This is a genomic window from Oceanobacillus limi (assembly GCF_900111445.1).
Taxonomy (GTDB): domain Bacteria; phylum Bacillota; class Bacilli; order Bacillales; family Amphibacillaceae; genus Ornithinibacillus; species Ornithinibacillus limi.
In genome coordinates, this window is the sequence record NZ_FOHE01000016.1 from 1 (window position 1) to 57,671 (window position 57,671).

Here is a 57,671-nt window from a genome sequence, read left to right on the forward strand (position 1 = left end):
CGATATCGAGTCCGCTGAAAAAGAATTAGCTAAATTAGACGGAGAGTTAGTAAGAGCATCTGATGAACCAATTAAGGTGAGTGCAGGATATTTTTATTTTGGATCCGACATTGAACCAGGGCGGTATAAGATAACAGCACAAGAGGGGCATCGAGGTAATGTGTTTATAAGAGAGGAAGGGAAAAGGGGAAGTTATGTAGGAGAAACATTTGGAGATGGAAGCAGAGGTTCTACTGTTGATTTCGTTTTTGAAAGTAAAGCAGGGGATGAAATAGAAGCAACGATTCCGGTCTACCTTTATCCTGTTGAATAGAAAAAGGCCCCTTCTCTAATTTTTTAATAATACGATCAATAATATATTAAAAACTCCAACCGTTTTTAAATAGGAATAAATTCATTGATCGCAATCTGACCACTTTTTAATTATAAATAAGTATAAAAATGTATAAATTTTTAACTGTTCTAAAGATGAAAAGCCAATTATAATAAGGTAATTGAAATTTTTCACATAAATTTATAGGTTGATAGTGTATGGGAAGAATTAAAGAAAACACAATAGTATAAAATGAATGAAAAGCACCCTCATCCATGAAGTATTAAGGGTGCTTTTATTGTCTATTATATAAACAGGTCAGCCTGACTTTGGAACCGTCTATATAAGTTATATACCAGATGAAAAAATGGTAGAAAGTAAGTCTTTGAAATTGTATTTGTTCAGCTTCCGAAACCATGGAGATTTCCATGAAGATAGTATGAACATTATCATGAATGATTTAATCGAATTAATGGATCCACGCTATATCGAAGTTTGGGGGAAATTTACTCCACGTGGAGGCATTTCCATCGATCCATATTGTAATTACGGAAAGCCAGGCACCAAGTATGAACAGATGGCAGATCACCGTATGATGAACCATGATATGTATCCAGAAAAAATCGATAATCGCTAAAATTTGAGGGTTAGCTTTGTTCCTTTTCTAGAACAAAGGGAGATTACAATGTTTGTCTATTTAAATGCATTATTTGTAGGGCTATTGCTCATTGCAAATATATTAGGTGTAAAGTTGTTTAGTGTCGGGGAATTTATTTTACCTGCAGCGGTAATTGTATATGTTGTTACTTATTTGATTACCGATGTGATAGGAGAGCTTTATGGTAAAGAAGCAGCCCGTAAGACGGTTCAAGCTGGTTTTATTACCCAAGTTGTTGCACTGATTTTTATTTTTATAGCAATTCAACTACCAGCTGCCCCTGTTTTTGAATCCCAAGCTCAGTTTGAGGAAATTCTAGGTGGAAGCTTTCGTGTTATACTAGCTAGTCTATTGTCTTACCTAGCCAGTCAAAACTTGGACGTATCCATCTTTCATCGATTGAAAGCAAAACATGGTGAGCAGAAATTATGGTTGCGGAACAATTTATCAACCATGACAAGTCAGCTAATTGATACAACGATTTTTATAACCATTGCTTTTTGGGGGACTGTTCCAACAGGAGTTTTACTTGGAATGATAGCAACTCAATATGTAGCAAAATTGTTGATCGCACTAATTGATACGCCGATTGCTTATTTGCTCGTTAAAATTGGTAAGAAATCATTAAGTAAAGAAGCGTAAAATGCACTTTATAATAGCAGGTGGGAAAAGCATTCCCCTCTGCTATTTTATTTTTTATTATTTTTTTGGTTTCAAGAAAAAAGGGGTCAAGAACAATAGTAGGATTTGTGGAAATCCCCTCTATGTCTACCAAAACCAACCTTTCTTCTTGAAAAATAGTATCATCCCATAAATCCCTGCGATAAAGGTTAGTGGACTAAAGATGGAAGTAATGACGGTTAAGATTTGAATCACTTTATTTTGCTGATAGGAGTTAATCGAAATAAAATTGTTTCGAATATCATTGGTAATTTCTCGGTTGGAATTAATCATTTCAGATATCTTTAATAAGTGATCATAAATATCGATAAAATACTCTTTATGCTGTAATACTTCTTCTAAATGATGCGAGTTAATAATGCGATACAATAAATCGCGGATTGGATTTATTGTATGACGTAAATCTAGTAATTGATGACGAAGATCAAACAGACGGTCCAATAAAACTTCCATTGATTTGTTTTCCGGATTATCTTCCACTTCTTTGATCGCATCCTCTATCTCATGGATAACTGGGAAAAATTTATCAACAATCTTATCTAGTATTTCATAAAATACACGGTATATATCCCAATTTCTTATTGATTCTGTTTGTAACAATTCATTCCATACATAGTTTACTTCATGTAAATCTTCGTAGTGAAAGGTGACAATAAAGTTTTCCCCAATGAAAAAATTAACCTCATGCTCATTAAACTCTTCACTACCAATTGTATGTGTCACTACATAATAAAAATCATCATAAAAGTCTAATTTTGGTCGTTGTAAGCTATTAATACAATCTTCTATTGCCAGTGGATGGAATCGTAATTGCTTCTTCAATAGTTCTATTTCTTGATTCGTCGGTTTGTTAAAGTCTATCCAGTACCAGGAGAAATCATCCGGGTGAAAATCTTCCAATAAACTAGTTGTAATTGGTTTGTTGTCTGAAGTAACTGCCATGATTTGAATCATGATTATGCTCCTTTTTTTACGTATGCATAGGTTGAACGGAATTCATTTCATTTATGCAGTTATTTAAAAGGGAGCTTTTGCGTAAAACGGCTTATTTCGTTTTCTAAATAATTTGAACATAGGTATAGTACATCTGATATACTAAAATCACTAGAAAAAAGAGGTGATCGGATGGGTTGGGGAATTTTTGAAGAGAAATTGTACAAACGTATGGAAAAAGAGCATATTCCGGGCGCAGCCATTGCGGTTAGTAGGAATGGAAAAATTATCTATGAAAAAGGATTTGGCGTACAAAATATGGACTCAAAGGAAGCAGTAAATACGGATACGATTTTTGGGATAGCTTCTGTAACCAAATCATTTACAGCACTAACCGTATTAAAATTAGCTGAGGAAGGCTATTTGAATCTCGAGGATCCAGTAGTACAGCATATACCGGCTTTTCAAATTTCAGGTATTGAACCAATTGAAGCGGTGAAGGTTCATCATCTATTGACCCACACAACAGGACTTGCTCCGATGGAACGAAAAGAAGAGATTCAGAAACTAGCGGAACATGTTGCCTATATTGCAAATGGAGACCATCCGTTACTAGGAGATCCCGGTGATTATTTCAGTTATTGTAATGATACATTTTTATTACTCGGTGCGATCATTGAAAAGTATACAGGAAAATTATATCGAAGAGCGATAACGGAAAAATTATTAAATCCATTACATATGAACCGTTCCACGTTTAGTTTGGAAGAATTAGAAAAAATGGATAACGTATCAACACCTTACATTTATGATGAACAGGATCGCGTTTATGTGAAGCAGGAATGGCCGACACTTGGAAATTATGAAGTCGGTGGAGGTATTCGTTCGAATGTAAGAGACCTATTAAGATACGCGACAATATATACTGATCAAGGAAAGCTGGAGGGGAACCAATATATCTCGCACCATCAACTAGAGAAAATGTGGCAGCAGCATGTTCCAATAAGCGATGATTCCTATTACGGATATGCATTTAAAGTAACCCCCAACTATCATGGGGTAACCCTTGTGGAGCATGGCGGTGGGCAACCAGGCGTGTCTTCCAATTTTGGGTTTATACCAGAAGAAGGACTAGCAGTAGCTGTTTTAACAAATGTGTCAAGTGCTTCTGCAGACGAAATATGGCTTGAGGCTGTACATGTAGCTATGGGACTACCTACTGATGACGTAAAAGCGAGCAAGACAGTTATAGAATTATCCTCTGAAAGCCTTCAAGACTTCGTTGGTGTCTACGCATCTAGAGAAGGAACATCGGTAGAGATTGAGATTAGGGGGCAGGAGTTAGTTGCTAGACTAGAAAATAAATTCTATGCCTTAAGAGCCATTAGTAAGGATACATTATACATTTCCGAGCTTAATCGACCAATACGCTTTTATTTTGCGGAAGACCAAGACGCCTGGGCTATATTTTTCGGGATGCGAATGCTGCCTCGGGTTAAATAAGGGATTTGTAGGATTTTCGAGGCTTGAAAAATTCTTTGAAACTGGTAAAATAGCAACAAGCATTCTAGAGAGGATGCTAAAATTTAATAGGAGCTGAGTTTAGAGATGTTGAGAGAGCAGAGTGTAGTTGAGAATGGTTTTTTCGGTGAGTTTGGAGGAAGCTATATTCCAGAAGCCTTACAAAAGGTATTAGCTGAATTAGCAGATGCGTTTGATACGTATAAGGATGACCCTGAGTTTCAGGAAGATTTTCGCTTTTATCTACGTGAATATGTAGGAAGGGAAAACCCTCTAACTTTTGCGAAAAACCTAACGGAAAAACAAGGTGGAGCAAAAATTTATTTGAAACGAGAAGACCTTAACCATACGGGAGCACATAAGATTAATAATGTGATTGGTCAAATATTATTGGCCAAAAGAATGGGAGCAACCCGCATTATTGCAGAAACTGGTGCGGGGCAACATGGAGTTGCAACTGCTACTGCTTGTGCAATGTTTGATATTCCATGTACGATTTATATGGGAAAATTAGATACGGAAAGACAGGCGTTAAATGTATTTCGGATGGAATTGCTCGGTGCAAAAGTTGTTGCGGTTGAAAGTGGTCAAGGTAGGTTGAAAGATGCCGTTGATTCGGCTTTAAATGATCTGGTAGAAAACTATGATCATACGTTTTACTTGCTTGGATCAGCAGTTGGGCCACATCCATATCCAACAATTGTAAAGCATTTTCAGGCTGTTATTAGCGAAGAATCAAAACGTCAGGTCTTAGAAAAAGAAGGTAAATTGCCCGCCGCAGTTGTTGCATGTGTTGGTGGGGGGAGTAACGCAATTGGTGCGTTCGCCCATTATATTGATGAACCAGAAGTGCGGCTAGTTGGTGCCGAACCAGCCGAAGCACCGACGATGACGGAAGGAGTTTCAGCTGTCATTCATGGCTTTAAGTGTTTAACTCTATTGGATGAAAATGGTGAGCCACAGCCGACTTATTCGATCGCAGCTGGACTTGATTATCCAGGAGTTGGCCCAGAGCATAGTCATTTGAAAACCATCGGCCGCGCCGAATATGTTACGGTTTCCGGAGAAGAAGCATTAGATGCTTTTCAAGAGCTTTCCAAAACAGAAGGGATTATCCCAGCTCTAGAGAGTTCTCACGCTGTAGCAGAGGCAATGAAACTGGCAAAAACACTTTCCAAAGATGATGTGATTATCGTTAACCTCTCGGGTAGAGGGGATAAGGACGTGAATCAAGTCTTTGAAAAGCTGAATAAATAATGTTAAAATCCTCATCTTCTATTTAGATGAGGATTTTCTTTGTTAATACAATTTCCACTTCAATTTTTTCGCTTCCATAAATCGTTTGTTTACGTTATCCCAATTGACAACATTCCACCAATTTTTTACGTAGGAGGCTTTGTCATTTTTATATTGCAGGTAATAGGCATGCTCCCAAACATCTAATACGAGTAGCGGGATGGTGTCGGGGACCTGAAATAGTTGGTGTTTTTCAAATGATTGGATTCCCAATTTCCCGCTTCTTGGTGCCCAAAACAATACAGCCCAACCATTCCCTTCAACAGAGTTTGCCACATCGGAAAACAACTCCTTAAATTTCTTCCAGCTTCCAAAATCCTTTTCTAGTTGTCCAAGAATTTCTCCAGAGGGTCTCTTTGTTGAGTTTGGCGTCATGTTATCCCAGAAAATCGTGTGCAAATAATGGCCGGAACCATTAAATGCTTGTTCTCGTAACCAATGTTTGATTGGGGCTTTAGATTCTTTTGCTGTGTATAATGCTTTTTCTGCCTTATTTAATCCATCCACATAGGATTGGTGGTGTCGATCATGGTGGAGCCGCATAATTTCTTCGTTAATATAAGGTTCTAACGCATCATAATCGTATGGGAGTGGAGGTAGTTTATGTTCACCATATGAAATGCTTGTTATATCATTTGCTTTCTTTCCTTTAATGTCGGATAGAATTCGCTCGCCTTCACTTTGGATACGGTGCATTTCCTCCGAATTATCTTCATTCTTATCAAGCTTATCTTTAATCGTAAGTTGCCAGCTATTAATTTGCTCAATCCATCGTTGCAAATCCGTTTCTGGTACATCGTGTTGCGTTAATGTGTCTTTCATTTGTTCTCCCCATGCAATTAAACTTTCCAAATAGCTTTGTTTATTTGTATCCATAGAATCACCTCGTTGTAGCATATGCCTAGATTTGGAAACAGTGCCTGTAACGTTAGACGAACATGTCATGTATAAAATGGATTTGGTAAGGAAAAATTAAACTAGTGATGGGTTCATTGCATTAAAATCGCTGATTAATGTTCAGCGTCTAATCTACTGTGATAGGAATACCTTGATGTACGAAAACAAAAAAGTGTGGTGATTGTCTAAATGAGGAAGCTAATAATGACTATGGCAGTACTATTAACCATCCTGCCAATTTCGGTTAAAGATGCAGAGGCTTCTGCGAGTAAGTTGGAATTTGATACCGTAGCAACGGAACATAACTGGAAAGAATATAGTACCGATTATGAAGAAATAGAAGTAGGTACACACGAGTATACATATTGGAAAAATTTTATCCGACACAAACGTACATGCACCATCACTCATCGAATTAAAACAGTTGTATACTATTGTGAAGATCATGATCATACAAAGTCAGAGACGTTTCTAGAAGAAGTCATTCACAGTGGAAATCATAAACATGACTAAAAAAGGAAGGGGAAATTCCCTTCCTTTTTAACGTTTAAAAGTATCTTCCTCTTATCATCTAAATAAAGTTTTCGTTAATTTTAGTAATATCCATTGAAGTCGTTGCGATCATTGCGCTTTGATTTTTTGTTAATATCTTGGGCATCTGTTTCTTCAGCAAATTCTGTTTGTAGACGATCGGTAGCAATCGGTTGCTCTCGTTTTCCTCCCTCTGTTTGATTTTGGAGATAGGCATGAATAAGTGGCTCGGCACAAGTTAAGAAAAAGGCAGCCATTAATGATGTTGAGATAATAGGCGTTTCAAATGTTACTAAAAAGCTTCCTAATAACCACAGGGTAAGAAAAGCTAGTGGGAAATCTGCTATCGTTGCCACCACATTTCCATACCTAGGAAGGATCAAACGGTCTCCAATAAAATAAGAAATGGCAGTTAACAATATACTAACCCATAGAAGGTCACTCAGTGATGCGTTTCCAAATATTCCAAAGATCGAATAGACAACAATAATGCTAACAATCAATTTAATGCCAATGGTCTTTGTGTGAAACATACTATAATACACCCTTTTCTGCTGATTTTTCTATAGTATTTGCAAGGTGAACGAAAATATTTGCTTTAATGATCCGTACCGTTGAAAAATAAGGAGAAAAAATTCTGCAACGTGGCACAACCCTGAATTCATAAATGGTTCAATTATGGTAAACTTAGTTAAGAGTTAGTTGATAGTGGGGGGGACAATAGTGAATAAATCCACTTTGAAAAGGACCCTAAAGGGGAAAGAATCAAATGAAAAACGTAGGAAAAATATCGTGAAGGACCTCAAATCTCTTTTTAAGGCTGGTGTCCTCCTGGCTAATGTGTTGCCCGTATTGACTGGATTTTGTCTAGCACTATATTTTGCAGAGGAACCGTTTGGAGCACATTGGATAACCTTTATTCTTACGATATCAGGTAGTACGTTTGTCATGGCTGGTGCGCTACTACTTAATAATTGGTACGATGCCGATATTGACGCTGTTATGGAACGTACCAAAGGAAGACCAACTGTTACGGGAAGTATATCTTTACGTGTGGTCTTTACATTGGGGATCATACTAAGTGCAGTTGGTGTGCTATTGTTGCTTTTTACCACGATAGAAGCAACGGTATATGCTGTTATTGGTTGGATTACTTATGTCATTTTTTATACAATGTGGTCTAAAAGAAGATATACCTTTAATACGATTATTGGTAGTGTTTCAGGAGCTGTTACTCCTCTAATAGGGTGGGCAGTAATTGATTCCGCAATGCATCCCGTGCCATTTGTCTTATTTATGATATTATTTATTTTTCAAATGCCTCATACGTATGTGATTGCGATTCGGAAATTCGAGGAATACAAAGCTGCTGGAGTAAAGATGTTGCCTGTTGTCCGTGGCCTACGTGTCACCAAATGGCATACGTTTATCTACATTTTCCTATTAATCCCATTGCCATTTTTTATTGGCGAGTTAGGGATTTGGTTTATGATGATTACAACCATAGTTAATGTCGGGTGGCTTTTATTATCTATCCGTGGGTTCTTTGTGAGCGATGATTTGCGGTGGGCTAACCAAATGTTTCGCTATTCGGTTTACTACTTAATGATTACTTTTCTAACAGCAATATTGGTTACATTTTAAGTGATAAGGGAGGAAAAATAATGAAATACTATGCAGTGTTATTACCGATGAAAGATGAAGAGAAAAGCAAACAGTATCGACAGGATCATATTGATTATTTAAATGAAAAAGCAGATGCTGGGTTTATTTTTGCCAAGGGTAGGTTCACAGATGGGGCAGGTGGCCTAGTGATATACCAAGTAGATGAATTTTCACAGGTTGAAGAACTAGTCAAACAAGACCCCTATGTAGTTCAAGGTGCTAGAAGCTTCGAGATTCATGAATGGGAAATGAAACGATAAGTAACTTTAATCGGAGAATCTCACCCAATTCCAATTCCGTTCGGCAGTATGCTCTATTCACAGAAGAAAACCAAAAAAAGATCCTATTATGCCTCATGCATAATAGGATCTTTTTTATCTGCTATAAACGGTTTCACCTTGACGTTGGATGAATTGATCTGTTTCCTCAATTTTATTGGCAACATTTTCGGTTAAACTTTTCGTCATCTTAGGTATCATTGTCTTTAATACTTTATTAACCATAGGTGCCATCATCCCTTTAGCAGCTATGGATAAGTTACTAGACATAGTAGTTTGATTATCATCTACTGATTCCGCCAAGAAATAACCGTTTCCTTTTACATTTTCGTTTATACCAGTCAAAATAAAGGATACTTTTGATGGTGCTTCCCACTCGGTAATATCGATTCGCATGTGAATGGTTTTTTGCATGATTCCAATGTCGCCTTTGAATTTCCAAGTTGATTGTTTATCCGTTACGATTTCGTGGTCCATATACCCTGGAACAAGAGGTGCCCAATTGTTCATATCACTAACGAACTCCCATACCCTCCAAATAGGTGTCTCCAATTTACGATGATGTTTTCCATTTGGCATATGTAAATACCTCCAATGTATTTTTATACCGTAAAGAAACGGTTTTTTATGCCTTCCTAAGCTTTATTTCACAAAGCTCCCAAAAAAGGGAGTGATTTTTTTAATCACTTTAAAAGCATATTCACGGGACAACGATTATATGAACAAAAAATACACGAAAAAGCAGGGAATTTTACTTCGTGTGGCGAAATAAATAAAAGTACAATTAAAGGAGGAATCATTGATGACGAACCAAGTGAACATTATTTTTGAAAATGATGAGAAAATAAGCTCCAATCAACAGTTGCAAGAATTCGTAGAAAATACACCTGCTACATATGCAATTTCATGGGTTGAACAGGAATTATCTATTGTTGTTAAGAAGGGAACAGAGTCGTTAGAAAACATTAGAATGACAGCAGGAGCGATTGCTCGAGACGTAATGAATCGAAAAGTAGACCAGGTATTCGTGGATGCGAATAATCTTATACAATTTTATTCAGCGTTAGAAGATGGACAGGTAGTGACTGCGTTTGTGGAAGGTTGGAATTTAGGTACCTATCAATTTACTCGTTATAAAAGTGAAGAAGTTCGACTGGCGCCAGAGTTAAACATCTTGAACGATGAACCGTATGCTGCATATGTACAAGCAGGGAATAATCGTGCAGAAGCAACTGCCTTTTCGCGGGATTTAATGAATGAGATTCCAAGTACCTTAAATCCAGAATCCTTTCCAGAAGTATTATTAAACGAATTTAAAGACACAAATGTAGAAATAAATGTCCTCCATAAATCGGAACTAGAAAAGCAGGGAATGCACGGTGTGCTAACGGTAGGAAGAGGAAGTAAATACGAACCATCCTTTGTAGAACTTACATATTGTAGCGACGACTCGAAACCGTTAGTTGCCCTTGTTGGAAAAGGGGTTACCTTTGACACAGGTGGTATTAGTTTGAAAAAGGGGAAGGATATTAGTAGCATGCGAATGGATATGGGCGGAGCAGCTGCGGTTGCTGGGGCAATGAAGCTATTAGAAGCTTCCGCTGCTAAGGCCAATGTTGTTGCCTTTATCCCAATTGTAGAGAATATGCCAGACAGTAATGCAGTATTACCTGGTGAGGTTATCCATTATAAAAATGGCTCAACAGTTCAAGTTGGCAACACAGATGCAGAAGGAAGATTAATATTAGCTGATGGTTTAATTCGAGCTGGAGAAATAAAAGCGGAGTATGTAGTAGATATTGCAACCTTAACTGGATCAATTATGAATGCGCTCGGTACGAAATTGGCAGGTGTGTTTGGTGACGAGGAGCTTGCAATGGAAATGAAAAGAATCGGAGAGCAAAATGGTGATTTCAATTGGCCTATGCCGTTAGTAGATGCGTACGATCAATATTTGAATAGTGATTTTGCTGACTTCAGTAATACGAGTTCAAAGGCAGAAGCTGGTTCTATTACGGCCAGTCTTTTCCTACGCCGTTTTGTACCAAAGACTGCTAAGTGGCTCCATGTTGATATGGCTGGGGTTATGATGAGTCAGGAGAAAGGATATTATACCAAAGCTGCTACTGGGTTTGGTGCTAGATTGTTAGCTGATTATACGGAATATATTTCTCGACCGTAAGAATTTGTGTTCAGTAGATTAAGCTTTATATGCCGCATGAAATCTGATGAAAAGATCAGTATTTCATGCGGTTTTCTATTCAGAATGGGAAGTAAGATAATTCTAATATCGCTTATTGGATCGATGTCGAAATTTGGCGATCGATTGTATAATTTTTCATTTTAAGGCGAAATATAAATACTATTTTTTAAAAATAAGGATAATTATGGGGGGAATATTTATTTCTGTATTAAATTTATGTCGAAAATTAGAGAAATAAAGAAAAATGCCGAGTGGCGGGGGTTGGAATTACATGGTATAACTAAAGCGAACGTTAAACAAGGAGGGCTAAAATTGAATGAATCTGATCGATTGATCCATGAATTAAAACGGAAGGTTGAACAACATGAAAATACTATTGTTCAATTACTTGAAATAATCGCAGCCACAAATTGTCGGATCGCTGAGTTAACTAGTAAACGTTCTTTGGAAGGGTAATGTTGCTACATCTTGTGATTCATCTCCCCATTAATCTTGAGAAATCCCCTGTTTATCCTCAAAGTCAGAAGTAGGCTATCCTCAGCCTACTTCTCCCCCTAAAACAAAGAAAGCCAAATTTTTAACCCCGGCTTTCTTTGTTTTAGAATTTTATTAGGATAAATTTACTTCTTTTAGCATTTCTTCAATGGCATATGCAACACCGTTTTGCTTGTTTTCTTTTGTAATAAAATCACATTGCTGTTTGATACCTTCTTCTGCATTCCCCATAGCAACGCCACGTCCGGCTAAGGTTAACATACTAAGGTCATTATAATTATCACCTAGTGCCATCACGTCCTGCATAGAAATATTTTGTGATTCAGCAAATAATGATAATGCAATCCCTTTTTGAGCTTGTGGATCATTGAATTCTAAATTTATGCTACCAGAAGAAGTGATTTTCACGGACGAATGATCAGTGAACGTTTCTCGAACCTTCTGAAGCGTGCTGTTATCAAGGGAAAAAGCCAATATTTTGTAAATGTTTATATTCTTATCCTTGAATAGCTCATCATAATTTGAAATAAATTGGACTTCTTCATCCTGAAAACGCTGTTCGACAGCAAGTTCTATCTCTTCTTTGGAGATGGTAGGGTGAGCAGTCATCATAATATCCATTATTACTTGTTTAAAGTCATCTCTACTGAGCGAAAAAATCCCTTTATTCGTAAACACTTCAAAATACATGTTTTCTTCTTCACATACGGTTTGAATTTTTTTGCAAATCGAGCGATCCATAGGAATATCCCTAATCAGCTCTTTCTCTTTTGTATAGGTGTTTGCTCCATTCAAGGAAATAATAGGTAGCGACAATCCAACTTCTTGTATTGGCTTATTCGCTGCATCATAGGATCTACCTGTTGCAACGACAACCTGTATTCCCATATCTAAAGCCTTTCGAATAGCTTGTGCATTTTCCAAACTTACATTTCCTTTTTCATTTAGTAACGTACCATCTAAATCCGTTGCAATTAGTTTCATATTTATTCTCCTGACATATCATATTTCATCTCTAACTGTATCATATTTTCAAGCGGATCAAATGGAAAAGATACTAAATTAGTCGATCGAATTGGATGCTTCGTCTAGTTGGGAAGCATTTATCATTAGAAAAATAGCAGAAATCGCATGCATTATCATTCCAACAATTGGGATCCAACCGATACAGGATGTAATGATTCCAAGTATGCTACCCGCAGTTTTACCTCCATCTTTGTTTGTTAATACGAGTGTAATAATGTGTAGAATTAACATGACAAGTAGAGGGGTCCAAAATAAACTAATGATAAATGCTCCACCCAAAAATGGGATGGCGAGAAATGCTTCAAGACCACCTGTTATCCATTTTAAAATTCGCGATGTTGACATAACGACTCTCCTAACTTCTTCAAAATTATCTACCTATAGCATATGTTTAAAGGGAAAATTTTACAACCTTAATATTTAGGTTAATTGTTGAATATATATAGTACAAACTCTTGGTTAGGAAGGTTTCTATGAGAAATAGAGGAGTTAGAGGGATTCATATAATTATATTATCATCGATACTAGCATGTATGATCATTGTGATTTTTGTGTTTTTTACCTTCTTTTATCCAGAAAATCGTGCGGAGGAAGTGGTTGAGAAGTTTTATGATTATGAAATAAACGGTTTATTTTCCGAGTCATGGGAATTGTTCCATCCTTTGATGAAGGAAAAGATTCCTAAAGGAGAATATATACAAGAGCGTGCTGGATTTTTAGTGAATCATCTAGAAGTTACTACATCTAACTATTCAATTGAAGATACAAAGAAACTAGAAAACTGGCAAATGGAAGCGGGAGCAGAGGGAATACCAGAAGTATTTAAAGTACTTGTTTCACAAGAATTTAATGGAAAGTATGGAAAAGTAACAATCAAACAAAATGTCTATGTAACAGATGTTGATGGTGAGTGGAAAATATTATGGGATTATAAGGAGTAAAGGCCAATGTTGTTGCTAGTGCAAAGCATGTTTGTTTAGATAATAATTAGTGGGGAGAGTCCCCCACTAATTAAGATTTACTTCATTGCTTGATCTGCAAGCTGCATGATGGTCATGTCATCCATTGGTGGGTTATGAAGCCCAGCACGAACATCTCGGTAATACCGTTGAAGTGGATTTTTCTCCGATAAACTTCTAGCTCCAACAATACGCATGGCTAAATCTACAATTTGTACTGCTTGATTCACAATCGACAATTTAACAGCACCGAGTTCAGTTTTCATGGATTGTCGTGTTGCATCGTCACTCTCATCCCATTTTTTTGCTACGCTATAAAGAAAGGAATCATTTTGCATGGTCATTAATTCCATTTCACCAATTTTTTGCTTTACATTAGGTAATTCGGCAATGGTACCTTGGATACTATTTGGTGAGTAGGAGGTAGCAAAGTTAATGGCATAGTCTTTAGCAGCTTTAGCGATCCCATTATAGCAAGCTGGAATGTGTAATAGCCACCCAGCTGCCATCGCTCCTTTAGGTGTGCTGTATTCCACTAAATCATCAGCCTCGACCTGAACATGATCCAATACTAGGTCGTGACTACCTGTTGCTTTCATAGCAATTGAATCCCATGTTTCCTCGACATGTACTCCATTTAATTCTCGCTTCACTAAGAAGTTTCCAACTTCATCCGTTCCGTCAATACTTGCACGAACAACAATATAATCTAGTATGGGAGCAAGAGTGGTAAAAGTTTTTCTTCCATTTATAACCCATTTTCCATCCACCTTTGTTGCTGTAGTTTCTGGTTTCCCGCCTCGTGTAGGACTACCTGTTGCTGGTTCAGTCGCTGCATTGTTAAGGAGTGCTCCAGTTTGCAATACATCATTTGCAAAGGACTGATATTTGTCTTTGTTCCAAATGTTATTTTCACCAAGGTGTTTGGTGATTCCCATATGCCATCCAATAGCTAAGGCCGTAGAACCATCTGCTTTAGCAATCGTTTCCTGTGCAAGGATTAACTCATACAAGCTTATCCCGACCCCACCATATTGCTCTGGAATCGTTAATGCTGGATAACCAATCTCCTTCAGATCATGAAAGTTTTCAAACGGAAAACTTCCTTCTTTGTCATGTTTATGTGCTCGTTCAGAAAATGGCTTAACTTTTTCTTCTAAAGCCTTTATTCGTTCCTGTGTTGTTTGAAGGTCCTGTAGTTTCACTATGTCATCCCCTTAATTCTAATTAACTTGATCGGAATTCTCTTTATATTATTTCATGCACGTTTGAAAAGTTCAATGAAGGTGCACAATTACGGTAAAGTTCCACTTATGCTTGGGATCGTATAGAGGAGATTGATGTGCTTCATACATTGAATGCGACATATCTAAACATGATTGTTGGGTGCATATAACTCGTTACGGAAATACATTTTACTTTCCCTCGGGTACGGGTTTAATTAAGGTAATAAAGGAATGAGGATCCACTTCGTTTTTGATGCGGATCGTGGTTCCGTTAAATGATAAAAATACCGCCCAAACCAGGTGCATGAGGATCCTCGTTCCTCTATTAGCCATAAAACAGTGGAAATTCCGCTGGAAAATGTTGAATAAAGGAATGAGGAACCAAAACCATGCTCCAAAGTACTATTTCGGCCATTTAGCGGAATGAGGATCTACCTCGCCATTGATGCGGATCGTGTGAAGCTATTTAGACCCAATATTGGTTAAGTGAATCCTGCTTTCTACCACGGGAAGATTAGTATTCCACCAGCATACTAGAATAACAATCGTTTTAGTTACGTCGCATCATACATCAAAATCGCAACAAACAAAGTAAATATGCATAAAAAAAGGAATAACAGCCTGGTTTGGCCATTATTCCTTCTTTGATTTAAGGGGTAGTATTCAGATTATCAGGTAATTCCTTCCCCCATGCTCGGTTAAATACGTAAGCAAGTAGTACAAGAACAACAGCACCAACAATTAATGCAAGTAGTGCAGATTCCGTAACGCCGGCTATTAGGAATGAAACAATACCACTTATCCCAGCAGTTACAGCAAATGGCATTTGTGTATTGACATGGTCAACATGGTCACTTGATGCCCCTGCCGATGATAGAATCGTTGTATCGGAAATTGGAGAACAATGATCCCCGAAGATTCCACCACTTAACACAGCCGCAATTGCCAAGAACATTGAAATATCCATTGTAGCAGCAAGTGGCATTGCAATAGGTACCATGATTGCAAAAGTTCCATACGAAGTACCTGTTGTATAAGCTACTAGTGCAGCAACTAAGAAAAGCAATACTGGAATGATTGCTGGTGACGTCGTTTGCTCTGCTAGATTGACAATAAATTCTGCCGTACCTAGAGCAGATGTTACACTACCGATGGACCAAGCCAATGTTAAGATAATATAAACAAGCATCATGCTTCTAAATCCTGTTACAACAAGATTAATAGATTCTTTAAAGTTAAATAACTTCTGTTGGATTCCCATAACAAGACCAACGACTACTGCAGCAAATGCAGCCATTAAAATGGATAGTCCACCATTTGACTCACCAACAGCAGTGACAAGATCGTTCTCAGGGTATCCTCCAGTCCATAACAATAATGGAGGAATAACACCAATTAGTACTATAAGTGGAACAATAAGGTTTCGCATTTTCGGTGTACCTTCAACAGTTTCTACATCTGTCATCGAGTCATCAGAAGGTGGTTCAGCGCCATCACGCATTAATTTCCCTTCCGTTCTTGCGCGGTATTCAGCGCGTGCCATTGGACCAAAATCCCAACGCTTAAAGATTACAAGTGCTACTAATAATAATGCTAGAATCGAATAAAAGTTGAATGGAATGGTTGCAAGGTAAGTCATATATTCAGAACCAGTCATATCCAATTCAACAAATTGAGCTCCAATGAGGCCCATTACAAACACTACCCACGTAGAAACAGGAGCAAGTAAACACATTGGTGCAGAGGTAGAGTCAACAATATAAGCTAACTTTTCTCTGGAAACACGCATTTTATCGGTTACCGAACGCATGACACTACCAACAGTCAACGCATTAAAGTAATCTTCGAAGAAAATAATGATACCAAATAACATGGTAGAACCTTGTGCGCCACGGTCGGTTTTTACTCGTTTTGAAATGGCATGTGCTATTGCATGTGCCCCTCCTGTTTTCTGTAGTACGGTAACTAATACACCGAATAACCCACAGTAAAGTAATACGGTCGCACTCCATTCATCTCCTAAGTTTGGTAAGATGAACTCACTAAAGCTTGCATAAATTCCCATGAATGGATTCCAATCATGGACCATTGTTGCTCCTAACCAAACGCCGGCAAATAAGGCAGGTATTACATTACGTGTTACAAGTGCTAAGATAATTGCCAACACTGGTGGAAGCAAAGAAAGTATTCCAAATTCCATTTTCCATACCCCTCTCGGTAATTTTATCAAACGTTAACGTTGATTCTTAAGATAGAATGATAATTAATACAGAACATACAAAGATGATCAACGTAACAGAATGATTCTAATAAAAATATATTTCAACATAGAAATAACTATGTCCTGCATTTTTAGAAAATAAAAAATATTAAAAATTAATTACAGCTTCTTATCTTTTTGCTTATCCTCATAGAAAAGGATCGCATTAGGATCAACTTTACCGATTCCTAGATACCTAGCTTTATAGTCTGAAAGCAATCTGAAAAATTGTTTACTTAGTAGCAATATTACAACGACATTAATAAAGGTTGGGATTGCTGAAGAGATGTCAGCAAAATACCAAACGGTTTGTCCAGGTAAACCATACGTGACTGCGTAAACTACCATTAATGTACCAGGGATCGGATATAAATACATAAACCCTTTTAACAAATTGTCTTTGATTTTAGCTTGTCTATTTTTAAATAGGTGGCGAAGTAAAATCTCATAGTATGAATACCATCCAGTAAGGGTTGTTAAGCCGAATAATAGGATAGATAGTGTAATAATGATTCTTCCAGTTTCTCCGATTCCAGCTTCAAAGGCAGAAAGTGTTAATTCTGCGCCTGATAATCCAGAAGACCACTTCCCGGTAATAATAATCGTAAATGCTGTAATCGTGCTAACAATAATGGTGTCCATAAATACTTCAAATGCACCCCAAATACCTTGTTTAACTGGATGCTTTACTTTAGCTGTGGAATGAACCATTGCCGATGTTCCCCAGCCAGCTTCATTACTGTATACGGATCGTGCCATACCCATTCGAATAACTTGGGCAACCGCTGCTCCAGCAAAGCCGCCGACAGCAGCAGTACCACCAAAAGCACCCGTAAATATTAAGGAAAAGACACTTCCGATTTCCGTAATATTGCTAAGAATAATATAAAGGCCCGCAATTAGATAAAACAGTACCATGAAAGGAACTATCTTAGAGGCTACTTTTCCGATATGTTTAATTCCGCCATATACAACGATATAAACAAGAATAGAAAAGAAAATCGAAGCAGGTATCATACCCACGTTAAATGTAGAGCTTAAAGCTTCTGAAATCGTGTAGTTCTGTAACGTAATAAAAAAAGTAGAGAAAATACCGAAACCAAATATGACAGCTGGTATCATCCAGTATTTGAAATTCTTTTCTTCACCAAGTCCTTTTTCCATGTAAAAAGTTGGTCCACCGTAAGGCTTCCCGTCGTAGTCGGTACTTCGGTAATAAACTGACAATGTTACTTCGACGGTCTTAATAATCATTCCCAGTAAAGCAGTAAGCCACATCCATAGGATAGCTCCGGGGCCACCTACGGCAATAGCAGTTGCTACACCACCAATATTAGCAACTCCAACTGAGCCACCAATTGCAGTAGTTACAGCCTCAAAAGACGTTAAGACGCCCTTGGAATCATCATTAGTATTTTTTTTCGTAAACATATTTGAAAATGTTTCTTTCAAGATATGTGGCAAATAAGCAAGCTGAAAAAATTTACTGCCGATTGTGAAATACAAGCCAACAAACACCATTGTTACGATTAGTGGAAGTCCCCATAAAAATGCGGATAGTCCTTCTAGAATGTTTCCCATAGTTGTGCTTCCTCCGCTTTTTGATAGTGAATGTCTCCACCAATAATCGTCATTTCAATAGAAGTCTGAAGTAGTTCATCAGCGTCTTCCATAGCAAATGGGTTAGCTGAATATACGGTCATATCTGCTAACTTTCCACGAGAAATCGTACCCTTTATTGTCTCTTCATTTGTTGGATAAGCTGTTAACTCGGTAAATAAACGAAATGCTTCCATCATGGAAAGTTTTTCAGTTGGATTCCATCCCTGATGGGTTTGACCTGGTGCTTTTCGAGTAACAGCTGCGTGGATTCCTAATAATGGGTTAACTGGTTCTACAGGAGCATCTGATCCACCGGCACAGATAATTCCGGCATCCATCATGGTTTTCCAGGCATAAGATAATTTAATGCGTTGATCACCAAGTCGCTCTTGAACCCATGGGAAATCTCCAACTAGGAAACGTGGCTGAATATCAGCAATTCTACTAGGTTTCGCTAGTCGTTCCACTAGGTCATTACGAAGGACCTGTGTATGGATTAATCGGTCACGATGGGCTACGGTAGGGAATTGATCCAGAACATCTAACACATTTTCTAATGCTTGGTCACCAATGGTATGGACCGCTATCGGCATGGATAATTCACGTGCGCGTCTTACAATGTCAAATAGTGTTTCCTGGTCGTACATTGCTTCACCGTAATTGCTTGGATCGTCTGCATAAGGCTCTGATAATAAGGCAGTACGTCTACCAAAGGCTCCGTCGCCGAAAATTTTCACTGCTCCAATAGTCAACGTTTCATTTCCGTATCCTGCATACATGCCAGCTTCACGTAAATCATTTAGAAACTCGTGATTAATTAATAGGTTGGAACGCAAGCCAAGACCTTCTTCATTCAACAATTCATCATAAATGCGATACGTTTGATGAAGTCCTCCTAAAAATAAGGGATCATTGGAATGAACACTTGTTAGCCCTTGTTGAATCGAAAATTCGATCGCTTTTCGCATGGCATTTTTTAGTTCAGTATAGGACTTTTCAGGAACATGCTTCGTGAAAATTTCCTTGGCAGATTCAAGAACAAGGCCAGTAGGCTTCTTCGTCACTTCATCTCGAACAATTTTTCCGCCTACAGGGATTGTCATCGAGGGATGATAATTTGAAACTTCTAATGCTTTACTATTTACAACATTGGCATGACTACAAATTCTAGAAATGAGCAATGGGTTATATGGTGCTACATGATCCAATTCTTCAATCGTTGGAATGGTCCCATCGGTAAATAGGTTCTCATCCCAACCAAATCCTAGTAACCATTCATTGGGTTTTAGGGTAGCTGCTTTTGCTTGGATTTTTTCTAGCATTTCTTGTTTGGATGTAACTCCCGTTAAGTCTAAATTCATAAACTTTTCAGCAATCATAGATAGGTGCAGGTGACTATCTACTAGACCAGGAGTAGCAGTTTTACCTTCTAGGGAGATCGTCTCACTAGTTGGCGTGGTCCAACGAAGTAACATTGATTCGGTAGAACCCATGTCTATGAAGCGACCGTTTTCCACGACAACTGCTTGGACAAGGGGATCGGAAGCATCAAAGGTGTAGATGTTTCCATTTGTATATATTTTTCTCATGGTTTACCTCTCCTTCTATACGTTAAGCTGTACAGGAAGAGAAAAACTGAATCAAGAGGGAAATGTGGTGTATAAGAGGCTTTTTTAAGCACAAAAAAACAACGACAGAAAATAACCCATCATTGTTTTACAATATACGTTATCCTCCATTTCGATCAGTAGTTCTCCATGCACAAATGCTCGCATGACAGTATGTCCTTTATTTAAAGACATCCCAGCAATAATAAGTTTGACCCCCTATTATGCTTCGGCAACAAATCCTTTCATTAACAATCATCGTTGTCATTCTCCTGTTAATTACTAATATTCATTGCACCTCTACCTCACCGATCTGATAAGGTCTCATATGAAATTTAAAATCATCTTAACAGAAACTATTCCATTGTTCAAGATGTTTTTTATATGAAAGTTTATTCTGAAAAATGTATACCAAGGTATACATTACAGCTTGAGAGTGCTGTGGTACGCTTTTAAAAGTTCATCCTTTCCTGCATATGTGTGATAAAAAAGATATGCGAGGAAGATTTAGGTTTGGCAAATTTTCTACGTTAGTGGATACGGAGGGAATAGGAATGGAATACGATGTTTCAATTGAAAAAAGTGGAAAGATTATTCTACCAAACCATGATTTATATGATGATAAAAGGAAGGTATGGAATAATCGTTTTGATCGAAGGCCGGCAGTTATTTTTGAGTGTAAGTCGGAGGCAGATGTTGTTTCAGCAGTAAATTATGCCAATGATCAAGATTTAGAGGTGTCTATTCATGGAGGAGGTCATCATCTAGCGGGAACAGCAGTTTGTGATGGTGGCGTCATGGTGGATCTATCAAACATGAATAAGGTAACAGTTGATAAGGAAAGGCAAATTGCTGTTGTAGAAGGCGGAGCAAAGCTATCTGATATTGATCATGAGACACAAAAATATGGTTTAGCAACTCCGACTGGAACTGTTTCAGAAACCGGAATTGGCGGCCTAGCACTCGGAGGAGGATTTGGCTATCTTCGCGGTAAATATGGGTTAACATGTGACAATATAAAAAGTGTGCGTATGGTTACGGCTGAAGGGGAATTACTACATGTCAATGAAGAGAATCATTCGGATTTATTTTGGGCAATTCGTGGTGGTGGAGGAAATTTTGGTGTGGTGACCAGCTTTGAATTTCAACTTCATCCAGTAGGTCCGAACGTGTTAGCTCTTGATGTGATGTACGATTACAAGGATGTTCACCAAATACTCAATCGGTTAAAAGAGTATATGATTACTGCTTCAGATGAGGTTTCTGTAAATCTAGCCATTATGCAATTGCCTCCAGCAGATTTTTTACCAGAATTTCTTCATCATAAACGGGTAATCACGCTCAGTGGGATGTATCTTGGTCAGTTGTCGCGAGAGGTGGAGGAAACGATAATTGAACCTTTGGTAAAGCTAGCAGAGCCGATTATGGATAACACTGGGATCATGCCTTATGTTCAACTTCAAAGCAAGTTGGATCCCATGGTTCCAAGAGGTGTATCGTTTGATGGAACATCTTTATTTTTCAAAGAATTAACAGACGAAGCTATCCAATTATTAACAAAAGCAATAGATGAATCAGAAGTTTCGACTATTGTACAATTATGGGCTTTACATGGTCAGATGAACCGAACTTCACCTCATGACACAGCATTTGCGATCCGAGATGCGAATTACTTATTGCTTGTGGATGGAGAAATTCCAGACGAATCGCCTGCCAAGTGTACAGAATGGATGGATTCTCTATATAAAAAGCTTGAACCTTATTCCCATAAGGGAGCCTCTTATTTGAATGGGGCCAATCTCGATCATGAGATAATGTTAAAAACCTACCGTGACAACTATAGAAGATTGGCAGATATTAAAGGGAAATACGATCCGAAAAATATATTTTGCCATAACCATAACATTGAGCCTGCGTAATGGAGGTGAAAATAGGGATGAAAAACGGTTGCACTTTTTTGAATTTTTAATCATATAAATTAGTGGAAGTGTTTTTACTAGGTAGGAGAACATTATTGCTTTCCTACCGATGAAAGGTGTAACAAACTACAAAAGCGTAGAATGTAGGAGGTGCTTTGAATGACAGAAGAAACAACGGAAGAAAAAGTGGAGGTGTCTGAGGATACATCGGCTGAGGAAGTAGATTCTGAAGACGTAAAAAGTAATAAAGGAATGGCTATTCTAGCCTATTTAGGGTTTTTATTTATTGTCCCTCTACTTGCTGCAAAGGAATCTAAATTTGCAATGTATCACACCAATCAAGGACTTGTCTTATTTATTATTGGTGTAGCTGTTTATATTGTTGGTTCGATTATCCCTGTTCTTGGCTGGTTACTCATTTTACCATTAGGGAGCCTACTTTGGTTAGTTTGGGCAGTTATCGGCATTATTAATGCTGCTAATGGAAAAGAAAAACCGCTGCCACTGATCGGCAATTTACAGATCATTAAGTAATAACATAAAGGTAAGGGAATACCTAATGCTCCCTTACCTTTATTTATCCCGTACAAGGCCCCCACGGATTGCAGAATAATGTATGAAGCTTGCTTCACTCTAAAGAATTCATGTTTCTACTATACAAACTCCATAAACTGCTTTATTAATTGTCTTCGGTTTTTAACGTTTGCTTTCTTTAAGATTCTACTAACATGTTTTTTGACAGTTATCTCTGCAATAAATAGACTTGTAGCGATTTCCTTATTATTCTTGTTTTCTAGTATAAGCTGGATAATGTCTTTTTCCCGTTCCGTTAACGATAAAGTCTCTGCAATCATTTCCAGTTTCGATTGATATGCATTGCTTTGTGTAAATTGTTTTAAATATTGATCTAGTTTTTGACCACTTACATCTAAGATATATGTTGGTGATGGAATGTCTTCTCCAAAGTCATAGGAAATAGCGTTAGGAATCTCTTGAAACCCAAGGAAGGCTAATAATTCTTGGAAAAATTGCACAGGTGTCGAAGTAATGATTTTTCCTCCTGGTAAAGTTAATGTAAATAGATTATATAATAGATAGGATTGAGCTGAGCTATCTGTGGGATCAACAAAATCGAGATGTCTAATATACCAGCCAGCATTTTCGGTCTCGGGAACACGAAAGGCTTCCATTTCTTCTTTCGATAGATGATCAAAGTAGGCCCTTGAAACAGGTTCGTTTGCTAGATGCTTTAGCGTTGTTTCATTAATAGGTACAATGATCGATATCCCAATTGCTTCTCCGTCTTTGTTTTTTAATAAACTAGTCGTTTCATATCCCATTTTTTGTACATAATCTGGTCCTAGAAATTCGGCTTCCCGCTGATTATGCTGCAGGGAAGCATAAAATTGATACGATCTACTTGAAGTTCGGTTAAAAAAATTCACGTCACTTTCGCTTAGATTCTCTTTCTTGTATGCAAAGAATTCTTGGACTTCATGGAAGTTATATGCTTCTACTGGTTCCAAGTACATTAATTGGTCGTTCATCTCTTGGAAAAATGCTGTTTGGATAAAATCGTTTCTTAAATGATAAAAGAATTGGGCAATATCATAAGGAGAACGTGTTTTAATGGTTCGATGATAATAATAATTTGCTATTTTCTCTGATAGATTGTTAAAAATTTCTGGATTACGATGTTTCATTTCAAGTTGAATAGCATCTCGGATTAGATCATGCATGGACCAACCACTATTTCTTGCTCGAATAAATGATAAGGAAATTAGTTCATTAAATTTCTCTAAGGAAACCTCCTTTTCCAGAACCGTGGACAAGCTTTGCCTGTCAAACTGATGAAAAAGCGCAGCAATATCAATTAATTGATGTAATTCTTCATTTTGTACTTCATTTAACCATCTCCCAGTTAACTCTAATAAGATGTTAGGAGTGTTTTCTGCTACTCTTTCAATTGATTGATCGCTATTAGCTAATGTTGCCATCGATAAGGTAAGCGGGTGTCCTTCGGTTAGTTGCCAAATAGCTAGAATGAGTGATTCAGCTTGAATTTGAAATTGGTTTAAATAGGTACGTGCTTGATCCAGTGTAAACTCTTTAAGCTCCATTTGTTTGGTGATTCGTCGTAGTGGTGCTGAATGATTCCATTCATTCCGTAATGGTTTTCTTCCAGCAAGTATGACCAGTATGTTTTTGGGGAGCTTTTTCATTAGAATTTGACGAAACCATCGATCTAAATCATCCATCAATTCATACGTATCAATGGAGAGGATCATACGTTCAGTTGCAGCCAATTGCTCTAAAAGGTCAATACAAGATTCTATTGAATAAGATTCAATTTGAAAGGGGAGTGGGTGTACTGTAAACTCAATCATTTGGAGTACGTATTCGGCAAAATCGGACGGGGTATGAATAAACTCTTGACTATCTAACTGTAAATATAGTATCCCCTTTTCTTCTGCTAGACGCTTATATGCTTGAAGTAAGAAGGTTTTTCCTACACCACCAATACCGTGATGGTGAAGTACCTTAAAACTAGGATCGTATTCATCAATCCACGCTTGGAAATGATTTAATTCCGCTTGTCTCCCGATAAAATAGCTTTCTTCTATACGTTTAAGAAAAGTATTTATAGGGGGTTCATTTTGATTCACAGTAAAAAACGCCTCCTCGCTAATGAAGTTAGAAAAGTTTAATAATTCTTACTTTATGATAAATGGTAACTTGTGTCAAATGGGAAAAGAATTATCTAATGAAGATGAAGACATGAAAGAGGAGGAAATCATGGAGAAAGTTCTTCATAAAGGAGATGAAGGAATAATTTAAAAATAAAACAGTCATTCATTAATCGGATGAATGACTGTTAAGTAGACTTTTACTAATTCACTAAATCAGTTATTTGCTAGAATTGCTTCCGCATTAGTGATTCTTTCTGTTGTAGGGGGTTCCGTATCCTTTAATGGATAGTCATAGCCTAATGCTTCCCACTTATAAACACCAAGCTTATGATATGGTAATACTTCGACTCTTTCAATATTAGGAAGAGTTTGGATGAAATCAGATAGGTTGATAAGGTCCTCATCAAAATCTGATTTTCCTGGTACTAGTACATGTCTAACCCATACGGGAATTTGTTTTTCCGCTAAATAAGATGCGAAATCCAAGATGTGTTCATTAGACATTCCGGTTAATGCCTTGTGTTTACTAGGATCAATCTGTTTTAAGTCTAATAGAACAAGGTCAGTTAATAAAAGAAGTTCGTCTAATAACCGTATGAAAGAAGGAGAACGTGAGAAACAACCTCCTGATGTATCAATCGTTGTGTGAATTCCATGTTTTTTGAGTTCCTTAAATAGCTCTACCAAGAATTTGGTATGCAAAAGTGGTTCACCTCCACTTATCGTGACGCCTCCACCAGTTGCTTTAAAAAATGGGAGGTAAGCTTTAATATCAGTCATCACTTCTTCAACCGTGACCTCTTTACCGTCACCCATCTTCCACGTATCTGGGTTATGGCAAAATTGGCACCGAAGCAAGCACCCTTGCATGAATAAAACATAACGGATTCCAGGACCATCAAGCGTCCCACAGGTTTCAACAGAATGAATGCGACCTTTTCTCAAAAGAATACCTCCCTTTATTATTGGTGCCAGGCACTTGTCGAATTTCCGACAAGTGCCTGGCACCTCCGAGACGGTGTTAGCGTCCTTCGTGGAATGTGCGGTTGATAACGTCTATTTGTTGTTCTCTAGTTAACTTGATAAAGTTTACAGCATAGCCAGATACTCGAATAGTTAATTGCGGGTATTTTTCCGGATGTTCCATTGCATCCAATAACGTTTCCCGTTCGAATACATTTATATCTAAATGGTGTCCGCCTTTAACTGTGTAGCCATCCAATAGTCCGACTAGGTTGGCTTTCCTTATCTCCTCATCTTTACCTAGTGCCTTTGGTACAATGGAGAATGTGTTACTTATTCCATCCAGTGAATAATCATAAGGCAGTTTGGCCACAGATGTTAAGGAAGCAAGTGCCCCTTTTGTATCACGTCCATGCATCGGATTAGCCCCAGGCGCAAATGGTTCCCCAGCTTTTCTTCCATCCGGAGTAGTACCTGTTTTCTTTCCATAAACAACATTAGATGTAATGGTTAAGATGGACTGAGTTGGCAAAGAATTACGATAGGTTTTATGCTGCTTAATCTTATTCATAAATTTCTTAACAAGGTCAACGGCAATACTGTCCACCCGATCATCATTGTTTCCGTACTTAGGAAAATCACCTTCAATTATGAAATCGACTGCATTTCCATTTTCGTTCCGGATGGCTTTTACTTTAGCAAACTTTATAGCGCTTAATGAATCTGCAACAACGGATAACCCAGCAACACCACAAGCCATTGTGCGTAATATCTCACGATCATGTAATGCCATTTCCACCCGTTCATAGCTGTATCGATCATGCATATAGTGAATAATGTTAAGCGAATTAACATACAAATCTGCTAACCAATCAAGCATTATATCGTATTTATTTGTTACTTCCTCATAATCTAGATACTCTGTCGTAATCGGTTCATAGGCTGGAGCTACTTGGATACCTAATATTTCATCTTTCCCACCATTGATAGCATATAATAATGCCTTTGCAAGGTTGGCGCGTGCTCCAAAAAATTGCATTTGCTTGCCGATTTCCATCGCTGATACACAACAAGCAATCCCGTAATCATCGCCATATACATCACGCATCACCTCATCATTCTCATATTGAATGGAGCTTGTTTTAATTGACATACTAGCACAGTACCGTTTAAATTTTTCTGGTAGTTTTTCAGACCATAGCACCGTTAAATTAGGTTCTGGGGCAGGCCCTAAGTTTGTTAAGGTATGCAAAAAGCGAAATGAATTTTTGGTAACTAGTGGAGTTCCGTCTTTCGCGATGCCGGCAATAGCTTCTGTTACCCATGTTGGATCACCACTGAATAACTCATTGTACTCAGGTGTACGTGCAAATTTGACTAGACGCAATTTCATGACAAAGTGGTCTACAAGTTCCTGTGCTTCTTCCTCAGTCATTAATCCGTTTAATATATCACGTTCCATATAAATATCTAGGAAAGTAGATACACGTCCAAGACTCATTGCAGCTCCATTTTGTTCTTTAATTGCAGCTAAATAAGCAAAGTAAAGCCATTGGAACGCTTCATATGCGTTAGTTGCAGGTTCAGAAATATCATAATCATACATCTTAGCCAATTGCTTGAGCTCCATTAGTGCGCGGATTTGTTCCATTGTTTCTTCACGATCACGGATGACATCATCTGACATGACACCATTTCCACCAATTTGAGCAAGGTCCTCCTTTTTAGCCGAAATTAACCTATCTACACCGTATAATGCAACACGTCGATAATCTCCAATAATTCGTCCACGACCGTATGCGTCTGGTAAGCCAGTTATAATTCCAGCTTTTCGAGCAAGCTTCATTTCTGGAGTATATGCATCAAATACCCCTTGATTATGTGTTTTACGATATTCCGTAAAGACATGTTCAACCTTATCATCTAATTCATACCCATATGATTCAAGGGATGCTTTTGCCATTCGAATTCCACCAAAAGGTTGAAGGGAGCGTTTGAATGGTTGATCTGTTTGAAATCCGACGACTTTTTCTTTTTCGATATTTAAATAACCAGGTCCGTGAGAAGTAATCGTTGATACAATTGATGTATCCATATTTAAAACGCCACCATTGTCACGTTCTTGCTTTGTTAATTCCATGACCTGTTCCCAAAGCTCTGTTGTATTTTTAGTAGGACCAGCTAGAAAAGATTCGTCTTCAGAATACGGAGAAAAGTTTTGCATAATGAAATCTCGAACATTAATTTCCGTTTTCCATTTCCCATCTCTAAAACCAAACCATGCAGAAGTACGCATATAAATCCCTCCAAATATAATTGTGAAATAATGAGCAAATAAAAATATAAATATAAGTTATCTATTATTAACTTAACACACTTTTTTGTTATTCATATGTGAAATTATTAACAAAATTGTGACCGATTATTTTTCTTCGTATCTTTTAAATTATTCCATTCATCAAGTCATATGATATGATAAACTTATCAGAATTTACAAACAGTTGAAGGGGAGGGAGTATTTGTTGGAAGAACCAGAATATATTCCAAAGGCAAAAGGAAAGAAGAAAAGGAATTGGAAAAAAATAAGTTTTATGATCACGGGTGGTCTACTTCTAGTCCTTGCTGTGATGTTATTTTTTGCAAACGCATACATAAATAAATCCTTACCACAAATAGAAGGAACAATTTCCTTACCAGAACTAGATAATGAGGTAACCGTATTGACAGATGATCATGGGATCCCGCATATCAAAGCGAGTAATGATCGGGATTTGTACATCGCTCAAGGTTATTTGCAGGCACAAAACCGCATGTTTCAAATGGAGCTTTCTCGTAGACAAGCATCTGGAACACTTAGTGAAGTAGTGGGGGAAGCTGTTATTGATCAAGATAAATATTTTCGAACCTTAGGTTTAAGGAGAGCCGCAGAAAAATCCTATGAAATTTATTCGGAAGATGGAAAAGAAGTATTACAATGGTTTGCTGATGGGGTGAATGCCTATATGGAAGAGGCAACTGCTTCAAATCGTTTACCAATTGAATTTCTACTAATGGGTTCGGAGCCTGCTCCTTGGACGCCAATTGACTCTCTAACCATTGGAAAGTTTATGGCCTTTGATCTTGGCGGTCATTGGGAGCGTCAGGCATTCAATTATTATGCGTTAAATAACTTGGAAGAAGAAAAAGCGCTAGAATTATTCCCATATTATCCAGAAAACAAACCAACCATTATTGGAAAAGAGGAAATTGATATTGCATCAAGCTTTGAAAATGCGGTGATTCCTCATGCTTTTAATGGTAGTAATAACTGGGTAGTAAGTGGAGAAAAAACGGAAACAGGCTTCCCTTTACTTGCTGATGATCCACATTTAGGTTTGGCTACCCCTTCGATATGGTTACAAATGCAATTGGAAACAGATGATATGAATGTAAGTGGGGTTATTTTCGCAGGAGTTCCAGGCATAATATTAGGTCACAATGATCAGATTGCTTGGGGAGTTACGAATACCGGGCCTGATGTACAGCAATTATATATAGAGGAAAGGAATCCTAATAACAAAGATGAATTTTTATTTGAAGATGATTGGGAAGAGGCAACTGTAATTGATGAACCGATTCACGTGAAGGGTGGAGAAACAATTGAATATCAGGTAGTGGAAACAAGGCATGGACCTGTGGTATCAGAATTTGCTGGGGATAGTGGAAAAGATACGGTGCTTTCGCTACGATGGACTGCGCTAGATGCAACGACCGAGTTGGAGGCAATTTTAGAGATAAACCGTGCAAAAAATTGGGAGGAATTTGAGAAGGGGTTAGAAAAGTTCCTCGTGCCTGCCCAAAATTTTGTGTTTGCCTCTAAAGACGGTACGATTGCTTACAAGGCGAATGGCAGAATTCCAATCTATCCAGATGGAGAGGATGCCTTACTTCCTCTCCCAGGTTGGGAAGCGGAACGGGAATGGAATGGTTTTATTCCATATGATAAGCTGCCGAAACTAATAAATCCAGAAAAAGGGTTCATTGCGACTGCAAATAATAAAGTAGTTGATGAAGATTATCCGTATCATATTAGTAATGTTTGGGCCCAGCCATATCGATATGAACGAATTGCCGAGGTGCTTGGTGGCGAAAATGATTTGAATGTGGAGGATATGCAAGCACTACAAATGGATACAACAAACTTACAGGCGCGAGAGTTTGTGCCATTATTCTCGGAACAATTGCAGGATGTAGAACTTGGGGAAGAGGAGAGGTTAGCTCTCGATCTGTTGGAAGAATGGGATTTTAAAGATGATGTAGGCTATGCACAACCACTTATTTTCCACCATTGGATGGATGGGATAGAAGACATTTTATATTCGGATCAAATTCCCGAATCGGTAATGGAGTTATTTGGTGCTCGTGGGCAAACAACGGATGAAATCCTAAGAAAAGCGATCCGTGGAGAGTCGTCTCTGTGGATTGAAGAAAATGGAGGAATTGAAACCGTATTACAAGTGTCACTAGAAAATACGATAGAAAACTTAGTCGAATCCTATGGACAAGAGCTAACGGCTTGGGAATGGGGTGATTATCACAAGGTACAATTTGATCACCCGTTATCGGCAGTTCATCCAGTGCTAGCATATTTCTTTAATAATGAAGATCCGATGCCAGTAGGGGGAAGTGCTGTTACTCCAATGGCAGCAGCATACAACTCAGATACGGGAGAGGTTGATCATGGAGCATCCTGGCGCTTTGCCATCGATACGAGTGATATGCGTACTGGTTATCATATTGTTGGACCGGGACAGGATGGTCATTTTAAAAGTGAATGGTATCATAATCAAATGGAAGATTGGGTGAAGGGAAATTATCATATAACCAAACTTGATGAAGAGGAAGGTGAGGTATTACGATTCCTTCCAAAAAAATAGTGTATAAAATCGCTGATCCTCCAAAAGTTAAAAAGTGAACAGTAAATTTTCTGTTCATAAATTCCCAGAAGGAGTGATCAGTTATGGCAAGAAACAATAATCAATTGTTAGTGCCAGGCGCGCAAAATGCAATGGAGCAAATGAAAGAAGAAATTGCAAATGAATTTGGTGTCCAAACAGGAGCGGACACAACTGCACGCGAAAACGGATCAGTAGGCGGCGAAATGGTTAAACGAATGATACAACAAGCCGAAGCAACAATGCGGAATGGGAATAAATAGCAAGATTTTAAAGGGACCTTTTGAGAAAGGTCCCTTTTTAAAAGCGCTATTTCTCTTTTACTTTTTCTGGGAACTAAATTTCTAGATATGTTAAAAGTAAGCATTGGATTTGACAGCAAACCATAGCAAATGAAGAAGTAGAAACATTTGTTAGTTACGACAAGTTTCCATATTGAAATGTTCAATTGGGAGAACGTACTACTTTTTCTTAAAAGATGGAACGGCAACCAGCTAACCAAAATTAAGAATGATCCCGTTTATATGATCGGTGCGCCACCATCCCACATGAACGACTCACCACCATTGAAGGAGTATTGCGCTTTTTTTATATTATAAAGGAAATTTACGAGCGAAGATCGAATTACTATATACATAGTGATGTAGGAGGTTATGAGTTTGGACGTTTGGTATGTTAGTTATGGATCAAATCTATGTGAGGATCGTTTTATGTGCTACATCAATGGGGACAGACCACCTGGTTCTGATAAACGGGAGATAGGTTGTACGGATAAGGCACCACCAAAAGTGAGTGGAGTGGCAGAAATCCCGTATCCCCTCTACTTTTCGAAGGAGAGAAGTAAATGGGGGAGTGGTGGTGTTGCGTTTATTGACCATCAGAAAAGTAAAGATGAACTGTCAATTGGTAGGAAGTATTTGATAACAGCGGAACAATTCGCGGAAGTTGTTGCCCAAGAAAATAATCGGAATGATTTAACGATTGATCTTGATGAAGTGATTGAAAATGGTTTTTCTACAATTGGATCCGGGTGGTACGGAAGAATTGTTTGTTTAGGAGAATTGAACGGTGCTCCCATGTTTACATTTACAAATAATTTACCGATGAGCGAGATGAAGTGTAACAAACCATCAGCAGCTTACTTGTCTACGATTGCTAGAGGGTTATTAGAACTAGGGTTGGATCAAGAGGATGTTATAGATTATTTCCTCAATAAACAAGGTATTTCTGGAATATTTACAAAAAAAGATCTTTACGATTATATTTGGAGTTAAAAATTAGATTTTTCCCAACATATTGTATTTAAAGAATGTTATTATTAATTTATGTTCTTATCAATTTTGTCGCAATCCTAAAGTTGATCTTGGACATGGACAGTTGTTTCCCAGGTGAACTAGTAAACAGCAATCCGATTGGATCCTCATTCCACTCGATGTCCAAAATCAATGGAACGAGAATCTCATACAATGCTGTAAAGAAGGTAATTTGTAATTAACAGAATGGGGATATGCATCCGCTAGATAGGGAGAAAGTGTCCCCAGTAGTAAGAAAAACAGTCAATTTCATATAAAAAAAGGGGGATTTGATGAAGCCATTCATTGGAATCACGTCATCAATGGAAGTAGATCAGAGTTATTATATGATTGGTTCTGATAATGTAGGGGCGATTACACGGGCAGGTGGGATGCCTGTTATGCTTCCAAATTATCAGGATATAGAGGATATCGAACAAATTGCAAATTCAATAGATGGGCTTTATGCAACAGGTGGATACGATATCGATCCGACATTATTTGGAGAGGAACCACATCCAAAGCTAGGAACGATTATTCCAGCTCGGGACTTTTTTGAAATTACCTTAATGAAAAAGCTGTTGCAAATGGGGAAACCAATCTTAGGCGTATGTCGTGGTGCTCAAACCCTTAACATCGCTGCTGGTGGAGATATGTATCAGGATATTTACGCTCAGGCAGAGGGGGCGTTATTACAGCATCAACAAAAGGCACCCAAGGAACATGGATCTCATTTTGTAGCGGTGTTGGAAGGATCGTTGCTCCATCGGTTAACTGGCGAGAAAAAACTACGTGTAAATAGTAGACACCACCAAGCCAATCGAAGTGTTGCAACAAGTTTTCAGGTGAGTGGGCAGGCGAGTGATGGAATTATTGAGGCGATCGAAAGTAAGGATCACCCATTTGCACTAGGTCTTCAGTGGCATCCAGAAAATATGGCACCTCACCAGGATGAAGCATCTATCCGGATATATGAAGGATTTATACAAGCAACACAATAAAAACGAATAAAGAAAAGAGGGGGATATCATGAAAGTAATCGATACACATTGTGATGCATTATTAAAATTGCAGTTAGCGAAGCGAGGAGAGTATTTCAATGCTTCCCCACTAAGCTTTTCTAATTCCGAGGAATTGGAGACGAATCTAGGAAATTTACAAGCAGGAAACGTAATGGTCCAGTTCTTTGCCATATTTATTTATCCGGATGTCTCCTCCGATGAAAAATGGCAGCATGCGTTGGAACAGATTGACTTGTTTTATACAGAGGTCTTAGGGAAAAATCCAGCAATGAAGCACATGAAGAGCTGGCAGGATTTTGATTCGTTAAAGGATGGAGAAATTGGTGCCGTTCTCACGTTAGAGGGAGCAGATGCATTTGGGAATGACTTAACAAAGCTTCGTCATCTGTATCGTCTTGGTGTTATGTCTATTGGGCTTACTTGGAATAATGCTAATCTTTGCGCAGATGGAGCGGGGGAACCACGTGGTGGTGGATTAACCTTGCTTGGGAAAGAAGTCGTTCAATTAAATAACGACAATTTCGTATTCACAGATGTATCCCACCTAAGTGTGAAAAGCTTTTGGGACGTGATCGAGTTAGCGAAGTATCCAATTGCAAGCCACTCGAATGTACGAGCGCTTTGCGATCATCCACGAAACCTAGATGACGAGCAAATTAGAGCGATGTTTAAAAATAATGGCTTAATCCACGTGGTTTATAATCCGCCATTTATTAATAAAGACCGCCGTGATGCAACGATTGATGACCTCGTGAAACATATCGATTATCTCTGTGAATTGGGTGGGGTAAAGCAGATCGGATTTGGCTCAGATTTCGATGGGATTGGTTGCTATGTCGATGGATTGGAAAATGCAGCAAAACATCAGAATCTAGTGAATGCGTTATTAAAACACTATTCGGAAGATGAAGTGAAAGGCTTTGCGTACAAGAACTTTTTGGAGCATCGTCCGCAGTAATTTTGGTTCTAGTGGAAATGGAATGAAAAAACGTTAAATATCATCACAACTTTATGAAAAAATGACTATTAATTTGATTATTAGTAGTCATTTTTTTTAGACGGTCGTATTCTGAAAATTTTTGTTATAATGAATACAAAGATTGAAATTGTGTTTCAGTTTGTAAATAATAAAGAACCCTATTGTTGGAGGAATTGATAGTGATAGAGAAAAATGAAAAAGAAATGCTATTATTTCATAGCGAAAAATACTTTAAATTAATGTTTGAAATAATCGAATCCGTACCAAGTAGAAAAAGAAAACTTTCTATTGAAACCGAAGAAAGAGATAAGAATTTCCGTGATGTTTTTATGCATCTGTATGAATGGCATGCAATGCTTGAAAGATGGTATAGAGAAGGGATGGATGGGGATATTCCTTCTATGCCAGCACCAGGTTATAAATGGAGGAACATTCATTTACTGAATAGGAAAATTTGGGAAAGTTATCAAGATGTAACCTTAAATCAGGCGATAAAAAAGTTGAAGCTAAGTCATAATAGGGTAATAAACCTTATTCAATTACATACCCATGAAGAAATCATGACAAAAAAATACTATAAGTGGACAAAAACAAGTAATTTATACAGCTATTTTGCGGCAAATACGTTTAAGCATTATGTATGGGCTATCAAACAATGCGAAAATATTGCTACGTGTATAAAGGAAGGAGAAGCGGAAAAGGTTTTGACATGATCCATTTAATTTAACATGATCCTTTAAGGAAATTATTCTAATAAATTTCATGCTTGGCGGTGGAGATATGGTTTATAAAGCGTCAACAATAAAAGTAGTTCAGTTTAGTTTTTTTATGTTAATTATGTTATTCATCTTTCAAAATAAGGACAGCTACCCTTGGACGTTATATTATCTAATTCCTTGTGCACTAGTTATACTGGCAACAGTTTTTATGAATTTCATATTTCTCAAATGGTATTTTAACGTTTCAAATACTTATTTTCGCATTACCTATATACAATAAAAAGGTAGATCATAAACAAATTAAAAGTATGACGTTTAAACGTGCTGGATGGGGGAAGAAATGTGTCATTATCAAAAATCATAAAGGTTTTCATTTTCGAATCATAAATTTCAAGCCTGAGCATATTTACAACGATTTAATGGATTTCGCCCAAAACTATGAAATACCGGTTTCTAAAACCAAGGATTATTTAATCTTAGAAAAACTGAAATGAATCCGTTAAAAGATTCGATATAAAAGATAAAGTAACTTTGCCAAAACATAAACTACTCTAAGTCAAAAAGCACACAGCAGTTGGTATCGTCTTTGAAAAGGAAAGTGCATCGAGGTGTTGATTATAATAGTAAAGAGATAGGAGGGGGTATAATTGCTTTATGATGACTTTCATCAATTTTTATTAAGCTTATTGATATGGTGGGGATTTTTGCTCATGTTCCAAAGATTATACAATCGTTACCCTCAGAAAAACACTTGGAAAAAAGATATTGTATTAACTTTGATTCAGAGTTTGATAGTGTTATTGATTTTACTCCCGACTTTGGCATTCATTATGAAGTAATACTACAAGTATGGAAGTGAACAATTCTTATGAAGTCCCCTTGTACCAACTTCCACTCCATTTTAAAAAGAAGTAAAAATTCTGAAAGCGTTTTATGCATAAGTTTATACATCTATCATATAATGATAAATTGCGAATGGAATACTTTTTGCTTTCATGCATATATATGGTTTGTAGAGTAATTTTACTCACCTAGAGAGGATGAAGCAGAATGTGTGGAATTACTGGAGTTGTGAATTGGAATAAAGACCTTCGATCAGAACGGCACACCTTAGAAAACATGACGGAGACATTAAGTTTACGGGGACCAGATGACACGCAGGTGTGGTTGGATCAGCACGTAGCTTTTGGGCATAAACGATTGTCTGTTATTGACTTAGAAGGTGGAAAACAGCCGATGCATAAAAAGATGCGTGGGTCGACGTACACAATTGTTTATAATGGAGAATTATATAATACGAATGAGGTTCGGAATGAATTACGTCGAAAAGGACATGAATTTAACACTACTTCCGATACCGAGGTGCTTTTAACAGCGTACATGGAATGGCAGGAAGCCTGTGTGGATTACTTAAATGGCATATATGCTTTTGCTATATGGGATGAAGAAAAGGAAGAATTGTTTATATCACGAGATCGAATCGGAGTTAAGCCGTTATTTTTCCTAGAATCGAATGGACGTCTCATTTTTGGTTCCGAGTTAAAAGCAATTTTAGCTCATCCAAATGTGAAAACGGAAGTGGATCGAGATGGTCTAGCGGAGGTATTTGGACTTGGGCCATCACGAACTCCTGGGCATGGAATCTTTAAAGGGTTTCAAGAGCTACGATCAGGACATTCTTTAACCTATTCCAAGGACGGATTGAAAGTATGGCGGTATTGGAATGTAGAAAGCAAGGAGCACCACGATTCAGTAGAAGAAACTGCCGAACGGGTAAGAGAATTATTTGTGGATGCTGTAGAACGTCAACTAGTTTCTGATGTACCTGTATCCACGTTCTTATCGGGTGGTGTTGATTCCAGTGCCATTACTGCAATTGCAGCGAATTATTTTAAAAAAGAGGGTAGAGGAACACTACCAACCTTTTCGGTAGATTATGAAGGAAACGAAAAGCACTTTGTCGCGAGCAAGTTTCAACCGTCTAATGACCGACCATGGATTGAATTAATGGCCAAGGAGTTTGAAACAGACCATCATGATGAAATTATATCTGGAGGTCAATTGGCGGGATTATTGAAAGAATCTGTTGAATTAAGAGACCAACCCGGCATGGCAGATATTGATTCTTCCTTATTATGGTTTTGCCGGCAAATTAAGCAGCATACAACCGTAAGTTTATCGGGAGAGTGTGCCGATGAGATTTTTGGAGGGTATCCGTGGTTTCATGATCCAGACAGTGCTTCCGATGGCTTTCCATGGATGCGATCCCTCGATTCTCGAATCAACTTGTTACACGAGGATTGGCAGAAAAAATTAGATCTGAAGTCATACACATATGATCGTTATAAGGAAACAATTGCAGAAACGCCACGTCTTGATGGAGAGAGTGAGCAGGATGCCCGTCGTAGAGAGCTATTTTACTTAAATATGCATTGGTTTATGGCGCAATTACTAGATCGCAAAGACCGTATGAGTATGGGAGCTAGCTTAGAGGTTCGCGTGCCATATGCAGATCATAAATTAGTAGAATATGTTTGGAATATCCCGTGGAGGATGAAGAAACTGGAAGGTAGGGAAAAAGGTATTTTACGTAAGGCGCTTGAAGGAATATTACCTGATGATGTTTTATATCGGAAGAAAAGCCCTTATCCAAAGACTTTCCAGCCAGAATACACAAAGCAGGTTGTAGATTGGATGGAAGAAGTATTGGCTGATTCAGATGCTCCGTTGTTTCAGTTTATGCAGCGTGACAAAGTAGAAGCCATTGTCCGAAGTGAAGGAAAAGAATTCAAAGATCCTTGGTATGGGCAATTGATGAAAGGACCACAGTTACTTGCACATCTAGGGCAAATCGATCATTGGTTACGGACGTATAATGTAACGGTAAATGACTAGATTCACACGTATCAGGTGAACAAAGTTAACTTATATTGTGGAATGTCAAATGGCGTACCAAAACCACGTGGTGTTTGGTACGCTATCCTTTTGCTAAAATTGAAAGTGGATTTCTAAAACTAGATTTATGTTTATCAACTATTTGGTAATTAGAGCTTAAACCCAGTCCTACTCTTAAAACGTTTCAATATGACAGAGCTTTCCACTCTAGTAATTCCCTCTACGGAATACAACTCCTCATTAATAAATGTTTCCAGCTTTTGAAAATCTTCAACGAGTACATGCATATGTAATGTACTTGGTCCGGTCATTTGATAGATACTCGCTACATTCGGGTTGTCTGCTAGGTTTTGTGCAACTTCCTGTAATTGCCTCGGTTCCACGTCAACCTCAAAAAATGCAGATACTTTTTTACCGAACTTTTCCGAGTTAATAACGACCGTAAATTTTTCAATTACTCCTTTGTCTTTTAGATTTTGAATTCGGTCCTTCACAGCAACCCTTGATAACCCAACTTGTTCAGCTAATTCAACATAGGAGAGTCTTCCATCCTCTGCTAATAAATTAAGTAGTTTCCGATCAATTTCATCATATTTCATCTTTAATAGCTCCTAACACTAAGCGTATGATGCATTTTAAGGACATTATAACACAAAAAGAAAGCATAAATGAAATTTATCATAAATAAATGTAGGTGTAATTGGATATTTACTTTACTTTTGTAGGTTGAAAGATTGACAGAATGTTAGATATTTCGTAATATGAAATAAAGTTATTCTTCAATCAATGGGGACAGCTAGCTCTCGTTAGTTGTTAGAGGAACGTATCGTGCATTTACGGACAGTGACCTTACTTTTTCGTTATTTTGAACAATTTAGGGTTTGGATCTTACTGTCTGTCACATGCGGTATAATTGAAAATTAAAGGAGTGTTCACATGGTTTCGTTTGATCATCAGTCCTATCCATATGCAACAAAACGTCATGCTACATATGCCAAAAATGGAATGGTAGCAACATCGCAGCCACTTGCGTCACAAGCTGGTTTGGAAATTTTGAAAAAAGGTGGAAACGCGATAGATGCTGCCATCGCAACCGCAGCATGTCTAACCGTAGTCGAACCAACCTCCAATGGTATTGGTGGTGACGCGTTTGCGCTAGTTTGGACAAAAGGCGAGCTTCATGGGCTTAATTCAAGTGGAAAATCACCAAAAAGTATATCCATTGACGCTGTTAAAGCATCAGGTCATGAAGAAATTCCAACACACGGTTGGATCCCTGTTACCGTGCCTGGTGTACCTGGTGCATGGGCGGAATTGTCTGAAAAATTCGGTAAGTTACCACTAGAAGAAGTATTGGAGCCAGCCATTAAACACGCAGAAGAGGGCTATCCGGTTTCCCCTACGTTAGGGAAGTTCTGGAAGGGTGCTCACAACAATTTTAAAAAGAAGTTAACCGATGACGTTTTCCAGCACTGGTTTGATACATTTGCACCGAATGGAAGAGCGCCAAAAGTTGGGGAGGTTTGGTCTTCTAAAGGCCATGCCGAAACGCTACGTTCGATTGCGAAGACAAAAGCAGAATCGTTCTATCGAGGAGAATTAGCGGAAAAAATTACAAGCTTTTCTAAAGAAAATGGCGGATATTTAACTGCAGAGGACCTTGCTGAATTTAAACCAGAGTGGGTTAACCCGATCGGTGTAAACTACCGTGGCTACGATGTTTGGGAAATCCCACCGAATGGTCAAGGGATTGTAGCATTGCAGGCCTTAAACATGTTGAAAGGGTTCGATTTTCCTGAAAAAGAATCGGTTGATACGTATCATAAACAGATTGAAGCAATTAAACTGGCATTTGCGGATGGTCAAAAGCATGTAACGGAAGAAAGCCATATGCGTTATACAACGGAACAAATGTTAAGTGATGCTTATGCCGATGAGCGTAGAAAGTTAATTGGAGAGGAAGCACTTTTACCAGAGGCTGGAGATCCTTCCTTAAGTGGTACCGTTTATCTAGCTACTGCAGATGGAGAAGGAAACATGGTTTCGTTTATTCAAAGTAATTACATGGGATTTGGTTCTGGTCTAGTTGTACCTGGCACTGGGATAGCATTACAAAATCGTGGGCATAATTTTTCTATGGATCCAAATCATGTCAATGCGCTTGAAGGTGGCAAACGTACGTATCACACGATTATCCCTGGTTTCATGACGAAAGGGGATCAAGCCGTTGGACCATTTGGTGTCATGGGCGGATTTATGCAACCACAAGGGCATGTACAGGTTGTCATGAACACAGTTGACTTTGGACTAAATCCACAAGCCGCGCTAGATGCGCCCCGTTGGCAATGGATGAAGGAAAAAGTTGTTGAAGTGGAGAATCGATTCCAACATGACTTAGCACAAGGTCTTGCACGTAAAGGACATCAAATTAAGATTGCGCTCGAACCAAATAGCTTTGGACGTGGTCAAATCATTTGGCGTGACCCAGAAACAGGTATCCTCGTGGGTGGTACGGAATCTCGTACAGACGGCATTGTGTCAGCTTGGTAAGGCAATATTAGAATGAAGGTTTGTTTAAAATGAAAAAGCATTGGAATATTTTTATCGCATTTTTTCGAGTAGGGATGCTGGGCTACGGTGGTGGTCCAGGGTCAATCCCGTTGATTCATAAGGAAGTTGTAGATAATTATAAATGGATGAGTGATGAGGAGTTTGGTGATGTGCTTGCACTAGGTAACACGTTGCCAGGTCCAATTGCAACCAAACTTGCAGGATATATTGGTTTTCGCGTTTCCGGTGTCATGGGCATGTTAAACGCGGTACTTGCATCAATTCTACCGACAATTGTATTAATGATCGTGTTCTTAACTTCTCTTTCGGCATTTAAAGATTTTGATTGGGTAAAAGGAATGACGGCAGCAGTAGTTCCAGTTGTGGGAGTTATGCTGGCAGTGTTAACATGGCAATTTTTCCATAAAGCAGTCAAAGGCATGGGGTGGTTGCAGACTGGAATAATGGTCGTTGTCGTTTTTGCTTTGCTACAATTTTTAAATGTTCATCCTGGTATTATTATTGGTGTCCTTATTGTGCTGGCATTAGTACAAAGGGATAAGACGGAGGAAACACGTAAGGAAGGTAGTCGATCATGATACTTTATTGGAAAATATTTTTAGCATTTTTTATTCCGGGAATTCTCGGTTATGGTGGAGGGCCTGCCTCGATTCCATTAGTTGAAAATGAAGTCGTGAAACGGTATGAATGGATGTCCGTTCAGGAGTTTAGTGAAGTCTTAGCACTAGCCAACTCCTTGCCTGGACCGATTGCAACCAAAATGGCTGGCTACATCGGTTATGAAGTTGGTGGGATTTTCGGTGCTGTGGTTGGTGTGTTTGCAACTGTAGCCCCATCTTTAATCATCATGATCGCATTACTAGGTGTGTTATATAAATATAAAGACTCGCCAAAAGTGAAGCGTCTAACTATGTACGTGCGCCCGGTTATTGCTATTTTACTTGGACTAATGGCATGGAGGTTCTTCTTTGAATCCTACGATGGAATTGGGATCATTCATACAATTATTCTCGTTGTAGCAAGTTATGTATTAATTGAACGGGTTAAAGTACATCCTGCATTTGTAATTGTCGGCGCATTTGTTTACGGTGGATTTCTTTTATAGAAATTTTGAAACGGAGGGAGTTTGGCTCTTCCTTTAAAAATACGCTGGAAAACCGATCATCTAAGTGCAAAACAAAATAACATAGTAATAAGCAGTCCAAGAATGGGCTGCTTATTTTATATGAGAAATACAACTCTTGTCGTAATTGATATTGTATGAATTCGTATTACTAATTCATTGGAATAAATGAAGAAGATAGGTACTAGTCTTTACTTATGGGAGTAATGTCTGATGCAGAGTTTTCCACTAGGCAATATAATTAGAAAAAACAGAAGCGCGAGAAAGGGAGGAGATGGAGAAGATGGTTTTACAAGCTGGTCATGGGTTAGACGCGAATGGATATATTGTAAGTGATGTAAGCAAGGATAAGATTGATCCTGTCTATCTGTCTTGCATTCAAGAATCTATCGAGGCGCTTCAAAATTTGTTTACCAAACAATTGCACAGTGTTTATTTGTACGGAAGTGTAGCCAGAGGGGAAGCAGTTTTGTTGAAATCAGATTTAGACCTGATTGCTTTGTTTCATACCAAGCTAAGTTCTGTTCATACGGCTGCGTTAAAGAAGCTTACTAGAGAACTGTCTCATAAGTATCGGACGTTGGTTCGTGATGTAGGTATAGCTACCGTGTATTACGGAGAAACGGTTGATCCCGCAAATTATTATGAAAATGCCTTTCTTAAGGAACTCTGTGTTTGTGTGTATGGAGAGGATTTAGGAAAACAATTTGGCCCCTATAAACTTACATCTGACATAGCTACTAGCTTCAATGGTGATATTTGTGAGTCTCTTAATCGGGCATTAAAAAGGTTGGACACGGACTCTACGGATGAATTTAAAACATTTTCACAAGGGTTCGCTCGTAAACTCATTCGAACATACTATTCCATGGTAATGGCACGTTCTCAGATTTGGACAACACGACTCCATGAACAATCAGAAGTCTTTATTCACTACTTTCCGGCTAAAGAATCTATTATTCAAACGCTACTAAAATGGATCGATGAACCCCCAACAAATCGGGATGTTGTACATGAGGTGTTTACGCGTGAGGGTGAATGGGCTTGTGTGAACTTTACAAAAGAAGCCAATATTTCTGCTAATAGTCGGGGCTAATTAATGTAGCACTTGAAAGGGAAGGTAACTTCACTTGTCTAGTTTGGGAGGAGAAGACCCTTAAGAGTGATAAACGACTTGATCTTGAAACATTACGAACGAAGCTACCGTCCTCTAATTAGAAGGAGGGGGTTCATTCTGAAAAAGTTAATTATACTTATATCATTGCTTTTTATTCTCGCGATTTTGCCGGATGTCATCAACTTGCTAAGAGTAAGCGATGCTATGACATTAGAAGGATACCTCATTACAAAAAATGAGACAAATTATCTTATTCAAGATGAAGACTTTGATGCAGATTATGCAAATGAATTAGAAGCTAATGCATTAACTTGGAGTTATCATGATGTTTATGTGTTAGATAAGATACCATTTACATTTACGAAATTTCAAAGCGGTCAAAAAATTAACGTATGGCATAATGGAACAATCTTAGAATCTAATCCTGCTAAGATCAACGTTTTAAAAATGGAAAAGATGAATTAATGTTGGAAAAACAGTAATCTAATAGTTTGGTACAATGTCATTAATGATAAAAAATAGATGGTGGTGTTCCAATGACAATTAGTAAAACAAATCCCGAGGTGGATGCGTATTTAAGTGAAGCAAGTAAATGGCAGGCAGAGATGGAAAGATTGAGGACGATCATTCTGGATTGTGGGCTGACGGAGGAATTGAAGTGGCGTAAACCTTGTTATACGTTTGAAAATAATAACATCGTTATCATACAAGGATTTAAAGAATATTGTGCGCTTATGTTTTTCAAGGGTGTCTTGTTAACCGATGCTGAGGGCGTACTAATCAGACCTGGTGAGCATTCACAAGCACAGCGACAGATTCGATTTACAAATGTGCGAGAACTGGATGAATTGGAGCCTGTTATAAAGGCTTATATTAACGAAGCGATTGAAGCTGAAAAAAATGGGGCGAAAGTGAATCTCCAAAAGAATAAAGAATTAGCTATTCCTGAAGAGCTTCAGAATAAATTTGATAAAAAACCAGAATTAAAAACTGCTTTTGAAGCACTAACACCAGGAAGACAAAGAGCATATATCATTTATTTTTCAAAAGCCAAACAGTCTAAAACGCGGGAATCCAGGATTGAAAAGTATATGCAGCAGATTCTCAATGGAAAGGGATTAAATGATTCGTATTAAAAAGAGACCACCGAGAGAGTCTCTAACTCACTGGGTGGTTCTGCTTTCATTATTTTACCAATCCTAGCTCCTTTAGTCCTTGATATACACCAGATTCCGAAACCGTTGTGGTTTGATAGTTGGCGTATTGAACGAGGTCTGGGTGAGCATTTCCCATCGCAAACCCTGCTCCGACGCATTGAAGCATTTCTTTATCATTCATTCCATCTCCAAAAGCAATAGCAGATTCCTTCGGTAGATCTAACCGGTTTAACACACCCTTTACTGCTTCTCCTTTATTGACCGTTTTACGGATCACATCAAAGCAATTTTCAATTCCATGAACATTGACGGGGGAAAGGTGAATATCTTCCTCTATATCATAATATGACGCTTCTTCAGATGGTACATTTATAAGTGTTACCCCTAATATTTGATCCGTTACAGCTGGATCGATTACTTGATTATGCTGAAGATGGAATGTTTCTAGGAACTTATCAATCGAAGGACGCTCTAATGAAGTGAAATAGTTTTTCTTGTTTGTGTACATAACGAGTTCATGTCCCTTTTCCTCAGCTGTTGCTAAAAACGCATCAATAGTCGCTTTGTTCATCGGTTCATCAAGTATCGTTTCATTTTGATATACTGCATAAGCCCCGTTATAGCCAATAAAGGATTCTACTCCTAGCTCATGAGCAAGATCTCGAATTTCATGTAGCGGTCTTCCAGTGGCAAGAAAAACTTCGATTCCTTGTTCCTTTACCTGAGCAATCGCATCCTTAGTTAAATCCGTATACGTATGATCTGGTTTAAGTATTGTTCCATCAATATCTAAGAAGAGTATTTTGTATATCATTGTTTGCTCCTTTGTGATTATTTATTGTGTGTATCTTTCCACCTTAGGGAGTTCAGAAAAACGTAGGACTGAAGTGGGATTGAACTATCCGTGGGGATACTCCTACCACTGCTTCCAATTATGGACAGTTTACCATAATTGGAAGCCGAGTTGGGAGGAATGGAATCAATCCGTAATCCTTGGTTGTTAGATGAATGAGGGCTTCCTTATTTCATTTTTGGCTCTTTCTGAAATTATATTATATGTCTATATCGTATTCCATCCTCTTTGCTAACTCTTTTGCAACTGTTTTTCCATACAGACGAGAAATTATATGAAAAGACATATTTATACCTGCTGATATACCACCAGAAGTAATGATTGACCCCTCATCAACGAATTTTGCGTTACGCTGTACCGATATTAAAGGAAACTCCTTTTCTAAGTCATCAATGTCCATCCAATGCGTAGTTGCTCTTTTTCTATCTAAGATTCCCGATTTAGCAAGGAGAAGTGCCCCTGTACAAACAGAAGTCATCATTTCTACCTCTGATTGTTGTTGAACTATCCATTTGACAACTTTTGGATTATTGATTTCAATTTTTTCTGCCCCATATCCTCCTGGCACAATCACAATATCGAATTTGGGATGATTTTCAAAACTATAGTCTGGAGTAACTTTTAGTCCATTTCTCGCTGAAATCATATTACCATCTTCAGAAACGGTTTTAACTACAAATGGGTTAATATTAGAATTAGGCAAAGTAGCCAGAGAAAAAACTTCAAATGGTCCAGAAAAATCTAATACTTCTACTTCATTAAATAGTAAGATTCCTACAGTACGTTTCTTCATTCCAATCCTCCTACTCCCTATGATTAATTTGGTAATGTTTAAGTGGTAAGCTAAGCGTCCTTGATTTGCGTTTTGAATGCTAATTTAATTGTTCTTATCCAATAAAAGTTTATCTATAAAACCAAGAGACCAAATCATATATGACTTGGTCTCTTAGTTTCGTATGTTTATTCTATTTTTCGTCGCTCTGTTTTTTACAATGCTTTATCATCCACAGATTCAAGCCATTTTTCAATTTCGGATACGACGGATTCAACTGTACCTTCTTTAAATGGTGATTGTAGATTAGCTGCTTCTACGAGTCCTAGGAATGGCTTCGAACCACCTAGCTTACATAGATTCAGGTAGTCATTCCATGCATCTTCACGATTTTCGCGAGATCGTTTCCAAAATTGGAAGGCACAAATTTGAGCTAATGTGTAATCAATGTAATAGAATGGCACTTCGTATATATGCCCTTGGCGCTGCCACACTGCTCCGGATTGCCAGTAAGGAATCTCTTCATAATCACGATGTGGCAAGTAAGTTTCCTCTAGCTTTTTCCATGCTTCTTTTCGTTGTTCTGGTGTCCACTCTGGATTTTCGTATACTAAGTGCTGGAACTCATCAACAGCTACCCCATAAGGTAGAAATTGCAATCCACTAGCTAAATGGGTGTACTTGTATTTATCGGTATCTTCTTTGAAGAATAGCTCCATCCACGGCCACGTGAAAAATTCCATACTCATGGAATGAATCTCTGCTGACTCATGAGTTGGGAACACGTACTCTGGAATCCCAATATTTCTACTGGAATATGCTTGGAATGCATGTCCTGCTTCATGTGTTAGTACGTCAACATCGCCAGAAGTACCATTAAAATTAGCGAAAATAAATGGTGATTCATAGTCCTCAATGAATGTACAATATCCGCCAGCTTCTTTTCCTTTTTTCGCTTCTAGATCCATTAGATTACGATCTAACATGAAATGGAAGAATTCATTGGTTTCTTCGGAAAGTTCCTCGTACATTTTCTGCCCGTTTTCAATGATCCATTCTGGGGACCCTTTTGGAGTTGGGTTTCCACTTTTGAACTCAAATCGCTCGTCGAAAAATTTTAAGGAATCAACACCAATACGTTCTGCTTGTTTCTTATATAGCTTCGAAACAAGTGGTACGATGTAATCACGAACTTGTTTACGGAAAACATCAACCATATCAGCATTGTAATCAATCCGTTGCATACGAAGATAGCCAAGCTCCACGAAGTTTTTATAACCAAGCTTCGTTGCTATTTCATGGCGAACCTTTACTAATTGATCATAAATATCATCAAATTTAGCGGCATTCTCTTCAAAAAATCCAGCACTTGCTTGAATTGCTTTTTTCCGTACTTCTCGGTCTTTGTCTTGTGTGAACGGTCCAAGCTGTGCTAATGTATAAGATTCACCTTGGAATTCAACCTCAGCAGATGCAACAAGTTTTGAGTAGTCAGAAGAAAGCTTATTTTCCTTTTGTAATAACTGTATAACCTCTGGAGAAAATGATTTGATTTGATAATCTGCCAAATCAAATAATTGCGATCCCCATTTTTGTTCTAATTCATTGCGGAATGGAGTTTTTATCAGCAGTTTGTAAAAATCAGTGTAAAGCTCCTGTAGCTCTGGGCTTTTTTCATCCCAGAAGTCGCGCTCTTTTTGATAGAATTCATCATTAGTATCAATAGATGCACGTATATAAACAAGATTAAACAGCGTTGAAATGCGATTACGAAACGCATTGATTTTTTCAATGGCTTCGTTTTGAGCTTCCACGGTCTTTGCATTGGAGAAGTTTTCTAGCAACTCACGAAAGGCTGCTTTTTCTTCTTCTAAATTTGGTTGTTCATAGCGGTAATCTTCAAATTTAAGCATATGTATCCCCCTTTTATACTCTTAGTATACGACATTAAAAGCGAAATTCCTTTCCAAAAGTATTAATATTTGTATTTTTTCGGCAGGTAGTATCGTAGTTTCTCCTATAACTTCATTTCTTCTAATCCGTAGATATTGTTATAATGAAGATAATTGACATAGAAATGGGGACGGTATAATGAAGGGTTTTGAGCTTACAAAGCAACAAAAAGAGGAAATGATTGAACAAATCCAGCATTATTTTCAAACAGAGCGAAATGAAGAGCTAGGGAATCTAGCGGCAATGCTATTGCTAGAATTTTTCATGGAAAAGCTGGCACCAGTGTTCTACAATCAAGGTGTGGAGGATAGTCATACCTATCTAGCAGAGAAATTAGATGATATTTTTGAAATACAAAAGAAATGAGCACGAGGATTACGTCAGAGTTGATGAATTATACGACGTAAAAATGTATTTAATATTGAAGTTGATGGTGGAATACTTAATCCGCCAATGGGGGAAGTAGCATTCATCTAACCGTTATTGGGTCCAAATAGCGGAACCACGAACCTCAGCGATGACGGAGTGGAACCTCATTCCGCTAAATGGCCGATATCATTCATTTGGAGTATGGTTATGGTTCCTCATTCCTCTATTCACCTAATTTAAGTAAATTTCACACTGATCTATGGCTAATAGAGGAACGAGGATCCTCATAGATCTAGTATGGGCGATGTTTTTGTCATTTAGCGGAACCACGATCCACATCAATGACGGAGTGGTTCCTCATTCCGCTAAATGGCCGATATCATTCATTTGGAGTATGGTTATGGTTCCTTATTCCTCTATTCACCTAATTTATGTAAAATTCACACTGATTTATGGCTAATAGAGGAACGAGGATCCTCATAGATCTAGTATGGGCGGTGTTTTTGTGATTTAGCGGAACCACGATCCACATCAATGACGGAGTGGTTCCTCATTCCTTTGTATATTGGCTCAGCCAATCCGCGGAAAGCGAAGTATTTTTCCGTAACGGTTTTATACCGCTAATAGGTAAAGTAGTAGCAATCTCCAATATAAAGTTACATCGCAACATATATAAAATACGCACCAAACTATGTGAAAAAAAACTAGTAGGAGGTATTCGATGAGTAAGGAAATGAAAGCAGATTTACAAGCGGTTAGAAGTACATATGAAGCATTAATGGATAATAAAATGGTTCAAGAGGCCATGGAATTTATCGAATCAGACCATCAACGTACGGTGGAGGAGCAGATAGAAATCACAGAAATTCCAGCACCACCTTTTAAAGAAGAGACACGTGCGAAAAACATGAAAGAACGACTCGGAAAATTAGGACTTCAAGAAGTAAGGATGGATGAGGAAGGAAATGTTTATGGAATCAGACCTGGAAACGGAGACGGACCAAAGATATTTATCTCTGCCCATATTGATACCGTGTTTCCTGAAGGGACAGATGTTTCGGTCAATGAACAGGACGGCATTCTATACGCTCCCGGAATAAGTGACGATACAAGAGGGTTAGCTGAACTACTTGCCGTTCTTCGCACGATCAATCATTTCGATATTCCTACAATAGGTGACATTGTGTTTGGAGGAACAGTAGGAGAGGAGGGAGCTGGTGACTTACGTGGTGTAAAGGCGTTTTTTGCTGAGCACAATGATATCGACGGATTTATTTCCATTGATGGTCCAGGGGCAAACAGTATTGTTTATTTAGGAACGGGAAGTTATCGGTATCGTATTACATTTCATGGAGATGGTGGGCACAGTTTTGGTGCCTTTGGAATTCCTAGTGCAACCCATGCCCTTGGGAGAGCCATTGCATCTATTGCAGATCTGGAGACATCAGTAGATCCAAAAACAACATTCACTGTTGGAGAGGTTTGGGGTGGAACATCGGTCAATGCGATCGCTGCCGAAGCTGGAATGACCGTTGATTTACGCTCCAATGATCCTGAAGCATTAAAGCAACTTGATGAGAATTTTTTAAAGTTGATTCATGATGCCGTTAAAGCTGAGAACCGTCGATGGAATAGTGACGCACTGACCGTTGAAATTGATAAGTTTGGGAATCGTCCTCCAGCTAGTCAGCCAGCAGATGCAGAAATTGTGAAAGCTGCATATGGTGCAATTGAACAGGTTGTTGGTACACCATCATTGGCTGAAGCGGTTAGCACCGATGCCAATCACCCGATGAGCCTAGGAATCCCTTCGATAACCATTGGCTTAGGAGGAGAAGCAGGCTCCGCACATACGCTAGAGGAATGGTATGATCCGAGGGGTGCTTCTAAAGGTGTGCAGAAGAATTTTCTAACCCTAATCGGATTAGTAGGTGTAGAAGGTGTAAGTGAACCGTTACTAGGAAAAAGAAAGTAACAACTTTCAACAAAGGAGAAAAGTAATAATGGATGGCAGATATCGAAAAAACATAACAGCTGGTATTGCAGTGGAGATTGTATTAAAAAAAGATCAAAAAACGGGCAAAACAACACATGGAATTGTTAAGGATATACTTACTAATTCAGAATACCATCCACATGGAATTAAAGTTCGATTAGCGGATAATCAGGTAGGAAGGGTAAAAATAATTGATGCATGACGGAATGGGGAGAAGTTTGAAATGGGTGTTTTTCAGAAGCTTTTTGGAAGCAAAAAGGTGGAAAAGAAACCGCTAGATTATAAGAAACAGCTACTCTCTATTATGGGGGAAGAGGATTTAAATGAAGAAATGTGGTTTCGGGATTTAGTAATGCAAACAATCGATCAGCTGGAACTGGATTTTACACCGGAACAAGTAGCTAGCAGATTAAAAGAATGGACAGAAACTGGTCGTATACCTAATCGTTTTGCGAAGGAAGAATTTTTAAATGATATCTATCAAAACCATGCGGAATGGGTACAGGAAATGTCCGAAATCTATTTTGATGTATATCAAGATAGAAAGACCAATCAGAACATGGAGTCGTTTCTGAATGATCAAGGGGATCCTTATCGTTCGATGTCTAGCTTTAGGGTCAAACAAACCTACTTTGCACTACATTCAAATTTTCTAAATGTCATTAGTCAAATAATATGAAAAAATGGTCCGACACCAATTGGTATCGGACCATTTTTTAAGCAGCTTCTGCTTCTCGTTTTTCTTCAGAAGAATCAACAACTACACTTGCAGTTGCATCCCCCATTACGTTTACGGATGTACGCATCATATCGAGGACACGGTCAATACCAGCGATTAATGCAACACCTTCTAGTGGTAGATTAACTGCAGTTAATACCATCGTTAACATAACCATGCCAGCTCCTGGAACACCAGCTGTTCCAATTGAAGCCAATGTTGCGATTAAAGCAACCGTAAGTATTTGCGCAAATGATAAAGACTCCCCGAAATATTGTGCAATAAATACAACCGCAATACCTTGGTATAATGCTGTTCCATCCATATTAATGGTTGCACCAAGTGGGAGAACAAAGCTGCTTGTTTCTTTAGATACTTTCAAGTTCTCTTGTGTGTTTTTCATTGTAACGGGTAATGTACCAGCACTACTACATGTGCTGAATGCAACCGTTGCAGCCGGTAAAATTCCTTTGAAAAACTGAATAGGGCTACGTTTTCCAAACGTTCTAACGGCAAAGGAATAGACAATAGCTACATGGACAATACATGCTACTAATAATGCTAAGATTACTTTGATTAGAGGCAATAACACCCCTGCTCCATATTCACCAACAATAGGTGCTAATAACCCAAAGACACCGATTGGGACAAGTTTCATGATCATTCCAGTAATTTTGTACATTACTTCTGCTAATCCTTCAAAGAAACGCTGAACTGGTGCAGCTTTTTCTCCTGCTAATTTAATCCCAATTCCTAAGAAAATCGCAAAAAAGATAATCTGTAACACACTTGCTGTTGCTAGTGATTCAATTGGATTGGTTGGAATGATATTTAAGATTGTATCGACTACACTTTCCGTCTCTCCCGATGGAACTGCTTCTTCATTTACAGAAACATCAACACCTGTTCCTGGTGAAAATATATATCCTGCTATTAAACCAATGGAAATGGCGAGAAAGGAAGTAGCCAAATAATACGTAATTGTTTTTCCGCCTAATCGTCCTAACTTCTTGACATCCCCTGCACTAGTGACTCCAACAACAATGGTTGACAAGATTAAAGGAACGATAATAAAGGTAATAAGACGTAAGAATAAATCTCCTAAAGGTGCAACATAACTTGCTCCATCACCAAATATAAGACCGACGATAATAGCTAAAATAAATGCACCCAGGATTTGCCATAGCAATCCTTTTTTCATAATAATCTCCTTCCCTAGGTATTTATAAAAGGTTTGTTACATAAGATAAAAAGTAGCCAATCCTCCTTTCTTTCATAATGCGGAGGAACAACTATAGCGCTTACATATGTGTATCCCCCTCCATTCTATTAATTATTAATATTCTAATCATTTCAAAAATATATGTTATTTGTCAAGAAAATTACTCTTTGACGTAATATATATAGATAAGTAGTTTCATTGACTTTCGGTCCAATCACTTGTAGACTGATAATCAATGATTTAAGATTTAAAATTTTTTGAATGAGGTGAGATGATGGGCTTGGTTCAATCGGTAATTACAATTGGTGCCGTTTTAACAGCATTAGCAATCTTACTTGGTTTTATTTTGATAAAAATACTACGCAATGCAACCTATATTTATTACTTCCCTTGTCTTGTTTTATTTGGTAGTGGAATCGTTTTTTTATTAGCAGCAATGGCTGTTGGAAAAGTGGATATTATGGGTGCTGGGCTAGGTGGATGGGGAATCGCCACCCTATTTGCATCTGGAATCAGCTTTATGGTAACGACAGTCAATGATGTGTATGCAAGAGCAGAAGAAGGGTAGCTTAGTAAATCTTAAAAAGGATCGTAAAATGGAAATTGCCATTTTACGATCCTTTAATTGATACTACTCCTTTAAATAAGTATTTCCGTCACGTTGTTCAATTTTTCCTTCTTTCATTAGTTTTCCAAGAGCTCGTTTAAATGCAGCTTTACTAATGTTGAAGGTGCCACGAATGTCTTCAGGATCACTTTTATCACTAAACGGAATAACACCACCACTGTTTTTAATGTGAGTTAAGATTTCCTCTGCATCGTAAACCATCCCATGTTGCTTGAGCGGCCTTAATGAAACATTCAATGTTCCATCATCTTTTACCTCAATCACTCGACCTTGAACAAGCTCTCCAAGACGTGGCTCTTCCTTCCGTTCCGTATGATGGATGAATCCGCGGTAATTCTCTTCGGTAATAAGAGCAGAGCCTTCCTTACTGGTGTGATATACACGACCAGTGATCTCTTTATTAAGTAATTCTACCGGTGCTACCTCGTAAATTCTTCCAATTACTCCGTCTGTAGCGGGAATAGCTAGAAGTCTTTCTTTTCGGTCTTTCCCTAACGTAACGTATAGCTTGTCTCCCTCTGCTGGCCATACCTGTTCAAGAAGTGGAAGATCATCCTTTGAAACAAGTATTTGCTTCGTGGTACCAATGTCAACAAAAGCACCTAAGTTGGGAATAACCTCTACAACATCTGCCCAGCCATACGTATCCATTACAATGGAAGGAAGCTTTGTTGTTGCAATTGTGTTTCCTTTTTTATCTTGGTACAAAAATACATCCACATCTTGTTCGATGTCTAGCTCCGTTTCCGTTTCATTCTGATGCAACAATACTTCTTGCATATCTTTTTGCAATACATATCCTGTATCTATTTTTCGAGATACATGCATGGTTTGGATTGTTCCAATTGGTAATGTTTGCATTATGATCATCCTTTTTTATGTATTAAAAAGTGTAAAGTTTGGGCTGAGATCTGCTCAATATACAGGAACAGCCACGTCCAACTTCGACGGACAGGACGTCCTAGTGTCGATGATGCCACAGGACGTGGCGTTTTCATCGACCAGCGCTAAAGCTGTAGCGCAACTTCCCTCGCCTCCGTACGATAAGTCAACATCGGCTCCGAGAGTAAGGAGGGTCGACTAAAGACGGCCTCCTGAGGCCAACGTCGACATACCCCTTTTGCAGGGGCATGTTTCCTTTATCTCCTTGAAAAAGGAATACACTTTTTCTGCGTGCGATGTTTTGCTGACGTAGCATTACTTCTCCTACGGTAAGAATAATCGATTAAAACCGTCACTTTGCGTGACAACATCGATACACCCATCATGGATGGGCGCAGTTCGTACGTCGCTAAACGGGCGCTTGCGCTTTTGTTCTGTATTGGAAAAGGGGTACCCTTACTAAAAGAGTACCCCTTTGTATATAAAGTAACACGTAAGTTTTATTTTTAATAATCCTGAGTAAATTTCAGGATTGGAAATTCTTCTTTATAGCTTTTTGGAAAGCTTATAACTGCTGCTATTATAATTATTTCATCTCGGATAACGCAACTCCGAGCTTTAGAATTTCTCAAACCGCGGTACATGTTCCACTGGATGTCCTCTAACTTAAGCAACGTAAGCCCTACCTGCTCTTACGTCCTTGCGACCCTATAGTCGCGCCAGTGTGAATAAGCATCTTTAAAAACATTGTAGAATGCCAGATCACTTAGATGTTACTTTAGTAACTAAGTTATCTTCTCACAAATGTTACTATTTGTCAAATTGCCCTAAAATCGTTAAAACTCTTTTCTGGAAAAAATCAGCCCAGATATTTTTAATGACAACAAGTAGATGGTAATGGAAACGATAACTAAAACGAAAAATGGCTGAAATGGGATAGACTTTTCTACCAATGGTACAATCCCCTGGTCTAAGTCATTAAAAATAATGTGATCCTCCATTCTTAATATTTCAATTAGAGGAGTAAAGGAACTAATAAGCAATACGCCATATAATATAGCTGAAATTATACTTGCAACCGTAAATGACTCAAAAAAATAGTAAATTGGTAGAAATATCGCTTTGACTATAAGGCCTAAACAAATGACGGTTAGAATATCAATCCAATGGTAGGTGTATCTAGGTAACGTAGAAAAAGTCTCTATTAGTTGCCCAACCATAGCCTGATAGAAAATAATACCTATCCATACGGTAAAAAAGAGCAAATACCTACCCTTTACAATGAAATCTTTATTTATTGGCAAACTTAAAGTAAATCGATTGATATTTGCACGGTCATCAACGTAAAAGCTGCCTATAATAAGTACCGGTAATATGAGCCCCACCGTTGTATAGATCGGAGGTAAATGGATCAGATAGCCAATTGGAATTAGGCATAACGCTGTTAGAATTGCATTCTTAAGGGCAATAAAATCACGTTTTACTAAACTAACCATTATATTACACCACCTCTAAATATCTCGTTTTGTAAATAACCAGGTAGACAATAAATAGGAAATGAACAGACTCCCTAATGATAGAACTGTTAAAATGAGATACGGTTGTACGTCAATAAGTTGATGGATCTTCTGTTTTAATTGATCATCAAAGGTTAGATAGGGATTTCCCTGGGCAACACCAAATGAAAATGCACCAATAAATAACAGAATGAAGTAGGCAGTTATCGCCTTATTGAAATTCCTAAAATAATAAAATATCGGAATAGAGACCGCTAAAAGTAAGCTAGTTATCGTGAATAACTCGAAAGCACCAAAAAAGGAAATCGGATTACGTTCCAGAAACGGTAATCCCTGATAAGCAAAGTAATCAATCGTACCAATATATCCGCTAAATCCAGCAGACAATATCAAGAAGTATATATATCTAGCAAACACAATTTGCCTTCGTTTTACTGGAAGACTTGTGAGAAAACGATTCACCTCATTTTTGTCATCGCAAAAAAATGAAAAGATAATAAAACCTAGAATAATCCAGACAAATGTAGTACGAATTGGAAAGTTAAGTCCATAAGAAACGGGAATTAGGATAAAAAAGAATATAATGTAAAACTTAGTTAATTTCAATTCCTTCAGCAAAATCGGCAGCACCTGTTGAACTCTCCTTTCTCGTCATAAAAAACATGATGTCTTCTAATGTTGCTCTCTCCGTTACGATATCCTTACCAATTGGGTCAAAAATAGCTGGGTCGCCTTCAAATAGGGCACTAAATCCAAGATTGTTTTCTTGGATGCCAATAAATAAATCTTTCGTGTCTGTATCAATCAAATCTGATCGGCCTTTAATGACATAAAAACTGTCTTTTATCTGTTCCATACTCTTTTGAAACATGATCTTGCCTTTATAAATGAAAATAATGTGATCTGCAAGACGATCCAAATCTGTCGTAATATGGGTCGATAAAAAGATGGTTTGATTTTCTCGGACCATCAATTCCTGGAGTAAATCTAACAGTTCTCTACGAAAAATGGGATCTAAACCTGCTGTTGGTTCATCCATGACAATGAATTCTGGCTCATGAGCTAGTGCAAAAAGTAATGAAGTTTTCATTTTCATCCCCTTAGAGAACTTTTTAATCTTTTTCTTTAAGGGAAGTTCAAATTCGGTTACATACCTTTGAAACAGATCCTCATTCCATGTTTCATAGAGTGGGGCAATAAATGATTTCATATGATTAATGGTAAAATCCTCATACATAAATAAATCATCGTAAACAAAACCAATCCGTTGCTTTAGATGTTGATTTTTATGGGTATTACCGAAAAGTTTGATTTCACCCTCATCAATTTTTAAGAGGTTCATCATCATTTGGATTGTCGTTGTTTTGCCACTACCATTAGGACCAATAAAGCCAGTAATAAAACCCCGTGGAATGGTAATGTTGAGATCTTCAATTGAAAAGCCTTTTCTTCGTTTAGTAACATGATGAAACTCGACCGTATTCATCTACTCATCTCCTTCATAATAAATGTCTATTAACTCAATCAACTCATTTTTGGACAGTCCTAACCGTTGACCGGTTTGAATGATTTGTTCCAGTTCATTTTCAAATTCTCGAATTTGCCATTCTTTAAGTACGTGGGCTTGCTGACCAGCAACAAAAGTCCCCTTTCCAACTGTAGAGACCAAATAACCTTCCTTTTCCAATTCTTCATAGGCACGCTTGGTAGTTATGACACTAACCTTAAGCTCTTTCGCTAATTGGCGCATGGAAGGAAGGGCGTCACCCTCCTTTAGTTCTCCGGAAAATATATTCTGTTTAACTTGCTCGATGATTTGTTGGAAAAGGGGTTCCTTGCTATTACTTGAGATAAGAATGTTCATAGCATATCCCCTTTGTTTTTATTATTGTATATACACAATATATACAATATATACATAAGTGTCAACTCTTCGTTTAGGATAATGGAAAAGGGAGTCAATACTTGTTGCACGTAACAGTAAATCTACTATTATGAAAAAATAATAAGAGTACCTTAACACGTGTAGGTAAGATGATATGGTAAACTAAATATGATAAATGAAACATGGAGTGTTTATATGGGAATTTTCTTTAATGTGATATTACCAATTATTGCAGTATTTGCAGCCGGGTATATATTGCAGCGGATACGTGTACTTGATGTGAAGGCAATTGCCTCCGTGTCTGTGTATATTTTTCTGCCATCATTGGTTTTCACGCAATTATATGAAGCAAAATTTAACGAGAGTTATACGATATTGCTTGTATTTGCATTTATTTTACTGTTTATGATGATCGTATTGAATCGAATACTTAAACATTTATTTAAATGGACACAATCCGTTGAAAGTGCATCCATATTAACATCTGCATTTATGAATGGAGGCAACTATGGAGTACCAGTAATTCTATTTGCTATTGGTGAGGAAGCTTTGCCATATGCAGTTTTCTTCATGGTTGTTCAGACATTATTTATGAATGCCTTTGGTGTGTATTATGCGTCTAGGGATAAAAGTGGGTATAAACGTGCCCTGATAAAAATTTTAAAACTTCCTGCAACTTATGCGGCTGTATTCGCCTTTATTCTACAAAATATTGCCTGGGAAATACCTGAATCAGCTTATTCAACCTTGTCGATGTTATCGGATGCAGCCATACCATTAATGATGGTAATGTTAGGTATGCAGCTCGCTTCTATTACTTCAATTAAATTTAACTGGCAAGTTATCTTATCAGCGCTATCGATTCGTATGGTTATTTCTCCAATTATAGCGTTTATTTTTATATGGCTATGGAATGTTGATCCAACAATTGCTGCAGTTATACTTGTTGTATCAGCAATGCCAAGTGCTGCAACAACAACAATGTATGCAATTGAGTTTGATACGGAGCCAGACCTTGTATCTAGCATTACCCTTGTTACAACTCTTTTCAGTATTATTTCTGTTACGATATTGTTGAACGTAATAACGTAATTCAGTTATTTACTGTATAAATATCGAGAAATGTGTAGGTATTTCGTGCATAAGTTTTGGAAATATAAATCAAACAGTCATTTCATATACGAAGTGTTCGCTTTACTGGTCAGAAGGAAACATTTAGAGAAGTTGTAAATAGAAAGAAAATTATAATTATATTGACATCATATATTATTTTATATATGATAAATCTATTATGAAGAGTGAAAATAAACAACAAAAAGTGTATCGAATCGTAAAAGGTAGAAT

57 protein-coding genes, 1 pseudogene and 1 riboswitch (1 of these 59 running past the window's edge) are annotated in these 57,671 nt (G+C 37.9%); of the genes and pseudogenes, 35 read left to right on the top strand and 23 right to left on the bottom strand.

Annotated elements, in window-relative coordinates:
• From BMX40_RS20365 to BMX40_RS14855, 3 genes and pseudogenes are all read left to right on the top strand, one after another.
• Window positions 1-313 (top strand): hypothetical protein (locus BMX40_RS20365; RefSeq protein WP_425287864.1); only part of this gene is annotated, 313 nt, incomplete at its 5' end.
• Window positions 314-626: 313 nt separating this feature from the next.
• Window positions 627-950: pseudogene (gene queF, locus BMX40_RS14850) on the top strand (preQ(1) synthase); the annotation flags it as partial.
• Window positions 951-998: 48 nt separating this feature from the next.
• Window positions 999-1,613, top strand: coding sequence for a queuosine precursor transporter (locus BMX40_RS14855; protein WP_090871318.1), 615 nt, complete (start codon window positions 999-1,001; stop codon window positions 1,611-1,613).
• A gap of 126 nt (window positions 1,614-1,739) precedes the next feature.
• On the opposite strand, the gene corA is transcribed toward BMX40_RS14855, so the two are convergent.
• Window positions 1,740-2,606 (bottom strand): magnesium/cobalt transporter CorA, encoded by an 867-nt coding sequence (corA, locus tag BMX40_RS14860; RefSeq protein ID WP_090871320.1) that lies wholly within the window; start codon window positions 2,604-2,606, stop codon window positions 1,740-1,742.
• 171 nt (window positions 2,607-2,777) lie between these two features.
• Between corA and BMX40_RS14865 the strand changes: the two genes are divergently transcribed.
• Window positions 2,778-4,088: a serine hydrolase domain-containing protein gene (locus tag BMX40_RS14865; RefSeq protein WP_090871322.1), complete on the top strand. Its 1,311-nt coding sequence runs from the start codon at window positions 2,778-2,780 to the stop codon at window positions 4,086-4,088.
• 105 nt (window positions 4,089-4,193) lie between these two features.
• Window positions 4,194-5,363, top strand: a complete 1,170-nt coding sequence (gene trpB / locus BMX40_RS14870; RefSeq protein ID WP_090871324.1) for a tryptophan synthase subunit beta — start codon at window positions 4,194-4,196, stop codon at window positions 5,361-5,363.
• Between the two features lie 42 nt (window positions 5,364-5,405).
• Here the strand turns inward: trpB and BMX40_RS14875 are convergent, their stop codons facing one another.
• A complete protein-coding gene (locus BMX40_RS14875) occupies window positions 5,406-6,278 on the bottom strand; it encodes a superoxide dismutase (protein WP_090871327.1) in 873 nt (290 codons plus the stop codon).
• 225 nt (window positions 6,279-6,503) lie between these two features.
• Between BMX40_RS14875 and BMX40_RS14880 the strand changes: the two genes are divergently transcribed.
• Window positions 6,504-6,812, top strand: a complete 309-nt coding sequence (locus BMX40_RS14880) for a hypothetical protein (protein WP_090871329.1) — start codon at window positions 6,504-6,506, stop codon at window positions 6,810-6,812.
• An 80-nt stretch (window positions 6,813-6,892) separates the two neighbouring features.
• On the opposite strand, the gene BMX40_RS14885 is transcribed toward BMX40_RS14880, so the two are convergent.
• Window positions 6,893-7,363 (bottom strand): YndM family protein, encoded by a 471-nt coding sequence (locus BMX40_RS14885; RefSeq protein WP_090871331.1) that lies wholly within the window; start codon window positions 7,361-7,363, stop codon window positions 6,893-6,895.
• A 190-nt stretch (window positions 7,364-7,553) separates the two neighbouring features.
• Between BMX40_RS14885 and cyoE the strand changes: the two genes are divergently transcribed.
• A complete protein-coding gene (gene cyoE, locus BMX40_RS14890; protein ID WP_244513591.1) occupies window positions 7,554-8,474 on the top strand; it encodes a heme o synthase in 921 nt (306 codons plus the stop codon).
• Window positions 8,475-8,494: 20 nt separating this feature from the next.
• Window positions 8,495-8,755, top strand: a complete 261-nt coding sequence (locus tag BMX40_RS14895) for a YciI family protein (protein ID WP_090871332.1) — start codon at window positions 8,495-8,497, stop codon at window positions 8,753-8,755.
• Between the two features lie 114 nt (window positions 8,756-8,869).
• Here BMX40_RS14895 and BMX40_RS14900 read toward each other — a convergent pair whose 3' ends face one another.
• A complete protein-coding gene (locus tag BMX40_RS14900; RefSeq protein ID WP_090871334.1) occupies window positions 8,870-9,352 on the bottom strand; it encodes an SRPBCC family protein in 483 nt (160 codons plus the stop codon).
• Window positions 9,353-9,575: 223 nt separating this feature from the next.
• On the opposite strand from BMX40_RS14900, the gene BMX40_RS14905 reads away from it, so the two are divergent.
• Both BMX40_RS14905 and BMX40_RS20370 read left to right on the top strand, forming a co-directional pair.
• Window positions 9,576-10,955: a leucyl aminopeptidase family protein gene (locus BMX40_RS14905; protein ID WP_090871336.1), complete on the top strand. Its 1,380-nt coding sequence runs from the start codon at window positions 9,576-9,578 to the stop codon at window positions 10,953-10,955.
• Between the two features lie 237 nt (window positions 10,956-11,192).
• Window positions 11,193-11,432: a hypothetical protein gene (locus tag BMX40_RS20370; protein WP_090871338.1), complete on the top strand. Its 240-nt coding sequence runs from the start codon at window positions 11,193-11,195 to the stop codon at window positions 11,430-11,432.
• A gap of 153 nt (window positions 11,433-11,585) precedes the next feature.
• Here the strand turns inward: BMX40_RS20370 and BMX40_RS14915 are convergent, their stop codons facing one another.
• Both BMX40_RS14915 and BMX40_RS14920 read right to left on the bottom strand, forming a co-directional pair.
• Entirely contained in the window at window positions 11,586-12,455 is an 870-nt protein-coding gene (locus tag BMX40_RS14915; protein ID WP_090871339.1) for a Cof-type HAD-IIB family hydrolase, read from the bottom strand.
• Between the two features lie 78 nt (window positions 12,456-12,533).
• On the bottom strand, window positions 12,534-12,842 hold the full coding sequence (locus BMX40_RS14920) for a hypothetical protein (RefSeq protein WP_090871341.1): 309 nt from the start codon (window positions 12,840-12,842) through the stop codon (window positions 12,534-12,536).
• A gap of 128 nt (window positions 12,843-12,970) precedes the next feature.
• On the opposite strand from BMX40_RS14920, the gene BMX40_RS14925 reads away from it, so the two are divergent.
• Window positions 12,971-13,438: a hypothetical protein gene (locus BMX40_RS14925; protein WP_090871343.1), complete on the top strand. Its 468-nt coding sequence runs from the start codon at window positions 12,971-12,973 to the stop codon at window positions 13,436-13,438.
• Window positions 13,439-13,515: 77 nt separating this feature from the next.
• Here BMX40_RS14925 and BMX40_RS14930 read toward each other — a convergent pair whose 3' ends face one another.
• The 4 genes from BMX40_RS14930 to BMX40_RS14945 all read right to left on the bottom strand — a co-directional run bounded on the left by BMX40_RS14930 (window position 13,516) and on the right by BMX40_RS14945 (window position 20,133).
• On the bottom strand, window positions 13,516-14,661 hold the full coding sequence (locus tag BMX40_RS14930) for an acyl-CoA dehydrogenase family protein (RefSeq protein ID WP_090871346.1): 1,146 nt from the start codon (window positions 14,659-14,661) through the stop codon (window positions 13,516-13,518).
• 670 nt (window positions 14,662-15,331) lie between these two features.
• Window positions 15,332-16,882 (bottom strand): Na+/H+ antiporter NhaC family protein, encoded by a 1,551-nt coding sequence (locus BMX40_RS14935; protein WP_090871348.1) that lies wholly within the window; start codon window positions 16,880-16,882, stop codon window positions 15,332-15,334.
• Between the two features lie 180 nt (window positions 16,883-17,062).
• Window positions 17,063-18,523, bottom strand: coding sequence for an alanine/glycine:cation symporter family protein (locus tag BMX40_RS14940; RefSeq protein ID WP_090871350.1), 1,461 nt, complete (start codon window positions 18,521-18,523; stop codon window positions 17,063-17,065).
• Window positions 18,508-20,133 (bottom strand): amidohydrolase, encoded by a 1,626-nt coding sequence (locus tag BMX40_RS14945; RefSeq protein ID WP_090871352.1) that lies wholly within the window; start codon window positions 20,131-20,133, stop codon window positions 18,508-18,510. The genes BMX40_RS14940 and BMX40_RS14945 overlap by 16 nt, the downstream gene beginning before the upstream one ends.
• A 151-nt stretch (window positions 20,134-20,284) precedes the next feature.
• Window positions 20,285-20,462, bottom strand: a riboswitch (Lysine riboswitch).
• A 243-nt stretch (window positions 20,463-20,705) separates the two neighbouring features.
• Between BMX40_RS14945 and BMX40_RS14950 the strand changes: the two genes are divergently transcribed.
• Complete coding sequence (locus BMX40_RS14950) at window positions 20,706-22,070, top strand: FAD-binding oxidoreductase (protein WP_090871354.1); 1,365 nt, start codon at window positions 20,706-20,708, stop codon at window positions 22,068-22,070.
• Window positions 22,071-22,229: 159 nt separating this feature from the next.
• A complete protein-coding gene (locus tag BMX40_RS14955; protein WP_244513593.1) occupies window positions 22,230-22,604 on the top strand; it encodes a DUF4870 domain-containing protein in 375 nt (124 codons plus the stop codon).
• A gap of 119 nt (window positions 22,605-22,723) precedes the next feature.
• Here the strand turns inward: BMX40_RS14955 and BMX40_RS20705 are convergent, their stop codons facing one another.
• Window positions 22,724-24,736 (bottom strand): LuxR family transcriptional regulator, encoded by a 2,013-nt coding sequence (locus tag BMX40_RS20705; RefSeq protein WP_090871356.1) that lies wholly within the window; start codon window positions 24,734-24,736, stop codon window positions 22,724-22,726.
• Window positions 24,737-24,758: 22 nt separating this feature from the next.
• On the opposite strand from BMX40_RS20705, the gene BMX40_RS20375 reads away from it, so the two are divergent.
• Complete coding sequence (locus tag BMX40_RS20375; RefSeq protein WP_170840816.1) at window positions 24,759-24,908, top strand: hypothetical protein; 150 nt, start codon at window positions 24,759-24,761, stop codon at window positions 24,906-24,908.
• A 65-nt stretch (window positions 24,909-24,973) separates the two neighbouring features.
• Here BMX40_RS20375 and pflA read toward each other — a convergent pair whose 3' ends face one another.
• Both pflA and pflB read right to left on the bottom strand, forming a co-directional pair.
• Entirely contained in the window at window positions 24,974-25,705 is a 732-nt protein-coding gene (gene pflA / locus BMX40_RS14965; RefSeq protein ID WP_090871359.1) for a pyruvate formate-lyase-activating protein, read from the bottom strand.
• Between the two features lie 76 nt (window positions 25,706-25,781).
• Entirely contained in the window at window positions 25,782-28,019 is a 2,238-nt protein-coding gene (gene pflB, locus BMX40_RS14970; RefSeq protein WP_090871361.1) for a formate C-acetyltransferase, read from the bottom strand.
• 295 nt (window positions 28,020-28,314) lie between these two features.
• Between pflB and BMX40_RS14975 the strand changes: the two genes are divergently transcribed.
• The 8 genes from BMX40_RS14975 to asnB all read left to right on the top strand — a co-directional run bounded on the left by BMX40_RS14975 (window position 28,315) and on the right by asnB (window position 37,564).
• Entirely contained in the window at window positions 28,315-30,639 is a 2,325-nt protein-coding gene (locus BMX40_RS14975) for a penicillin acylase family protein (protein ID WP_090871459.1), read from the top strand.
• Window positions 30,640-30,722: 83 nt separating this feature from the next.
• Window positions 30,723-30,920, top strand: coding sequence for an alpha/beta-type small acid-soluble spore protein (locus BMX40_RS14980; protein ID WP_090871364.1), 198 nt, complete (start codon window positions 30,723-30,725; stop codon window positions 30,918-30,920).
• Window positions 30,921-31,316: 396 nt separating this feature from the next.
• Complete coding sequence (locus BMX40_RS14985) at window positions 31,317-31,931, top strand: hypothetical protein (protein ID WP_090871366.1); 615 nt, start codon at window positions 31,317-31,319, stop codon at window positions 31,929-31,931.
• 311 nt (window positions 31,932-32,242) lie between these two features.
• Window positions 32,243-32,950 (top strand): gamma-glutamyl-gamma-aminobutyrate hydrolase family protein, encoded by a 708-nt coding sequence (locus BMX40_RS14990; protein WP_090871368.1) that lies wholly within the window; start codon window positions 32,243-32,245, stop codon window positions 32,948-32,950.
• A 28-nt stretch (window positions 32,951-32,978) separates the two neighbouring features.
• Entirely contained in the window at window positions 32,979-33,929 is a 951-nt protein-coding gene (locus BMX40_RS14995; protein ID WP_090871372.1) for a dipeptidase, read from the top strand.
• Window positions 33,930-34,129: 200 nt separating this feature from the next.
• Window positions 34,130-34,663 (top strand): ClbS/DfsB family four-helix bundle protein, encoded by a 534-nt coding sequence (locus BMX40_RS15000; RefSeq protein ID WP_090871374.1) that lies wholly within the window; start codon window positions 34,130-34,132, stop codon window positions 34,661-34,663.
• Between the two features lie 314 nt (window positions 34,664-34,977).
• Window positions 34,978-35,163: a hypothetical protein gene (locus tag BMX40_RS20560; protein ID WP_090871377.1), complete on the top strand. Its 186-nt coding sequence runs from the start codon at window positions 34,978-34,980 to the stop codon at window positions 35,161-35,163.
• 556 nt (window positions 35,164-35,719) lie between these two features.
• The gene (asnB, locus tag BMX40_RS15015) at window positions 35,720-37,564 is read left to right on the top strand and encodes an asparagine synthase (glutamine-hydrolyzing) (RefSeq protein WP_090871381.1); all 1,845 of its coding nucleotides are present in this window, start codon (window positions 35,720-35,722) and stop codon (window positions 37,562-37,564) included.
• A gap of 149 nt (window positions 37,565-37,713) precedes the next feature.
• Here the strand turns inward: asnB and BMX40_RS15020 are convergent, their stop codons facing one another.
• Window positions 37,714-38,163 carry an Lrp/AsnC family transcriptional regulator gene (locus tag BMX40_RS15020; protein ID WP_090871382.1) on the bottom strand — a complete coding sequence of 150 codons (450 nt, stop codon included), beginning with the start codon at window positions 38,161-38,163 and terminating at the stop codon, window positions 37,714-37,716.
• Window positions 38,164-38,500: 337 nt separating this feature from the next.
• Between BMX40_RS15020 and ggt the strand changes: the two genes are divergently transcribed.
• From ggt to BMX40_RS15050, 6 genes are all read left to right on the top strand, one after another.
• Complete coding sequence (ggt, locus tag BMX40_RS15025; RefSeq protein WP_090871384.1) at window positions 38,501-40,114, top strand: gamma-glutamyltransferase; 1,614 nt, start codon at window positions 38,501-38,503, stop codon at window positions 40,112-40,114.
• 29 nt (window positions 40,115-40,143) lie between these two features.
• Window positions 40,144-40,713, top strand: coding sequence for a chromate transporter (locus tag BMX40_RS15030; protein ID WP_090871386.1), 570 nt, complete (start codon window positions 40,144-40,146; stop codon window positions 40,711-40,713).
• Window positions 40,713-41,240 carry a chromate transporter gene (locus BMX40_RS15035; RefSeq protein ID WP_090871461.1) on the top strand — a complete coding sequence of 176 codons (528 nt, stop codon included), beginning with the start codon at window positions 40,713-40,715 and terminating at the stop codon, window positions 41,238-41,240. The genes BMX40_RS15030 and BMX40_RS15035 overlap by 1 nt, the downstream gene beginning before the upstream one ends.
• Before the next feature lie 292 nt (window positions 41,241-41,532).
• Complete coding sequence (locus BMX40_RS15040) at window positions 41,533-42,354, top strand: nucleotidyltransferase domain-containing protein (RefSeq protein ID WP_090871388.1); 822 nt, start codon at window positions 41,533-41,535, stop codon at window positions 42,352-42,354.
• A gap of 165 nt (window positions 42,355-42,519) precedes the next feature.
• Window positions 42,520-42,840, top strand: a complete 321-nt coding sequence (locus BMX40_RS15045) for a DUF3221 domain-containing protein (RefSeq protein ID WP_090871390.1) — start codon at window positions 42,520-42,522, stop codon at window positions 42,838-42,840.
• A gap of 71 nt (window positions 42,841-42,911) precedes the next feature.
• Window positions 42,912-43,511, top strand: a complete 600-nt coding sequence (locus tag BMX40_RS15050; RefSeq protein ID WP_090871392.1) for a YdeI/OmpD-associated family protein — start codon at window positions 42,912-42,914, stop codon at window positions 43,509-43,511.
• Between the two features lie 49 nt (window positions 43,512-43,560).
• Here the strand turns inward: BMX40_RS15050 and BMX40_RS15055 are convergent, their stop codons facing one another.
• The 3 genes from BMX40_RS15055 to BMX40_RS15065 all read right to left on the bottom strand — a co-directional run bounded on the left by BMX40_RS15055 (window position 43,561) and on the right by BMX40_RS15065 (window position 47,070).
• The gene (locus BMX40_RS15055) at window positions 43,561-44,346 is read right to left on the bottom strand and encodes an HAD family hydrolase (RefSeq protein WP_090871394.1); all 786 of its coding nucleotides are present in this window, start codon (window positions 44,344-44,346) and stop codon (window positions 43,561-43,563) included.
• Window positions 44,347-44,584: 238 nt separating this feature from the next.
• Window positions 44,585-45,178, bottom strand: coding sequence for a DJ-1/PfpI family protein (locus tag BMX40_RS15060; protein ID WP_090871396.1), 594 nt, complete (start codon window positions 45,176-45,178; stop codon window positions 44,585-44,587).
• Between the two features lie 194 nt (window positions 45,179-45,372).
• Entirely contained in the window at window positions 45,373-47,070 is a 1,698-nt protein-coding gene (locus tag BMX40_RS15065) for a M3 family oligoendopeptidase (RefSeq protein ID WP_090871398.1), read from the bottom strand.
• A 178-nt stretch (window positions 47,071-47,248) separates the two neighbouring features.
• Here BMX40_RS15065 and BMX40_RS15070 point away from each other — a divergent pair, with 178 nt between their 5' ends.
• From BMX40_RS15070 to BMX40_RS15085, 4 genes are all read left to right on the top strand, one after another.
• Window positions 47,249-47,476: a DUF2164 domain-containing protein gene (locus BMX40_RS15070; protein ID WP_090871400.1), complete on the top strand. Its 228-nt coding sequence runs from the start codon at window positions 47,249-47,251 to the stop codon at window positions 47,474-47,476.
• 724 nt (window positions 47,477-48,200) lie between these two features.
• On the top strand, window positions 48,201-49,454 hold the full coding sequence (locus tag BMX40_RS15075) for a M20/M25/M40 family metallo-hydrolase (RefSeq protein ID WP_244513594.1): 1,254 nt from the start codon (window positions 48,201-48,203) through the stop codon (window positions 49,452-49,454).
• A gap of 28 nt (window positions 49,455-49,482) precedes the next feature.
• Complete coding sequence (locus BMX40_RS15080; RefSeq protein WP_090871402.1) at window positions 49,483-49,677, top strand: YwbE family protein; 195 nt, start codon at window positions 49,483-49,485, stop codon at window positions 49,675-49,677.
• A gap of 21 nt (window positions 49,678-49,698) precedes the next feature.
• The gene (locus BMX40_RS15085; RefSeq protein WP_090871404.1) at window positions 49,699-50,154 is read left to right on the top strand and encodes a hypothetical protein; all 456 of its coding nucleotides are present in this window, start codon (window positions 49,699-49,701) and stop codon (window positions 50,152-50,154) included.
• A 37-nt stretch (window positions 50,155-50,191) separates the two neighbouring features.
• Here BMX40_RS15085 and BMX40_RS15090 read toward each other — a convergent pair whose 3' ends face one another.
• Complete coding sequence (locus BMX40_RS15090; protein ID WP_090871406.1) at window positions 50,192-51,394, bottom strand: dicarboxylate/amino acid:cation symporter; 1,203 nt, start codon at window positions 51,392-51,394, stop codon at window positions 50,192-50,194.
• Between the two features lie 295 nt (window positions 51,395-51,689).
• Between BMX40_RS15090 and BMX40_RS15095 the strand changes: the two genes are divergently transcribed.
• Window positions 51,690-51,983, top strand: a complete 294-nt coding sequence (locus tag BMX40_RS15095; protein ID WP_090871408.1) for a hypothetical protein — start codon at window positions 51,690-51,692, stop codon at window positions 51,981-51,983.
• A gap of 63 nt (window positions 51,984-52,046) precedes the next feature.
• On the opposite strand, the gene BMX40_RS15100 is transcribed toward BMX40_RS15095, so the two are convergent.
• From BMX40_RS15100 to BMX40_RS15120, 5 genes are all read right to left on the bottom strand, one after another.
• Window positions 52,047-52,904: a CvfB family protein gene (locus BMX40_RS15100; protein WP_090871410.1), complete on the bottom strand. Its 858-nt coding sequence runs from the start codon at window positions 52,902-52,904 to the stop codon at window positions 52,047-52,049.
• Between the two features lie 857 nt (window positions 52,905-53,761).
• Window positions 53,762-54,421: an ABC-2 transporter permease gene (locus BMX40_RS15105; RefSeq protein ID WP_090871412.1), complete on the bottom strand. Its 660-nt coding sequence runs from the start codon at window positions 54,419-54,421 to the stop codon at window positions 53,762-53,764.
• Between the two features lie 15 nt (window positions 54,422-54,436).
• A complete protein-coding gene (locus tag BMX40_RS15110) occupies window positions 54,437-55,048 on the bottom strand; it encodes an ABC-2 transporter permease (protein ID WP_170840817.1) in 612 nt (203 codons plus the stop codon).
• Window positions 55,035-55,928 carry an ABC transporter ATP-binding protein gene (locus tag BMX40_RS15115; protein WP_090871416.1) on the bottom strand — a complete coding sequence of 298 codons (894 nt, stop codon included), beginning with the start codon at window positions 55,926-55,928 and terminating at the stop codon, window positions 55,035-55,037. The genes BMX40_RS15110 and BMX40_RS15115 overlap by 14 nt, the downstream gene beginning before the upstream one ends.
• On the bottom strand, window positions 55,929-56,306 hold the full coding sequence (locus BMX40_RS15120; protein WP_090871418.1) for a GntR family transcriptional regulator: 378 nt from the start codon (window positions 56,304-56,306) through the stop codon (window positions 55,929-55,931).
• A gap of 216 nt (window positions 56,307-56,522) precedes the next feature.
• On the opposite strand from BMX40_RS15120, the gene BMX40_RS15125 reads away from it, so the two are divergent.
• Window positions 56,523-57,419, top strand: coding sequence for an AEC family transporter (locus BMX40_RS15125; RefSeq protein WP_090871420.1), 897 nt, complete (start codon window positions 56,523-56,525; stop codon window positions 57,417-57,419).
• A 199-nt stretch (window positions 57,420-57,618) separates the two neighbouring features.
• Window positions 57,619-57,671, top strand: the 5' end (the start) of a protein-coding gene (locus BMX40_RS15130; RefSeq protein WP_090871424.1) for a GntR family transcriptional regulator. 619 nt of this gene lie beyond the right edge of the window; 53 of the gene's 672 nt are visible here — the first part of the coding sequence; the start codon lies at window positions 57,619-57,621; the stop codon falls past the right edge of the window.

Bases quoted from the DNA above. Each gene is read 5' to 3' on its own strand.
- BMX40_RS15125 (WP_090871420.1), top strand. From the start codon at position 56,523: ATGGGAATTTTCTTTAATGTGATATTACCAATTATTGCAGTATTTGCA.
- BMX40_RS14855 (WP_090871318.1), top strand. From the start codon at position 999: ATGTTTGTCTATTTAAATGCATTATTTGTAGGGCTATTGCTCATTGCA.
- BMX40_RS14955 (WP_244513593.1), top strand. From the start codon at position 22,230: ATGACAGAAGAAACAACGGAAGAAAAAGTGGAGGTGTCTGAGGATACA.
- BMX40_RS14935 (WP_090871348.1), bottom strand. From the start codon at position 16,882: ATGGAATTTGGAATACTTTCTTTGCTTCCACCAGTGTTGGCAATTATC.
- pflB (WP_090871361.1), bottom strand. From the start codon at position 28,019: ATGCGTACTTCTGCATGGTTTGGTTTTAGAGATGGGAAATGGAAAACG.
- BMX40_RS14995 (WP_090871372.1), top strand. From the start codon at position 32,979: ATGAAAGTAATCGATACACATTGTGATGCATTATTAAAATTGCAGTTA.
- BMX40_RS15105 (WP_090871412.1), bottom strand. From the start codon at position 54,421: ATGGTTAGTTTAGTAAAACGTGATTTTATTGCCCTTAAGAATGCAATT.
- BMX40_RS14895 (WP_090871332.1), top strand. From the start codon at position 8,495: ATGAAATACTATGCAGTGTTATTACCGATGAAAGATGAAGAGAAAAGC.
- BMX40_RS20375 (WP_170840816.1), top strand. From the start codon at position 24,759: ATGAAGTTAGAAAAGTTTAATAATTCTTACTTTATGATAAATGGTAAC.
- BMX40_RS15065 (WP_090871398.1), bottom strand. From the start codon at position 47,070: ATGCTTAAATTTGAAGATTACCGCTATGAACAACCAAATTTAGAAGAA.
- BMX40_RS14905 (WP_090871336.1), top strand. From the start codon at position 9,576: ATGACGAACCAAGTGAACATTATTTTTGAAAATGATGAGAAAATAAGC.
- BMX40_RS15085 (WP_090871404.1), top strand. From the start codon at position 49,699: ATGGGTGTTTTTCAGAAGCTTTTTGGAAGCAAAAAGGTGGAAAAGAAA.
- BMX40_RS15100 (WP_090871410.1), bottom strand. From the start codon at position 52,904: ATGCAAACATTACCAATTGGAACAATCCAAACCATGCATGTATCTCGA.
- BMX40_RS14880 (WP_090871329.1), top strand. From the start codon at position 6,504: ATGACTATGGCAGTACTATTAACCATCCTGCCAATTTCGGTTAAAGAT.
- BMX40_RS15030 (WP_090871386.1), top strand. From the start codon at position 40,144: ATGAAAAAGCATTGGAATATTTTTATCGCATTTTTTCGAGTAGGGATG.
- BMX40_RS15080 (WP_090871402.1), top strand. From the start codon at position 49,483: ATGGATGGCAGATATCGAAAAAACATAACAGCTGGTATTGCAGTGGAG.
- trpB (WP_090871324.1), top strand. From the start codon at position 4,194: ATGTTGAGAGAGCAGAGTGTAGTTGAGAATGGTTTTTTCGGTGAGTTT.
- BMX40_RS14990 (WP_090871368.1), top strand. From the start codon at position 32,243: ATGAAGCCATTCATTGGAATCACGTCATCAATGGAAGTAGATCAGAGT.
- BMX40_RS20370 (WP_090871338.1), top strand. From the start codon at position 11,193: ATGTCGAAAATTAGAGAAATAAAGAAAAATGCCGAGTGGCGGGGGTTG.
- BMX40_RS14885 (WP_090871331.1), bottom strand. From the start codon at position 7,363: ATGTTTCACACAAAGACCATTGGCATTAAATTGATTGTTAGCATTATT.
- BMX40_RS14945 (WP_090871352.1), bottom strand. From the start codon at position 20,133: ATGAGAAAAATATATACAAATGGAAACATCTACACCTTTGATGCTTCC.
- corA (WP_090871320.1), bottom strand. From the start codon at position 2,606: ATGATTCAAATCATGGCAGTTACTTCAGACAACAAACCAATTACAACT.
- BMX40_RS20560 (WP_090871377.1), top strand. From the start codon at position 34,978: ATGACGTTTAAACGTGCTGGATGGGGGAAGAAATGTGTCATTATCAAA.
- BMX40_RS14940 (WP_090871350.1), bottom strand. From the start codon at position 18,523: ATGGGAAACATTCTAGAAGGACTATCCGCATTTTTATGGGGACTTCCA.
- BMX40_RS14980 (WP_090871364.1), top strand. From the start codon at position 30,723: ATGGCAAGAAACAATAATCAATTGTTAGTGCCAGGCGCGCAAAATGCA.
- BMX40_RS14920 (WP_090871341.1), bottom strand. From the start codon at position 12,842: ATGTCAACATCGCGAATTTTAAAATGGATAACAGGTGGTCTTGAAGCA.
- BMX40_RS15040 (WP_090871388.1), top strand. From the start codon at position 41,533: ATGGAGAAGATGGTTTTACAAGCTGGTCATGGGTTAGACGCGAATGGA.
- BMX40_RS15070 (WP_090871400.1), top strand. From the start codon at position 47,249: ATGAAGGGTTTTGAGCTTACAAAGCAACAAAAAGAGGAAATGATTGAA.
- asnB (WP_090871381.1), top strand. From the start codon at position 35,720: ATGTGTGGAATTACTGGAGTTGTGAATTGGAATAAAGACCTTCGATCA.
- BMX40_RS15075 (WP_244513594.1), top strand. From the start codon at position 48,201: ATGAGTAAGGAAATGAAAGCAGATTTACAAGCGGTTAGAAGTACATAT.
- BMX40_RS14915 (WP_090871339.1), bottom strand. From the start codon at position 12,455: ATGAAACTAATTGCAACGGATTTAGATGGTACGTTACTAAATGAAAAA.
- BMX40_RS15055 (WP_090871394.1), bottom strand. From the start codon at position 44,346: ATGATATACAAAATACTCTTCTTAGATATTGATGGAACAATACTTAAA.
- ggt (WP_090871384.1), top strand. From the start codon at position 38,501: ATGGTTTCGTTTGATCATCAGTCCTATCCATATGCAACAAAACGTCAT.
- BMX40_RS15060 (WP_090871396.1), bottom strand. From the start codon at position 45,178: ATGAAGAAACGTACTGTAGGAATCTTACTATTTAATGAAGTAGAAGTA.
- BMX40_RS15095 (WP_090871408.1), top strand. From the start codon at position 51,690: ATGGGCTTGGTTCAATCGGTAATTACAATTGGTGCCGTTTTAACAGCA.
- BMX40_RS15120 (WP_090871418.1), bottom strand. From the start codon at position 56,306: ATGAACATTCTTATCTCAAGTAATAGCAAGGAACCCCTTTTCCAACAA.
- BMX40_RS14875 (WP_090871327.1), bottom strand. From the start codon at position 6,278: ATGGATACAAATAAACAAAGCTATTTGGAAAGTTTAATTGCATGGGGA.
- BMX40_RS15090 (WP_090871406.1), bottom strand. From the start codon at position 51,394: ATGAAAAAAGGATTGCTATGGCAAATCCTGGGTGCATTTATTTTAGCT.
- BMX40_RS14975 (WP_090871459.1), top strand. From the start codon at position 28,315: ATGATCACGGGTGGTCTACTTCTAGTCCTTGCTGTGATGTTATTTTTT.
- BMX40_RS15115 (WP_090871416.1), bottom strand. From the start codon at position 55,928: ATGAATACGGTCGAGTTTCATCATGTTACTAAACGAAGAAAAGGCTTT.
- BMX40_RS14900 (WP_090871334.1), bottom strand. From the start codon at position 9,352: ATGCCAAATGGAAAACATCATCGTAAATTGGAGACACCTATTTGGAGG.
- BMX40_RS14925 (WP_090871343.1), top strand. From the start codon at position 12,971: ATGAGAAATAGAGGAGTTAGAGGGATTCATATAATTATATTATCATCG.
- BMX40_RS15050 (WP_090871392.1), top strand. From the start codon at position 42,912: ATGACAATTAGTAAAACAAATCCCGAGGTGGATGCGTATTTAAGTGAA.
- BMX40_RS14950 (WP_090871354.1), top strand. From the start codon at position 20,706: ATGGAATACGATGTTTCAATTGAAAAAAGTGGAAAGATTATTCTACCA.
- BMX40_RS14865 (WP_090871322.1), top strand. From the start codon at position 2,778: ATGGGTTGGGGAATTTTTGAAGAGAAATTGTACAAACGTATGGAAAAA.
- BMX40_RS15020 (WP_090871382.1), bottom strand. From the start codon at position 38,163: ATGAAATATGATGAAATTGATCGGAAACTACTTAATTTATTAGCAGAG.